Origin of the sequence: Vibrio cortegadensis (assembly GCF_024347395.1) — a bacterium.
GTDB lineage: Bacteria > Pseudomonadota > Gammaproteobacteria > Enterobacterales > Vibrionaceae > Vibrio > Vibrio cortegadensis.
This window is the reverse complement of sequence record NZ_AP025473.1, coordinates 1,153,430-1,211,100: the sequence shown is the minus strand read 5'-3', so window position 1 is coordinate 1,211,100 and position 57,671 is coordinate 1,153,430. Positions and strand designations below refer to the sequence as shown.

The window sequence follows — 57,671 nt, the reverse complement described above, 5'->3', positions numbered from 1 at the left end:
CAACTGTATCAAGCATTTAGTCGCTGGGTTGCCGAGCGAAAGGTAAACTTGATATTGACAGAGGTTCAAGTGCAAGAGTTGTCACTTGAGCAAAAAGTGACGTTGTCTTGGTATCAGAACCACCCAAATGTGAAGCTAATGAGCAAACTACTAAATGATCATGTCAATCATCAGGTATTAGCATCGGTGGCTAGTGAGTCATATTGTTACCAATGGGGACTTCGTGAAGACGACCATGAAACTTTAGTGGTTGGTATTGGGTCTTTGGGTGACTTGGTGGACTTTGACCCTACGCGTTTGCGTCAGAGTTCTGATGTGGAAAAAATAGTGATTGATAGTGAATTGGATGGGAAGGCTTCTGAGTTTGGGTTGAAGTTTTGGACTCTTGTGTTTAAACGCTCACCAGCATTAATGGCGTTGATGCAAGACCAAGTTATCGAATCTGCTACTTATTCTGATCGTTATCTGGCCGCAACTTTACCTGTTTCTCTATGCTTTAATACCTTGAAGTTTTTAGGGGAGCATTACAAAAGCTGTCAGATAGATATTCACACTGGAGAGTTAAGTCGAGGCTACAAGCCAGCGACGGTACAAGATAACTTTTTAGACGACTACTCGAGAGGTAAGATAGTTGGCTTAGCTCTTAAAACCTCGGTAGCGAACATTCGCTTTAAAACGGCTTCGAAGTACACTCTGCCACATTCAAGAACGCTCGTTTTATCGTTTGATAATGGCAAGCAAGTGACATTGTGGTTTGATCAAGGGTTTGGCTACTGGTTTGCTGATAAACGTCTATCTGAAAACCACCTACCTTACAATCTTGACGATGAAGAACACGCAAATATTATTGTTGAGGGACAAGCTCAGATCTCGTCCGGTACATTCCCAACAGATGTATTTGTGTCATTTAGTTGATTGAAGATACGAGCAGAAAATGTGTAGGCTGGCGTATTTATGCATGGCTTTTATGATAGTGTCGCATTCTATACTAAGGGTGCGTCAAGCTATTTAAATGGTCAAAAATAAGCACAACGTCAAGTGCCAATAAGTTGGTGGATGAACTTTAGAGGGGCTTAATGAACTTATCGAAGAGAATTTAGAGCTCCTATCACAGCAGACAATGGCGTTAAATCGAATATACGCGTATTTAGCAGAAGTCAGCAGGCCTTGAGAGGTTAGTGCGAACGCCAAAACCAAGGCAATTTATTGATGATTCAGTTGGGGTATGTTAACTAGTCGTATATATCCCAATCACTTCAAACTCTCTGAACTGTAGAAACAGGGAGTTTTTCATTGATCTTATTTATAAGCTTATGAAAACCACTTAGCGAGAACATTCGTTAATCTATGTTTTATACCGTACTCTATTTCACAAGCGGTGATTAATCCTGTACAATTCATAAAATTGAATATGGATATCAACTTGTCCAATGGAACTGATAAATGTATTGATGTGGTTTTAATTAATGTCTTTAGTTAGTTTGCAATTCACGACTTACCCTCTATGTATAACACACGCCTTGCTGCGAATTTTGAACAACCGCTTAGGCATCACTCGTCTAATTTACTGAGCAGAGTCTACACGTTTAACAACTTTTAACAGAGTTCCCGAATGACTATCGAAAATTTTTCCCCAACAGTAGTTTATAGCTTCATTAATGATCAGCTAGCCAATATTGTAGGTTCAATTGATATTGACCATACGGATACGGAAACTCAGAAAATTGCGGAGAGTACCCGCGAAGAACTGTCTAGGATCCAATCAGAAGTGAAGGTTCAGCTCTCTGAATTAGAAAAAAACTCAGAGTGGGATACTTTCACTATTGCTTTTTACGGTGAAACAGGCGCGGGTAAATCTACGTTAATTGAGACATTGCGAATACTCCTTGATGAGCCAACAAAAGGTGAGACTCAACAAATGTTTAAGCAAGTGAAAAAGCGATATGACAATTGTGAGGTCCAGTTAGCTAATCTCGAAAAGCAGATCAAGGATATTGAATGTGAAGTACTAACTTTAGATTCGCAATACTGCAGATTATCTGAAGAGTATCAAGCATCAGAGGATAATGTGAAAGCGGAAATTAAGGCAATAGAAGAACGTGTGCTTGGTGAGCGGGCTGAGTTAAACAAACAGATTGATAAAAGCGTAGAAGCACGGTCTCAAATAGAAACTCAACGAGAAGCTTTAAGCTCTCGTATTAATGAACTTAAAGCAGAAGCGAGTCTATTTAAAAAGTTGATTCTACTTTTTAAAAAGTTGCCAGAAGAGAAGGCTTTGTCAGCACTGGATGCTCCGTTATCTAGCTTGGTAAAGGATACGGAACGCTTAGAGAATGTCCTTCAAGAGAAAGAACGACAAAGTCGGAGTGAAATAGAAAAGCACCATTTTCAGATACATGCTCTTAATGAAGCATACAACTCTTCCGTATCTGAATTAGACGAAAAAAAAGTTAAGTCAGCACAGAATACTTCTGAAAGCCTGCAAGAAAAACATGATTTAGGGGTTCAAAAAAAGGCATTCTCAGAAGAGCTATTGCTGAATGCAGATGGTGAGATCATTGGTGATGGACGCGCAGATTTTACTCGTGAAACACAACGCTACGACTTCACTTTGAACGATAAGTCCTTTGCACTTTTAGATGTACCAGGCATAGAAGGGAAAGAGGGGCTTGTACTTAGTGAGATAGAACGTTCACTTCAAACGGCTCACGCGGTCCTATATGTAACAAATAAAGCAGCCCCCCCACAAACGGGTGATGATCAAACGATTGGAACCCTTGAAAAAATCAAACTACATTTGGGGTCCCAAACAGAAGTTTGGTCAATCTTTAATAAAAAGATCACTAACCCAAAGTTTACCTTAAAGACACGTTCTCTTGTGGGCGAAGACGAAGCGGAAAGCCTTGTTGGGTTAGATCAAAAGATGAGAGAACATCTTGGTAGTAATTACAAAGAGGTTTTAGCTCTAAGTGCATTACCTGCGTTTATTGTGAGCACGGACCATTTTGTGCCCAGTGGTCGCAATGCCAAATTGCGAGAGAAGTTTCTAAAAGACTTTTCAGAACATGAGTTGCTTGAAAAATCCCAACTGAATACCTTTTTAGATGTTTTGAATGAAAAAGTGCTAAACGACCCACAAAGTAAAATCAATCAAGCAAACTTGAATAAAGCCAATGCTGCATTAGGCGATGTGATTGAAGCACTTAACGAGCGAGAGCAAAGTTTTGATCAACTCTCTAAGAAGATTGAAATTACGCAAGAAAGCTCGCAAGGACAATTACATCGAAGTTTTAAATCGTTGCAATCACGTTTAGACTCAAACGGTGAGCAGCTAATCCGTGCTTTTGTCAGCCAGGCCCGAGATCATGTCTACGATGAGATTGAAAATGACATTAAAAATGAGCAGTTTAAACGTGTACTTGAACGCGCTATTGACCGTGAGTTAGATCAACTAACGACTAAGTTACCTAATATGATATCAGATCAGATTAAACGGTTTGAGCATGACACTCGTGATATTTTAAAGCGTTTTGAAGAACAAACTCATGAACTATCGGACATGTCACAGAACATGGGGCAGTCAGCATTTAACGTTTCATTTAATCCCAAAATTAACCTAAACAGCGGTGTGAATAAACTCGCGTTATTCACTTCACTGTTGGGTGTTGCAGTTGCTCCGTTTACTGGTGGAGCGAGTCTTTGGGTCGCTATTGGAGCAGGTGTCACAGCACTGATTGCGGTGGCCAAAGCATTAGCGAGTGCATTTAGTTCCAGTTACAAAAAATCCCAACAACGTCAATCGACGGATGAAAACCTAAGAGAGGTTCAGTCTGAGCTAAGAGCTAGTTTAGAAAGTAGCCTTAAACAAGGGGTGCCTGAGATGAAAAAGGTCATTACTCAACTTGATCATGCAATTGCAGCACCGCTACAAAGTATTCAACTTACACAGATGCTGATAAAAGAGTCTAGCACCAAAATGAGAGCTATATCTGATCAAATTCGTTCAATAGGAGCAATGAAGTGAATTCCACATTAAATAGTTTCAAGGAGCAACAGTCTCAACTGATTGCCCTTTTAGACAAACTTTCAGCCTTTTTGTCACAAGGATATGAGGTTGGTGTCGACATTGAACCATCATTAGCAACTAAATTAGCGAAGGCTAAAGCCCATGTAACGAATAACAAGTTAAAGGTTGCATTGATTGGCGGATTTTCTGAAGGAAAAACTTCTATTGCATCAGCTTGGATGGAGAAGCTAGATAAATCGAGCATGAACATCAGCCATCAAGAATCGTCTAATGAGGTGAAAGTATATGATATTGAAAACGACTTCGTTCTTGTCGACACACCTGGACTATTCGGTTTTAAAGAGCAAATTAATGCTGATACAAATTTAGTAGAGAAATACAAAGACATAACTAAAAAGCATGTGAGTGAGGCGCACTTAGTGCTTTATGTAATGAATTCTACAAATCCGATCAAGGAAAGCCATCAGGAAGACTTACAATGGCTATTCAGAACATTGGATTTATTACCTCGAACTGTGTTCGTCCTTAGTCGTTTTGATGAAGTGGCTGATGTTGAGGATGAAGAAGACTACAACGAAAATTTGGAGATTAAGCGAGAAAACGTACAGGGTCGATTGAGTGATATGCTTAGCTTGAGCAAACGCGAGCTGGGTGACTTATCGATAGTTGCTGTAGCTGCTAATCCATTTGAACAAGGCATGGAGTATTGGCTAAACAATCGTGAAGAGTTTAAAGCATTGTCACATATATCTAAGTTGCAGGATGCTACAGAGCGAAAAATCCAAAGTCAGGGTGGATTTGAGAGTCTTGCGATTGAGATGCAGACAAGTGTCATCCGTGATGTGATGAACAAACAATTGCCCATTGCAGTTGAGGCAGATAGAAAGGTATCTGAAGAAGTTACTAAGTTAGAAATGCTTGATAGTCGTTTGAGAGATCAACTTGCACAAACGAACCAGGAAATTGGTGAAACTCAAGTAAGATTGCGACAGTTTGTTACTCAATATTTCTCAGATCTTATCCTTCAAGTTAAGGGCTGTAGTTTGGATACGTTTGGCGAATTCTATGAAAGAGAAATTGGTTCTGAAGGCGTTATTTTGGCAAGCAACCTACAAAATGAGTTCAGTCGCCAAATGAGCTCGATTAGTTTAGATATTGAACGTATGCAAATTGGTTTTGACAACGAGGTGAACCATTTTAATACAACTCTGAAGTCGCTGGGATCACAAGGACTGAAGCACACGTTGAGTGGTAATCTGATAAATGGAAATACAGTATTGTCAGCTCGTGATGGAGTAGTCTCCGTAGCTAAGACATTTGGGTTCGATATTGCAAAGCATATGAAGTTCAAGCCCTGGGGAGCAGTCAATATGGCTAAAGGAGTCAATGGAGCATTAGTTGTTATTGGTGTTGCGATTGAAGTTTGGGATTCTTACGAGCAGTACAAACGTGAAGAGAAATTCAAAGAAACAATTAAGCAGATGGTTAGTAACTTTGAACTTCAGCGCAAAGATTTGCTGAATATCATCAATGCGGAAGAGTTTAAAGATAACTTCTTTAGTGAATATGTTTCGTTAAAGCTACGAGTAGATGAACTAGGTGAAAACCTAACTCGAAACAAACTGCAACAACAGAGCTTTCATTCATGGAAGGTTCAAGCTGAAAACTTAAATAAAGAATTACAGGGTCTCTCTTCATTAGAGGCTTGATTCAAACGATGAGCGGCTAAAAAGTTTAGTCGCTCAGGTTATCGATTTGAAGGCTCGAAATAGAGTAAAGCTGTATTGACAGTTTACTACAATTCATTTGCTTAAGTGACCAATAAATATGATCAACTTCCTTATCCTATTTGTATTCATTATGTTCCTTGTGGGTGTCATTTCCACTGCGTTCAAAGCTCGTAAAGTAATCAAGGGTAAATAGTTATGTTTAACAAATTCAAAGCGTCATTGCCTAGTTTTGACATTAACCCTCTGCTCAAAAGCCTCAAGGATTCATTAACCGAGCCAAGTGCACAGGACTTAGAACCACGAGATGAAGAATCTTGTGAACTTGTTCAAGTACGTGAAGGCAAGCTTCCTGTTGTGTTTATCATCAACGGATTTCTATCTGAAAACAGTAAATGCTCAAAAGATTGGTTAGAAGTGGTTGATGAGCTTTATCCAACCAATAAAGTTATTCGTGTTGATTGGAAAGCAGGCAATTTAACCGATATGGTTTTTGATAAAGGTGCGGTACCAAATATACCAGCATCAAGTAACGGAAAGCTTGGTTTTGCTGCAATGGTTGCTGCACGTAGTAGCATTCTAGGTATAGCAAGTAGCGTGGGCGCAGTTGTTGTCGATAAAGTCGCGGGACATTGGAAAACGTGCTTTCACGAAACTCGTCATGTCGGAAGAGGGTTTGCGAGCTATCTAGAGCAGCAGTCAGCGTATGAAAACTGCATTTTAATGGGTCACTCGTTGGGTGGGCGTATAGTCAGGCATACTTTAAATGAGTTAACGGCACGTAATCTAGTTTCGGTTGCTTATATTTTCGCTGGCGCTGTCTCAAGTGAAGATGAACAGTGGCAAGCTATTCTTGATAGGAATGACAACTTAAAGCTAATCAATTGCACGTCCCAAAAGGACTATGTCTTAAAAAGTTCCTACAAATTAGGGACCTTATGGGACCATGAGCCCGCAGGGTTAAGTCCTGTGATGGATCTTCACTGCCACACGCTCAATCTAGACGTAACAAAATACGCTCAAGGCCACACAGAGTTTAAACAAAAAGAACTCGGCCAATACTTAAAAAGCGAACTTAGCCTGTTGGAAAAGGATAAGTTAGCAATGCTACATATCAGTTATTGAGGTACGAAATGATTCCACAAGTACAATCTATAGTTGAACATTTAGAGTTTAATCATTTCATTCTGAACTCTGAATTAAGTGATGACGATAGTCTGGTACTCGATAACCCAATGACGGAGCGCCGAATTAGTGTGTCATCGACTAACTATACTGCTCGAGTCTCTATGTACTATTCGTTAGGTGTTAATGAATCAGATCTAAATGACACGAAAATTAACTTATTGAATTCAGAGTTATCTGTCTGTAAGTCAATCTTGTCTCATACGGACGACGGTGATCTCGTCACAATGAGTGCTCTGTATCTATTTTCTTATTCTAGAGAGTCGTTCAACACATTTTGGAGCTTGTTCGATGTTGATGCCGATGAGTTCGATAGAATGATATCTGAGAGCTTATATCAAGGTGAGCCAGCGGCAGAAGGTTTTGAAGTGCATTAATTACAGTTTATGAGCGAGTTCATAAGCTTAAAAATACCAATCTGAATTATCTAACTTTTATTATAGCGTCTGAACAAACAAGGGTTTAGCGCATATGACAATACAATAGGTAAAAATTCAAGGTGATGGGACACCGCTGTTCGCCCCGTTTTCTGGAGTTCAAATTGCAGGAGAGGGCGTGCAGAGTTGGGATAAGCTTGAGGAAGATCCGACGTTTCTATTCGGTTTTTGATTAGAAGCTGGTGAGTTTGTTTATATACGAATGTTGATGAACGATATATAGAGTTTCTATTTAAGTCTAATGGAGGATTTAAAAACTTACTTAGTCAATCGAAAGGCGCCGCGCAGCCTTCATTATCGATGACTCAAATAAGGCAGACATCTGTGCCAATCTCTCCTTTAGGAGAACAAAAAGAAATCGTCCGCCTAGTCGATCAATACTTCGCTTTCGCTGACACCATCGAAGCACAAGTGAAGAAAGCGCAGGCGAGGGTAGACAACCTAACCCAAAGCATTTTGGCAAAAGCCTTCCGAGGTGAGCTGGTGGCGCAAGACACAAACGATGAACCCGCCGACAAACTGCTAGAGCGCATTGCCGAGGCTCGCAAAGAGGCCGCTGATAAAGGCTGATTGATAAATCTATAAGCACGCTGAGAGGCGTGCTTTTTAGTTTGTAAGCTTATTAACATTAAAAAGCATCAGGTTTGAGTAAACTGAACATCTCATAAAAACAAAATCTGTTTACCGAAGTAATACAAGGAGTTGTGATGAGCAATAAAAAAAGAGCCAATAAAGCCCTATTAAAATCCATTATGGACAAAGACCGCCCACTGCAAGACCTGCACAGTGAACTATTCCCAGAAGAGTACGACCATCTCTACGATAGTAACGTAGAAGTGAGAGCCAGAAATCGCGGTGGAAACCCAATGAGCGAAGAATACCAGGAAAAAGTGAACTTACGTCGTTTTGACATGGGGGTTGAACCATACGGCGGTAATGTCGGCATCGACAATGTTGATGGGCTTATCAGCAGTTGGCAATATTGCCAGAACAAAATCGCTCAATAACAAAAAGCTCACTCATCAAAGAATGAGTACACAGTGATTTTATCTCGTTATACAATAATAAATTCAACAATGCGTAACGTCATTAAGAAACAATGTTTTTAAAAATAGTGTCTTTAAAAAACAACGTCAGTAGTAGGAGCATTCCTTGGCTTTGATTGAAACCAAATACATCGCAACTCTGTTCAGTGAACTCACACAATATGGCCTGCGTGGTAACAGCGCGTTATGGCACACCTTACCAACTCAGTTAAGCGCTACTGGCAATAGCTACACGGCCGCAGGTTTGCTCAAATGGGTAGATGACCATGTGGCAGAGCTCATTGAGCAAGGTGCATCTGATCAATCCTCTATAGATGAAGTCTATATAGAGTCACTTAATCAAGGCGGAATGTCGGGTGGGCTGCTTCATATACGTTACTGGCAAGAGGTCATGCGTCCAACGCTTGAGCAGCGCTGCCTGCAGTTAGAGCAGGGTTTGCAGTTTAAACATGAAAATCAATTAGAAAACTTGTTGTTTATTGGCGATCTCCATGCCCAACAAGACAAACTACATGCGCTACTCGATAGCCAAGGGTTACCAGAAGATGGCAATGATTCTGATACAACTCTTGTATTTATTGGCGACCTCATTGATAACAGCCCAGACTCAGCAACGGATCATATCGCTGCATTGAACTTGGTTAAAAGCCTAGTCGACAACAAACAAGCGCTTTGCCTATTAGGCAATCACGAATTTAATGCAGTGGGGTGGTATTTAAAAGATGCTAACGGTAAGTATCTTCGCGATCGCAGCAAAGCCGGAAATCAAAAACAACATGCTCACTTTCTAGCTCAGATAGGCGAAGATTCGGCATTACATAAAGAATGGGTTGAGTGGTTTATGGCCTTGCCTTTCTATCTCAATTGCGGCGACATTCGCGCCATTCACGCCTGTTGGCATGAAGAGAGCATTGCGCGTTTGAATGTGTACCTCAATGCCGATCGTTCCCTAAAATTAGAACATTGGCCGAATGCGTTCAACCCAGATCACGAACTGTATGGCTTGATCGAAACCTTGTTGAAAGGCCCTGAAGTGAGTCTTCCGAATGGTTGTAGCTTTTATGATAAAAACGGCATAGAGCGACACCATATTCGTGCGGCTTGGTGGAAAGATGAAGATTGCGTAGAGAGTTATCGCGATTTAGCTGTGGTACCAACAGGGCAAGGTGATGTTATCCCAAATGCTAAGTTAGAACGTTCTGCCAAGCTATTTAATCGCCAGTCGCTATTATTTCCTGTAGTTGTGGGCAATTACACTTTAGCACCGACACCGTTTCCAGAGTGTTTAAGTGAACAGGTGGTGTGTGTTGATTTTAATGCGGCGAAAGGCAATCACCCATTAGTAGGCTATCACGCTTATTTGCCTGGTTGGGATGAGTCACCGAATGAACTCATCGATGTGCATGGCTTTGCTTGTGCCGAAGAACTGAACAGCGGTAAGGTTGTTGCTCATGGAATTACGCAGCTACTAAATGCCATGCTTTCTACTCTATCGGCTCCAAAAGCTGACGAGGTTTTTTCTCAAACGGTCAGTGAAGTGCTTTTAACAGAGTGGGATCCTATTGGAGTCTATGAGGGTTTTGTCGACGAGGAGTTAGCGGATGAATACGTTAATTATGAAGCGGCAGTCGTGCAATTAGCACAAGCAGGAGATATGAGTAATCTTGCTGCTTATTTACTCCTTGTAGAGCGTCATATTATAGGAATGGAGCGAGATAAAGGTGAATACCTTTGTGCTCAAGTCGCCCATAAACTGGTCAATGCTTGGCTATGTCAGCGACCGACTGTCAAAGATGATTTTGATGGTTTGTTCTAGCGCAGTAATTAGGCTATTAAAGCAATCATTCGCAAATTAGAGGCACCAGATCTTTTCAATTGTGGTGCGATTTTTAGTGGATTTAAGCAGAAGTAATGGGTAAAACATGGATTTAACTCAAGCATTTAAGAATTATAAAGAGCATGTAAAAGCGGTACTAGAACAGTTTCCTGTTGATGTACATCAACTAAACAGAATTGCCGTGTTTAAAGCATTAGCAGAACTGCTCTATGAGCAAAGAACGCTAAGCCACACAAGTGGATATCAGGTTGTTTCTCGCGATGATTTACAGCAGCAGGTGACGCTCTATTATCCAGCGCACAATTTGAGCAAAAGGCAGGAAGTTAATAAGTATCTTTCGCAAAGTTTCTCTCATAGCAACACTTTAGAGCCAGACTTTATCGAGTTTACATTTACAAATGATGACACGTTATACCTTAGGACTGATGTTGTTGAAGGCGGCTCTCCGAAGCATGGTTACCGAATAAGAGATTTTGACCATCAAGCTGAGCTTATTGAATACCTTTGCCAGTTAGATCTGACGCTCTTTTTTATCCCAGCCGACAATCTGTCGTTGGCCTCTATATTTGAGCGGTATCTATACCCAATCAACTTGAAGATGCGGGCTTGAGCACTTGAAAATTATCATTTATTCGAGACGTCAAAGAGTCTGCGATCTCAGGTAGAGTCACAATGCAAAAATTCTCGATGGCTTCTCTGAATTCCCGTTTAGTTTTAAAATAAACGTTGTTCCTTGAATATTCGTTCATCACCTTCCAAAGCCGCTCGATTGGATTTAGATTCGGACTATAAGGTGGAAGATAATGAAGCTCAATATTCAAGACAAAAGCAGCATCTCTGACTAGTTCACTACGATGGTACCCCGCACCATCTAAGATGATATGGTGCTTGTGTTCTAATGGATAACGCTCTCTAATTTGGCAGAAAAAGCGAACAATGCTTTCACTGTTTATGGTCTCGTAATCATGAATAATAGTCCCGCCAATGTCGTTAAGATTTAAAGCACCAATGAGATTGAGGCGACTTCGACTTCCTGTTGTTTCAACAGACTTGTCATGCCCTGTTCGTATCCAACCATGCGATATTTTGGTTGCTTGAGTCGGATGGACTGCATCAATAAATAGGATCGACTCATCCTTACTACAGCTGGCTTTAAGCGCTTCATAAGCTTCAATAAAAGCTTTCTGTTTGGTTTCATCAAACTTATGAGGTACGCCTTTGGGCATCTTGTAGCTGAAACCATTTTGGTGAAGCCACTTGTTCATTCCTGCAACACTATATTGCACACGGTAAGCAGCAAAAACATAAGCAACAATCTCACGCGTATGATGATAGGTGCGCGAGGTTAGGTGTGAAATCAAGCTTTGGGTTTGCTGTTGAGATAGGTAGCTTTTTGAACCACCATTTTCAGGCTTGAGCTTGTTCGACAGTGAGTAATCTTTGAGATGCTGTCTAACCGTTGTTTCATGGATAAGCAGTGCATCGGCAATTTCTTCAGGACTCCACCCGTTACTGGCATGAATAACGGCTTTGATGCGATCGCGCACTCGCCCATCACGAGTCGTATCGTGTTGGTTAATCAGCGTGATTTTTTGTTCATTGGATAGTGTTATTTTCATGTCACCTAGCATGATCCTCATTTTGGCTAAAATCAAGCACCTTCAATGATCACGGGTATAGTTAACTTCTCAAGACGTTTTCGATGTGCCAAAACTTATAATTTCTGGTGTGATGACGGGCAAAATTCTTGCAAGATTAATTACAGCTACAACTCAGAACTAGGTAAGCGATACGATGAGAGCATGAAGTTTAAACGTCAGCAACAAACATTGAATGAGCATTTAGCTCTATCTCTACGGTTTACATTGGAGAAGCTTGGCTTTGAGGTCTTTTGTAAAAGACCACACTTACCGCACAGAGGTAACAGCAGTGAGAAAGCCAACTTTGACGCTGAATTTAAAGCAAGGCAGCAGGCTGCGATAGTCAATGCAGTTGATATTTCATCAAATGAGTTCGCAGTAAAGCAGAGAAATAACACACTATCGTCAATCGACATAGCACAAATGAAAAAGTTCGATATCAAAACGGTTTATAAGCTGGATAAGGTAAATGAAGGGCATGTGCGGTTTGATGATAACTTCGATCGAGAACTGTTCGCTCACTTTCCTTTTGTGCTCAATAAAGATGCTCTTGCTAAGATCGGTATACATTCAAGACAGAAAGAGCACATAGCAAAACTGCTCTATCACCATTTGTTTGATGGCTATGATTTTGAAGAGGATAAGTCTAAATGCTTCCTTTACAAATCCTCGGTTGTAGAAATGCTGGAGGGTATGCATGACGATACTTTTGATACCTACTTTCCGCCTCACATCAGATACTCAAAGAATGGAGGAGCAGGGCAAACGTACAATGCTACAAGCTATATAAAAGCCATATTACGTAGTTGCGGATTTGAGCTTGGTAGGTATGGCGGAAATAATCAGAAAGCCAGAGTTTCGATGTCAGCGTTGGCAAGACAGTACAAACACTGGTTAGCGGACTGCTCAACATCAAGTTTAAGCGAAATGACTATTGAACAGATTTATGAAATAAATGAGTCAGATATTGATCCACATTAGGTAGTATAAATGATGGTTGGGTATAGAATGCGGTTACTGCAATATGAGGTTTAACTGCAAGATGAACTCAAATCTTAAAGATATTTTCGATAAAAGCCGTCAAGAACTCCTTGATATGGGGCTTAGAGGGAACACGCTACTTAATGTTGGCAAGGGAGCCAAAACCTTAGACATCGTTGATGAAAAATCTGAGCAAGTGTTTGAGCACTTGGTCGAAGACTCGAAAATGATGTCATTCCTACCAATGCCAGACTCTCTCGATACAGACGACAGCAAATCAATATCTTTAGCTGATTTGACGACTCATCTTGAAGAAACCAATGGTGATAAAAGACATGCCGATAACGTCTTGCAAACACAGTTATTCCGCAAGTCTCTTGATACTCGCTTACTGAAACTTAGCACAGAGGCGACGACTTTTGTGCAAGAGCAGGGCGTTGACCTTCTCTACCTTGCTCTTGGCTTCGTGAAATGGTTTGAAGATGATAATTCTGACCTACCGAGATATGCTCCCTTAGTACTCATTCCTGTTGAAATATTCCGAGCTGACGCAGGTGATGCATACAAAATACGCTACACAGAGTCAGAGCTAGGAACAAACCTTACGCTTGCAGCTAAGTTGAAGATGGAATTTGGTATCGCTCTACCTGAATTTGAAGAGGGTGAGAATGACTATGATTTCCAAGGGTACTTAGATCAGGTTGCTACAGCCATTGCAGGAGAAAAGCGTTGGTCAGTTGAAAGTAATAAGATCGTCTTAAGCTTCTTCTCGTTTGGTAAGTTTCAGATGTATCAAGACTTATCTGATGATGTATGGCCTGAAGGCAAGAAACCATCGGAAAACAGCTTGATCCAGAAGTTGTTCACTGAAGGTTTTGAGCGTGATGCTACCTTGCTTGATTCAACACCAATGGACGTAAACCGTGTTGAAGAAGTTCAACTGGTTTTAGATTCTGATTCAAGCCAAACAGAGGCGGTTCTTGCTGCGAAGTCTGGAGCAAACCTTGTCATTCAGGGACCTCCAGGTACTGGTAAGTCTCAAACCATCACCAATATTATCTCTCAGGCTCTAGCAGATAACAAAAAGGTACTGTTTGTTGCTGAAAAAATGGCAGCACTTGACGTTGTTAAGCGCCGATTAGATAACTGTCATATTAGTGATTCAGTATTAGAACTTCACTCACATAAGGCGAATAAGAAGTCTGTTCTTTCTTCATTAGAACATACACTGATGCAGCATGCTCCTGTTACCCCTGAGAGGAGTGAAGATATTGATCGCTTGGTTTCTCTACGTAATAAATTGGATGATTACTGCCAGTCGGTCAATGAGAGCATTGCAAATACAGATGTCAGCTATCATGATGCTTTAGGTTATAGCTCACAGCTAGAGCGAATCATTATCGATGCTTCAATCGAGTTAGATGAACTGCCTCGTATCGACTTTGATTTAAACGTTTGGGATAAGAGTTACTACCTGTCAGCTCTTGTTAAGATCACGGAGGTCGTTGATTACTTAACTGAGCACGCTGCACCAAGCCTGAATCTGTTTTCATCTACTAATCTTAAAGATTATTCGCCATCAGATAACAAGTCGGCACAAAAGCTTGTTGCTGAAGTCGTGCAAACACAGCAAGAGATCATTGACAAAGTTAAAGCTCTTCATGCCTGCGCTGGTTACGTCTCACCGATCGCTACCTATACAGATTGCACTTCAGTGCTTGATGGCCTATCCCTTATTGCAGATAGACCCGAGCTTGAGAGTGTTGATGTAAACGCTCCTGCTTGGGAATCGAAAGGCGATGCGATACTCAATTTTGCGCTTCAAGGTGCAACGCTACAAGATCAAAAATCCGAACTTTCAGAGCACTTTGTTGATAGTGCATTAGATTATGATTGGATGCCAATTCGTGGCTCGTTACTTACAACAGGTCAAAAGTGGTGGAGATTTCTATCTGGTGATTACCGTAAAGCAAAAAGCACCTATGCAGGCATGTGTAAAAATGGGCTTGCTGGTGGCGCAAGTGAATGGATTGAGAAGATGGATGCGGTACTGGAGTATCGTTCGACTCAAAAAAGCTTTATGGAATCTGCACAACTGGCAATTGATACTATCGGTAGTCATTTTAAAAATGAGAGTACCGATTGGAAAGCGATACTAAAGCCGCTTCAATGGGTGCAGCAATGCCACTCAGGTATTAAGTCTGGAACGTTGGATCACAGTGCAGCGCAATACCTAGATCCATCAAAGGAAATTGCCTTTACTGCTGCAGAACTTGATAAGGTTAAGGTACTTATCGAAAAGCGCACGAACGTGATGAATGAAATCGCATCACTGCTGCAATTGGATCTCAGTTCTTTTGCCGAACGATGTGATGCTCTGCAATGTGAGGAAGTTGAAACGATTGAGAGTGATATTCAGAAGTTCTACCTATTAACACGTTTTAATCGTTTAGGCTCTAATCTTGATGCCATTGGACTTTCTGATTGGAGACAACAGGCATTCACTTGGACGAAAAAGTCCCCACTTATTCAAGATTGCTTTAAATTCACGTACTACAGTTCGCTTGTGGATCACCAATATGATTCACGAGATGAAATCCGCTACTTTGATCGTGTTGAGCATGAAAAACAAATTGAACAGTTCAGTGATATTGACGGTCAATTGTTCCACTTTTCGCAAGAATCTTTGGTAAAACAGCTTTACGATAATCTACCGAACCCATCAGCGAGAGGTGAAGTAGAAACGTTAAGGCGTGAGTTTAATAAAAAGCGCCGTCAAATGCCTATTAGACGTCTGCTCAATAAATCGGGTCGAGTGATACAACAAATCAAACCTGTCTTTATGATGAGTCCAATGTCGATTTCAACCTACCTAGAGCCAGGTGTTGTTGACTTCGATTTAGTTATCTTCGATGAAGCGTCACAGGTTAAAGTTGCCGATGCACTTGGAGCCATTCTGCGCGGTAAACAGGTCATCGTTGTTGGTGATACGAAACAGATGCCACCAACTAGCTTCTTTGGTAAGCAGTTAGTCCTTGACGATGATGAGGCTGAAGAGAGCTTAACGGCTGATATAGAAAGTATTTTGGGGATGTTCTTAGCGTCAGGTACGCCAGAAAAAATGCTTAAATGGCACTACCGTAGTCGCCATGAATCGTTAATCGCGGTGTCAAACCAAGAATTTTATGACAACAAACTGATGATTTTCCCGTCATCTGGAATTAACCCTAATGCAAAAGGCTTGAGCCTCAATTACTTGCCGAGTACCACTTATGACCGAGGTGGTTCAAGAAGCAACATAGGTGAAGCCGCAGCCGTTGCAGAGGCGGTAATTAAACACGCTAAAACAACACCAAACCAAACACTGGGCGTAGTTGCATTCAGTACAGCTCAACGTGATGCAATCTTGCTAGAAGTTGAACGATTGAGAAAGGCGAACCCAGATCTCGAACACTTCTTTGGAGAGCATGAAGAAGGAGAGGACTTCTTCGTTAAGAACCTTGAAAACGTACAAGGTGACGAACGTGACACTATCTACATAAGCATCGGTTATGGCAAGACGAATGAAGGTCGTCTACCTATGAGTTTTGGTCCGCTGAATGGTGAAGGTGGAGAGCGTAGACTGAACGTTCTTATTTCACGTGCTCGTATGTGCATGGAAGTTTTCAGTAACTTTAAGGGCGAGGAGATGCCAACCACTGATGCATCTCCATTTGGTGTACGAGCGCTGAAAAACTTCTTACATTACGCTGAAACAGGTGACTTGGTTAAGAGAGAAGAAACAGGTAAAGGGCCTGATTCGCCATTTGAAGAAGAAGTCATCACATCAATTCGTTCGTTAGGCTATCAAGTTCAACCACAAGTCGGTTGTGCAGGTTTCTATATTGATATTGCAGTGAGAGATCCACATAAACCTGGTCGCTATATGCTTGCAGTTGAGTGTGATGGGGCAACTTATCACAGCTCTAAGAGCGCGCGAGATAGAGATCGCATCCGTCAGAGTGTGCTTGAAGGGTTAGGTTGGCGTTTCCACCGTATCTGGAGTACTGATTGGTTCCGCAATCGCCACAAAGAAACAGGAAGACTTGATGACGCTATTAAATCTGCGATTGCATATTACGAAGCTTATGATTCAGAGTCATTAGTTGAAGAAGTTGTACAATCAAAGCCAAAAGTCAAAGCTGCGATTAAAAGGGTAGAGGTCGAACATCAATCGTCTGCTGCGAACTATCAGGTCTACCCAACAGAACAGTTATACCTTGGGCTAGGTGATACGATACCTGATGTAAGTACAGCAACATTAGCGGAAGATATATTTAAAGTGGTTGAGCTTGAATCTCCAATTCACGTTAAGCAGCTTAGTATTCGTTTGTTATCGGCAGTAGGCAGCTCTCGAAGTGGTGCTCGTATCAACCGAGCAATCCTTGATGCGATTGGTCTACTTAATAGACAAGGTAAAGTGGACCTTGATGGTGAGTTCATTATTACGAGTCAAAGTGCAATCACCATTCGTAACCGAGCTGAACTGCCATCGAATGAGCGCAAGTATGACTTGATTTATGACGGTGAAATAGCAAAAACCGCTGTGGATACGGTGAATGATACTTTCTCTATATCGAGTGATGATTTGGTTAAATCGATTACAGAAGTATTAGGCTTTTCTAGTACAAGCAAAGCGATGAAAGTTAGAACGGAGAACGTTCTTGCTGAGCAAGTTAAGTCTGGTCATCTGACTTTAAAAGGTGAGACTTACCAAGCCTCATAGCTTATTAGAGTGATTCCACTGAGTTTTGGCTCCCTTCTAGCGTTAACACCACCGAACTAGATTGGGGAGAGAGTGTTCAGGTTAATGACATCTTTAAGCTTTGGTTTTTAGAAGTTCAACATAACTCGGGTCGAACTCCCTTCGATAGAAATTCAACGCTATGGGGCGGTTTTTTAATGCATATCGGCGACCAAAAAATCTATTTTGGAGGCGATAGCGGTTATGCCAATCACTACAAATACGCTTATGAGAAGTTTGGACCTGTCGATATTGCCTTCATTCCTATTGGCGCGTATGCACCAAGAGAAATTTTCAAGCCGGTGCACCTTGATCCTTTTGAGGCAGTGCAAGCTCATCAAGATCTTAACTCAAAACAGTCGATTGGTATGCACTATGGGACGTTTCAAATGACGGCGGAGTCTCGTCTGGAACCTGTTGAGTTACTTGACGTTGCAAAGAAGGAAGCTCAAGTACCAGATTCTGAGTTTATTACGCTTGAAGTGGGTCAACCGACTAGTTTTTAGATTCTCAGCTCTTTTTAATTTCAAATCAATTTTTATCTCAGACAGCTTTAAGTGCTAAATGCAGTGTTTGAGTCCTCAAAGACATGGATGTTTTGATATTTCATAATGCTGACCTGCTGTGTCAGGTCGGTTACTTGGTGATGTAATGAAAAACAAACAACCCATACTCGGCAATACGGGTACTTTGATCTTTTTGGTGATGATCAGCGCGTTTCCTCCTTTAACAACCGACCTTTATTTACCCGCTCTTCCTAATATGGTGGCAGCGTTAGACACGACTCAGTCAATGGTTAATTTTACGCTGAGCAGCTACTTCGTTGTCTATGCATTCGGGTTGTTATTTTGGGGACCTCTCAGTGAGAAGTTTGGTCGTAAGCCAATTTTGTTGATCGGGGCTAGTATTTACGTTGTTGCCAGTTTCTTATGTGCCAACTCAGGTAGCATAGAACAATTGATTGGTTTCCGAATTGTTCAAGCGTTTGGTGGTAGTGCTGTTACGGTTGTCGCTGTGGCTATTATCAAAGATCTTTACGATGGTAGAGAACGAGAGAAGGTAATGGCAACCATTATGTCGCTGGTGGTTATTGCGCCTATGGTTGCGCCAGTCATAGGGGCGTTATTGCTTAAGGTTGCCACTTGGCAGATGATTTTTGTTGTGCTTGGTATCTTTGGTCTTCTATCGATTGTGCTTTCACTCTGCCTAACAGAAACGTTGGCATCTCGTTATAGCGGATCTGTAGTGAGATCTTGGGGACGCCTGGGTGTCGTACTCAAGAATCCACGGTTTCTGTTGTTATTGGCAGTGTTTTCTCTTACTCCAATGTCGATGATGGCGTTTGTCGCTGCTGGTCCTTACATCTATGTGGAGCACTTTAATTTTAGCGAGCAAGAGTTTAGTTATATCTTCGCGATAAATGCTCTATTTGCCTCATTTGGACCTCGGGCTTACATCAAAATCACTCAATACTGGTCTGCAAGTCGTATTATTTCTTTCTGCTTTATGCTTCTGATTTTGTGTGGCGTACTTACTTTTAGTCTTGGAGAAACTTCGGCTTTTTTGTTCGCCCCATTGATCGGATTAGCCACGCTAGCTACCATTACAACGCGAGTACCTGGTACTAATTTCATGCTTGAACAACAAGACAAGGACACAGGTTCTGCCGTTGCAATTATTCAATTTACGTCAATGATTTGTGGAGCAATGGGCATGATGTTGGTTTCTGTCGAGTCTGGTTCTTTAATTAAAAGCCTTGGTGTGATCCAATTGTCGATAGGTGTGACCAGCGGCTTATTGTGGCTGGCATGGTCTCGGATCCCCAGTAATAAGCAGAACAACTCATCAACATCTTCCATTTCAAACTAAGTACAAAAGGTCGCTATTTTATGAAATTTAGGTTTAAGCCTCTTATTTTAATTGTGTGTGGTTTATTGCTTGTTGGATGCATTAGCAGCGAGCAGGAATATGATCACCCACTCTATGACATGTCCACTAGCGCATTTCCAGTGCAACAGTTTGACTCGTTTCTAGAGTATCAACAAACCGTTCAAACTTGGCTTGAAGAGAATCGTGTGTTTTTGCAAGACGATCATACAGCGGAGCTTTCTTATAATACCCCTTTTGAAATCTCACCAAACCAAGCGAAAACACTGAAAAAAGGCATCATTTTTGTGCATGGTCTAGGCGACTCTCCTTGGTCTTTTGTCGATGTTGCCCAAGAGTTCGCCGATGAAGGTTACTTAGTGCGCAGTGTGTTGCTTCCGGGGCATGGTAGTCGTCCCGCCGATTTGGTGCCGATTAGTATATCTGATTGGGAAAATACAGTTAAAAATCAAGTCGAGATTATGCAAGAAGAGGGATTTGAGGTGTCTTTAGCCGGGTTCTCTACTGGTGCGAATTTAGTGACGGATTATGCAAATAGCAATTCAAGCATAGAGGCTCTGTATCTGTTTTCACCGGCCTTTAAATCTGACAGTGATATAGATTTCCTTGCGCCTGCTGGCGCTCTATTTGTTGATTGGGTGTTCCAAGGCGACCCGAAAAATCACAACAATCAAATGAAATACAATAGCGTACCTTTGAATGGCTTTGCACAGTATTACTGGACTAGCTACGAGGTTCAAAAATCCCTCGAAAGAAAGGCATTCGACAGACCTGCTTTTTTAGCGGTCACTCAAGATGACAGTGTCGTTAATGTTGCTGAAGTCCTTAAACTGTTTGAAACACAGTTTACCAACGCAAACAGCCGATTTATTTGGTTTGGGGATAAGCCAGATACGCTAGATAAACGCGTTGTTCATTTCGACAGTCGCGTGCCGTCAAAACGTATCAGTAATTTCTCTCACATGAGCTTGTTGTACCGTGAAGACAATTTCTATTATGGCGCTAATGGTGAATTCCAAATGTGCCGTAACAGTACCGAACCTCTTGATTATGAAGCTTGTTTAAATAGTGATGAACCGTGGTATTCCGCTTGGGGATACAAGGAAGAAGGGAAGGTTCATGCGAGGCTGACCTACAATCCATATTTTGACGAAATGTTGGATTATGCCAAATCTATCACAGCTCTATAAAGTCGATATTAGAAGGACACTAAAATGTATCAAACACCGAACCCTGCATTGTCGCTGGGGCTGATATCGTTGCTATCGCTGTTGTTTGCTGGCCCAGTAAGCGCAGATTGGAAGGAAACGGGTTCACACTTAAAGTTGGTTGACCTGTTAGACAGGCAAGACGGCTATTGTATTGATGCTGCTAACAAAGCGTTATCTCAATGGCAAATGGTTAAACCAACGATTCGTTAGTCGATGCAAGATTATTGACCATATTCGGAAAATTGCTTTTTCCGTTTATAGCGAGCAGTCGTTCAAAATGGTGACAGATAAACTTCGTCGTTCTGATGCCTTTGCCAAATGGCAAACTAAATTAAGAGTCATTCTTAGGGAGTTGTGGCCCAATTTTAGTTATAACGCTCGTCGTTTTGTCTGTTTTTTAGAGTGTGGTGATATCTCAAGAAAACAGAAATATGACTTTTCATCAGTGGTTTGCCTCTCAGGGGGTTATCCTTAGCTTATAGAAATCACTGTATCCAGACTTACGTATTTGTATACCAGATACTCCTTTTTGACAGGTAACTTGTTCTTGGCCCCAAAATAGCGGCAAGATGCTCGCGTTATGCCTTAATGTGGCGAGTACTTCTATTAAGCGTTCCTTAGGTCTGCCTTGAGCAATCGCGTCGTGTACCGCGTCGACGTGGTGATCAAACTCATCTGTGTCAAAGATGAAACGAATACCTGTCCCTGTAAGCAACCACTCGTATGCACCGTATTGTAATGGTGGCTCAATAAGGTCTTCAACAAGTAGCAAATCCGCTTGTTCTTTTACGAGTTGGGGTTTACTAGCATCAGATAATTCTACTAGCTCTACTCTTAGGCCAGTTTGACCAATCAAAGCGATAAGCCACTCACTCATTCTCTCTAGGTATTTGATAGTCCATTTTGGATGTGTCAAGACAATAGTGCCTGTAAGCTTTGGTATATCGCTCACTGATTCTGATGCTCCAATTAGATCCATTACATCCAAGTCACTATGCGCTGCGAATTCAAATCGACGACTCTCCAGAAACTTAAACAAGCTTTGCCACGTTTGATCGCTAATTGAACAGCTGGGGCGGCGGTTATGTGCCAAATAAGAAAAAGCTTGGATCGTGTAGCTTTCATTATCATCGGTGTCTTGGTTATAACAGAGATGCTTATCGAGCTCCTCTCCTTGGTGGGAGAGGGTGATTTGGTCCAACAGTGCTTTTTTAGCGAAGTAATGATGGTGTTTTTTCATCACTATCTTATCTTCTTCCCAGTATTCTAGCTTAAATGGGCCTGTCCCGATTGCCACACTTCTCTGATTACTAAAAGCTTTGTGACGTCTTGATACGATAGATGCGTTAGCAGTAGCGAGGCAGAATATGAATAATGGATTCTCCTGAATAAGCTCGATACAGATAGCTTGTCTTGTGTCATCAAAGCTGACTTTTACGACTTGTTGAAACAATCTTTTTACAGGGCCGTCTGTTGCTACCAACTGCTCTAGCGCAATGATGACGTCTTGAGCTTCTAGCATAAGGCCATCATGGCTTCGGATATCCGGGCGAAGCCAAATATAGATAAATTTCCCGTCAGTTTGGTAGTCACAGGCTAAGTGGGGGCTTAATTGACCATTAGAATCAATAGTGAACAGGGTATCATAAATACTTCGTATGACTTGGAGCTCTGAAAAGCGATACGTCACAGATGGGTTAAGTTCATTAACCCAAGGATATTGGCTTATGATAAGAGAATTTGCGTCTTGATTTTCTTGTGCGGCTTCCGTCATTGCTTGGCTAAGTGCACTCGCTGCAACCGCTTTATACGTCTCTAGGTATTTGGGAATAGCATCGAAGTTACCGCTACTAATTTCATGGTGGATAGTTCGATACAGGGCTTGATGCATAGAGATCATTACTTTGAGAGTACTGGCTTTACCGCGACCTCGGCCTGGTATCCATTTTATCCAACCACAGTTATCTAGCATCTTGAGGATGTTGGAAGTATTACGTCTAGAGGTGGCAAAGACGGCTTCCAAATCATCTAAGCTAACTTGATGCAACTGAGAGTGATTGTAATGATTTAGTAGCTGACTCAATCTACGAAGACATGTTTCGGTCATTTTGCTATGCCACGGTTTGTTTAAAAGATAAAGAGGGGATACTTAGATTTAAAACCTAATATAAGGAATAGCCTTAAAGTTGGCTTAGAATAGCCATGCTATATTCACTTAAAAAGTATCATTTCTGTTTTAGATAAATATATTACTACTATTTTCTTAAAACGGCTTATGTTTTTACTTAATTTATTAAGATAATTATGTTCTCTTAGTTATAAATATATTAGTTATTAGTTTCTGATTTTTTATCTAAAAACTTATTGGTGAGTAAAGTTTATTCAGATTTGATTTTTATCGCTGAATACGAAGGAGAGAAATGCCCCTAGTAACTAGTGAAAATTAACTAGGGGCTGGGGTGTTAGTCTACTTTTGGAAAAGTAGTAAATATAGTCCATTCATCTTTGACCATACCTTTATGCCCAATAACGGTAGCTGTTACTCGACGGTTTAAAGCGTGGCTTACATCATCCGTGCCTAATTTGACTAAATGAGTATCACCAAAGCCTACAATAGTTAGCCTTTTCTCTGAAATGTTCTGTTTAATTAATAGATTACGTACGTTGCTTGCTCGGCGACGTGATAAATCAAGGTTATAGGTAGTGCTTCCAACCTTACTTGCATAACCTTGTATCTCGATAGAAGCCGTAGGGTACTTCTTAAGAAATGTGGCCAATTCAGTAATCTTTTGTTGGAATGCTGAGTTAATGCTATCTGAATCATTAGCAAACAAGATCTTAAGTTGATACTGTTCTTCTTTGTTTAGGTAGGTTTCGCAGCCATCATTATCTACTTCGGCACCAAGCGGGGTATTTGAACACAGATCGCGAGCATTGATAACGCCATCATTGTCCAAGTCTTGCAGGTCAGCGACCTGAACGGCTTCTGGAGTAGGAATGTAATCGAACTGATCCGTTGCAAATGCGCTATTTAGGCTCATTGTAGTTAAAGCTAGAAATTTTAAGGTATTGGTTTTCATCGTGTTTAGTACTCTACTGGCTGAGTCCATTCTTGAGGGATATCGACGCGCAATGCATCAAGTAATTTTCCTGTAGAAGTTAGAGTTCGGTATTTAGCGTATTGTTGAGCGAACTGAGTTTCGAGATAACTTTTTCGTGATTCAAATAACTCATTTTCAGTATTGAGCAAATCAAGCAAGGTACGTTTACCGATGCGGTATTGTTTTTGGTAAGCAATAACAGTGTCCGACATAAAGTCAACATGCTGACTTAGGAAGGTTTTTTGCTTACCAGTCAGTTCTAGAGCACTCCACGATAGGCCTAGTTCTTGTTCAACACTTCGGTAGGCACGCTCACGTAGATCTTTCGCTTTGTTGAGTTGGTAGGCCATACTGTCAGCGTTTGCAGAATCTCTGCCACCATTGTAGAGGTTGTAACGGAGACGAAGCATCGCCGTAGTTTCAGAGCTGCTACCTTCAATACCTCCTGCATCATCACGCCAACTTTGTGCTGCTTCAACAGAAACCACTGGGAAGTAGTTAGCGTCTGTTTGCTGGTATTGGAATCTTGCAGAATCAACATCAGCTAATGCTATTTTGATAACTGGATGGTTTTCAAAAGCTTGATTTTTAGCCTCATCTAAGCTGCTTGAGATAAAGTTTTGGTCCGCGCGTGGAAAGATCAGATCCTGAGGTTTTTCGCCCACTAATCGAATAAATGCGGTTTGTGCATCTTTGTAGTTGTTTTGTGCCGCTAGTAAATTGCTGTGAGCCTTTGCTAGACGCCCTTCAACTTGAGTCAGGTCTGCAATTGAGCCAATTCCCGATTGTGTACGTTTTTTGATATCAGTATAAATACGTTCGTGCGTATTTAGGTTGTTTTCAGAAAGTGTAATGAATTCCTGCGCCTCAATTACGTCCAGATACGCTTTAGCAACTTGTAGAGCAGCATTTTGAGCATCAGCCAGCAATTGATAACGCACCGATTCTGCGTCTGCTGATGTACGATCTATATCGTATAGAGTTTTTGAACCATCCCAAATTAGTTGGTTAAATGTAATTGAGGCGTCTTTACGGGTCATGTCTGTTCTATCTGCAGAGTTCGCAGAGTCTATACCTTCATAACCGATACTAGCGTCTAAATCGATAGTTGGTTTATACGCGCCACTTGATTGATCAATGATGTAGCGTTTGCTCATATATTCATTGAACGCACTCTTAATCTCTGGGTTGGTTGCAAATGTAACTGCTACAGCCTGCTCTAATGTCTGTGCGCTTGAGTGAAGGGGTATTAACAAACCAAAACACACAAGACTAATACTACTAAGCTTCAAAAGAAATCTCCCCAAATAATTCGCAACGCTAATTATTTTTAATTTATGTCTCAATATTGAAACTGTAAGAACTGAATATATTAAAGAAATGTTTGTATAAGATCTGGCTTTGTAAATTTAAACCATCATCTCTCAAAAAATGTAATTGTCGGAACAAAGTCCTAAAAATAAGCCGCATAACATATGTCTTTATGGAGCAAAATAAAACAACTTTAAAACATGAAATTTATTGGTGAAAAAGTGCATGTTTTACGTTGGGCAATTAATGATAAATTATCACTTATATGTATCACTGCCTGAAGTAATGCCCATTCCCTGAATTAATCGAGGGAAGGGATTATTTCATCTGCTCAATGGGGTAATAATTTTGGTTGGAAAGTCAAGCTCAGCTACAGATAAGTATGTTGTAATCGGTAAAGATGGTCACATTAAAGTAGTTGAATCTAAGGATAACTTGCTTCCGGGTGAGATTGTCGTAGAGACGTTAAAAAGTGGCTCTCTAGCTTTAAACACTTCCGTAGAAAGTGGTGATACGAACTCAGATATACCTCTTGTAGTGGAGGACATTGTTAAAGCCGTCGCGCAAGGCGATGACCCAACAGAGTTAGGAGAGGAATATGCCACAGCTGCAGGTGAGCAATTAGGTTCTAGTTTAACGTCTTCCGGAACGATTGAACGTTCTGGAGCTGAACTTCTGGCAAGTACGTTTTTTGAAACAGCAGGTTTAGACAGTGAGCAGAGTGATACCAAAGATTTACCTGAGGTACACCGTTCTTCTGAAATAGATAGTAGTAACTCCACGGCGTTAATTGATGGTGACGATGCAGGCGCAGTAAGAGAAGACGTCACGCTGACCACGAGTGGCAACTTAACCGTGGCGGATCCTGATGCAGGCGAAGCGGTCTTCCAACCTCAAACCAACGTTCAAGACGGCCACTGGGGTACCTTCTCTATCGATGCCGAGGGCAACTGGACGTATGAGCTGAACAACCGCCACCCAGACGTGCAAGCGTTAGACGCCGATAGCGATCCGGTGATCCGTACTTTAACAGTGACGTCGACGGACGGCACCCCTCATGACGTGGTGGTGACCATCGCGGGCTCAGACGACCAAGCGATCATCACACCAGAGCAACCGGGTGACGATGCGGGCGCGGTGCAAGAAGACGTCACGCTGACCACGAGCGGCAACTTAACCGTGGCGGATCCTGATGCTGGTGACGCGGTCTTCCAGCCTCAAACCGACGTTCAAGACGGCCACTGGGGCACGTTCTCTATCGATGCGGATGGCAACTGGACGTATGAGCTGAACAACCGCCACCCAGACGTGCAAGCGTTAGACGCCGATAGCGATCCGGTGATCCGTACTCTGACAGTGACGTCGGCGGACGGCACCCCTCATGACGTGGTGGTGACCATCGCGGGCTCAGACGACCAAGCGGTCATCACACCAGAGCAACCGGGTGACGACGCAGGCGCAGTGCAAGAAGACGTCACGCTGACCACGGGTGGCAACTTAACCATGGCGGATCCTGATGCCGGTGACGCGGTCTTCCAACCACAAACCGACGTTCAAGATGGTAACTGGGGCACGTTCTCTATCGATGCCGAGGGCAACTGGACGTATGAGCTGAACAACCGCCACCCAGACGTGCAAGCGTTAGACGCCGATAGCGATCCGGTGATCCGTACCCTGACAGTGACGTCGGCGGACGGCACCCCTCATGATGTGGTGGTGGCCATCGCGGGCTCAGACGACCAAGCGATCATCACACCAGAGCAACCGGGTGACGATGCGGGTGCAGTAAGAGAAGACGTCACGCTGACCACGGGTGGCAACTTAACCGTGTCTGATCCTGATGCCGGCGAAGCGGTCTTCCAGCCACAAACCGACGTTCAAGACGGCCACTGGGGCACCTTCTCTATCGATGCCGAGGGCAACTGGACGTATGAGCTGAACAACCGCCACCCAGACGTGCAAGCGTTAGACGCCGATAGCGATCCGGTGATCCGTACTCTGACAGTGACGTCGGCGGACGGCACCCCTCATGACGTGGTGGTGACCATCGCGGGCTCAGACGACCAAGCGGTCATCACACCAGAGCAACCGGGTGACGACGCAGGCGCAGTGCAAGAAGACGTCACGCTGACCACGGGTGGCAACTTAACCATGGCGGATCCTGATGCCGGTGACGCGGTCTTCCAACCACAAACCGACGTTCAAGATGGTAACTGGGGCACGTTCTCTATCGATGCCGAGGGCAACTGGACGTATGAGCTGAACAACCGCCACCCAGACGTGCAAGCGTTAGACGCCGATAGCGATCCGGTGATCCGTACCCTGACAGTGACGTCGGCGGACGGCACCCCTCATGATGTGGTGGTGGCCATCGCGGGCTCAGACGACCAAGCGATCATCACACCAGAGCAACCGGGTGACGATGCGGGTGCAGTAAGAGAAGACGTCACGCTGACCACGGGTGGCAACTTAACCGTGTCTGATCCTGATGCCGGCGAAGCGGTCTTCCAGCCACAAACCGACGTTCAAGACGGCCACTGGGGCACCTTCTCTATCGATGCCGAGGGCAACTGGACGTATGAGCTGAACAACCGCCACCCAGACGTGCAAGCGTTAGACGCCGATAGCGATCCGGTGATCCGTACCCTGACAGTGACGTCGGCGGACGGCACCCCTCATGACGTGGTGGTGACCATCGCGGGCTCAGACGACCAAGCGATCATCACACCAGAGCAACCGGGTGATGATAAAGGCGCGGTGCAAGAAGACGTCACGCTGACCACGATCGGCAACTTAACCGTGTCTGATCCTGATGCCGGCGAAGCGGTCTTCCACCCACAAACCAACGTTCAAGATGGTAACTGGGGCACGTTCTCTATCGATGCCGATGGCAACTGGACGTATGAGCTGAACAATCGCCACCCAGACGTGCAAGCGTTAGATGCTGATAGCGATCCGGTGATCCGTACTCTGACAGTCACGTCGGCGGACGGCACCCCTCATGACGTGGTGGTGACCATCGCGGGCTCAGACGACCAAGCGGTCATCACACCAGAGCAACCGGGTGATGACGCGGGCGCGGTGCAAGAAGACGTCACGCTGACCACAGGTGGCAACTTAAACGTGGCGGATCCTGATACGGGTGACGCGGTCTTCCAGCCACAAACCGACGTTCAAGATGGTAACTGGGGCACCTTCTCGATTGATGCCGATGGCCACTGGACGTATGAGCTGAACAACCGCCACCCTGACGTGCAAGCGTTAGACGCCGATAGCGATCCGGTGATCCGTACCCTGACAGTGACGTCGGCGGACGGCACCCCTCATGACGTGGTGGTGACCATCGCGGGCTCAGACGACCAAGCGATCATCACACCAGAGCAACCGGGTGACGACGCGGGCGCGGTGCAAGAAGACGTCACGCTGACCACGAGTGGCAACTTAACCGTGTCTGATCCTGATGCCGGAGAAGCGGTCTTCCAACCACAAACCGACGTTCAAGACGGCCACTGGGGCACCTTCTCGATTGATGAGACTGGTAAATGGACGTATGAGCTGAACAACCGCCACCCAGACGTGCAAGCTCTCGATGCCGATAGCGATCCTGTGATCCGTACCCTGACAGTGACGTCGGCGGACGGCACCCCTCATGACGTAGTCGTGACCATCGCGGGCTCAGACGACCAAGCGATCATCACGCCAGAGCAGCCGGGTGATGATGCGGGCGCGGTGCAAGAAGACGTCACGCTGACCACGGGTGGCAACTTAACCGTGGCGGATCCTGATGCAGGCGAAGCGGTCTTCCAACCACAAACCGACGTTCAAGACGGCCACTGGGGCACGTTCTCGATCGATGCGGATGGCAACTGGACGTATGAGCTGAACAACCGCCACCCAGACGTGCAAGCTCTCGACGCCGATAGCGATCCTGTGATCCGTACCCTGACAGTGACGTCGGCGGACGGCACCCCTCATGACGTAGTCGTGACCATCGCGGGCTCAGACGACCAAGCGATCATCACGCCAGAGCAACCGGGTGACGATGCGGGCGCGGTGCAAGAAGACGTCACGCTGACCACTGGTGGCAACTTAACCGTGGCGGATCCTGATGCCGGAGAAGCGGTCTTCCAACCTCAAACCGACGTTCAAGATGGTAACTGGGGCACCTTCTCTATCGATGAGACTGGTAAATGGACGTATGAGTTGAACAACCGCCACCCAGACGTGCAAGCTCTCGATGCTGATAGCGATCCGGTGACTCGCACCCTGACAGTGACGTCGGCGGACGGCACTCCTCATAACGTGGTCGTGACCATCGTGGGCTCAGACGACCAAGCGGTCATCACACCAGAGCAACCGGGTGATGGCGCGGGCGCAGTGCAAGAAGACGTCACGCTGACCACGGGTGGCAACTTAACCGTGGCGGATCCTGATGCAGGCGAAGCGGTCTTCCAACCACAAACCAACGTTCAAGACGGCCACTGGGGCACGTTCTCCATTGATGCCGATGGCCACTGGACGTATGAGCTGAACAACCGCCACCCAGACGTGCAAGCGTTAGACGCCGATAGCGATCCGGTGATCCGTACTCTGACAGTGACGTCGGCGGACGGCACCCCTCATGACGTGGTGGTGACTATTACTGGTAACAACGATGCTCCGGAATTTATTAGTGGAACGAATGATAGCCACGGCCTAGATGAAGACGGTAAAGCTGATACCGATAGCTACCAGTTTAGTATCAATGAGAATACTGTTGCTGGGGTAATTGGGCAGGTCGAGGCATTTGATGTTGATAAAGGGAGTAGCGTAACTTATCAGTTAACTAACCACACCGACCTGTTTGAAATCAACAGCCTCACAGGTGAGATCAGCGTTAAAAGCGGCGTAGTCTTTGATCATGAAACGTTGGATAGCTACCAATTATTGGTAGAAGTTGAAGATCAGTCTGGTGCGAAGGATACGGCCAACGTCAATGTCGTGATAAATGACATTAACGAAGCTCCAATAGCTGAAGATGACAAGGGTATTGAGAAAGAGACGAAGGTTTTAGATCACACGAACTGGGACGAGAGCACCGATATTAGTGTGGATTACTACATAGTTGATACCAACACAGGTAACAGAATCGGTGATGCTAACAAGGCGGATTACACCGGTGACGGTGGTGCGCATAAGTTCGGGGTTAGCTCTTCTTTAGATGGCGGTACGGATCAGGTAAAAGATGGCCAAATTGGATTCGATGATGCCACTTCACACAGTGAGGCTATGCGTTTCACTTTCGCTGATAGTCAAGTCGCAGATCATGCTGAAGTTCAAGTTAATAATCTTTGGAGCTCTTGGGAGCCAGGAGTTGAGCGCGGTGTTTGGAAAGCTTACTACAAAGGTGAGGTTGTCGCTTCGGGTGTATTTGAAGGCACTAGCAATGGCAAGCAAGTTGTGAGTATTGACGCTGACGGTCGATATTTCGATAGCATTGAAATGTCAGCTGTGGGTTACAAAGATGGTGTGGTTGATCCTAAAGGGTCGGAGTACTTTGTAACGCAAGTTTCCGCCGATTTGACGAGCTTTGATGACGACTATCAAACAACAGGAGCAGGTATTCTAGAGTTGGATGTGTTGGCGAATGATAGCGATCCAGACGGTGACGAACTAACCATTATCGATTACCCACAAACAGAATATTTAAATTTAGTAGATGGCAAATTGGTTTTTGATGCAGCTAAGTATCTTGAGTCGTTGCCAGAAGATCAGCGTACGATCAAAACAGGGGAGATAAAGGAATACTCATTTAAATACGTCATTGAAGATGCGGATGGTCTAACTGATGAAGCAGAAGTGACAGTTCATGTGGTAGGTGAACCTATCTCATTGGATGATTCGCATATCATGCTTGATGAGTCTGCCGTTGGTTCGGATGCTGGCGTACATGCAGAAGGTGATTTAGTTGCAGACCTTGGTTTAGCATCCGATGCAGAGTTCCGATTTGATTCTGAACAGAATCTGCAGAACGTTACCAGTGAAGGCAAGCCTGTCGTGTTTGAAGTGAGTGACGATCGCGGGACTTTGACAGGATATGTTAGCTCAGGTGATGATAAGGTCAAAGTGATTGAAGCTAGTATTGATGGTAAAACTGGGCATTATACCGTCGAACAATATGAACCAGTAGATCACCCGGAACAAGGTGCTGATACGTTAGATATCCCTGTCAACATTCAAGTGGATGCAGGTGGTCGAGTTGAAAATGCGACCATGCACCTTGGCGTCGTTGATTCTTTACCTTCAGTTAATTCAGGGCACCATGAAATCATGGACGTTGACCCACAAAACAACAGTGTCGTCATTGCGTTAGATGCGTCAGGTTCAATGTGGTCAGATATGGTTAAAAACGAACAAGGTGTTGAAGTTACCCGCTGGGACCTTGCACGTAGTGCAATTAAAACCATGTTTGAAAAATATGATGATCTTGGTGATGTTCGATTTAAGATTGCGACACACTCAGGATACCCTGAGGGTAAAACGTCTGAATGGTTGGAGTCTGTGGAGGATATTGATACTTATCTGGATTCAATTGGCCGCGGCGGTTGGACGCCATACAGCCAAGCGATCGATCAGGTAAACGAAGCATTAACCGAACTTAGCCATGAAACGGGCGATACTAGCAGTCATCAGCTTTACTTTATTTCAGATGGTGCACCAAGCGATTTCAATTCATGGACAAATACTTCAGACCCTGCATATAGTGGGTTACGCGATAGCTTAATGAAGTGGTCTACAGCCGACGATTTTGAAAGTGAGCAGCGTTACGAGTACTTAGTTAATGGTTGGGATAAACCGACAGAAGCTGAGCAAAATATCATTCTTGAAAATGCGATGGAGCACAGTATCGGTTCGAGTGGTGCATCTTTAGAGAACATTTGGTCAATTGGTATTGGTGCTGGTGCGGATATGAAATATCTAGAACCAGTGGCAACCGATAAAGGCTCAGCACTAGTGGTGACAGATGATTCTCAAATAGAGGGGCTCCTGAATAAAACAGTATCAGGTCAGCTTCAAAGTAACCTTTTAGATGATATTAGTGGCGACAGCCAATGGGTCGATCAAATAGAGGTGGATGGTGAAACCTACCAATATAATAAAGTGGAAGGTACTGTTAGTAAGAGTGATGGAACGGTTATTTCTTCGCACTCGTTGGCAGAGATTGACACCGAGCACGGCACGTTAACCATTAACTTTGAGAATGGTCGCTATGATTATAAAGCGACGAATGTTGCTGGTCATCAACAAGAAAGATTTGATGTAACCGTTATCGACGCGGATGGCGATACTGCCACTGGTGAAGTGACTATCGATATTCGAGATCGCGCTCCTGAGTTTATTAGCAATACTGATGCAGATCAGACTCATGGAACCGATGTCAGCGGTATGCCAACAGCGGATAATGCAACTTTTAACGTTGCAGAGCTGGAATCCGGATTGTTGGTGGGTAAAGTTGAAGCTTTCGATCCTGATGGCGTAGATACTATTGAATACGAGCTAAGTGGCGGTGATGCCAATTTATTCAGCGTAGATTCAAATAGCGGTGAGATTTGGCTTAAAGACGGGGTTAAGTTAGACCACTCTGTTCAGAATAGTTATCAGTTGGAAGTCACGGCGACGGACGGTACGGATAAAGACACAACTCAGGTCACTCTAAACGTAACTGAAAACCATGCGCCAACGTCATCGCCAGTACACAGCTTTGCTGAAATGGAAGACTTGCCGATTAACAAAGTGACGGTTGTGTTTGATGAGTCTAACAGTATGACTCTCACCTTTGATGGGCAAAACACCGTTGGTAGTGAAGCAACCGCAGAAAAGAGTGAATCAAGAGCTTATAAAGCAGCAGATGCTCTGCACTCTATGGTTGTAAATATGATAGAGGATGGTGGTCAATCTAATACTTTCATTCGTTTGGTTCGTTTTGATGGCGATACGTCTACACAGAGCTGGTTGACTTTAGATCAAGTAGAGGAAATGAGTCGTCCGCCTTTGCAGAATGGACGCGATTCTAATGATCCTGAATATCTGAGTGAAGTTGCCTCTTACGTGAGTCGATGGTGTGATATTGATCACGGGACGAACACTGACTATAGCAAGGCACTAGAAGCTGTCATGGGCTCTAATGAAATAGGGACTCACTTCCCTTGGCAAGATGGCTTAGATGAAAACGGCAATTTTGATTGGGATCTGTACTTGAAAGAACAGCCAATCGAAAGCAAAGAGACCATATTCTTTATCTCTGACGGCGCACCAAATCCTAAAGAAGGTGAAGTAGCAGCTCCGGATTTGAATGAACGATGGGAAGACTACAAGCAAACACATGATGCCAAAGTATATGGTATTGGTATTGCAACGTCAGATAGTGAAAATGCAGCACAAGCGCTAGAAGAGCTGAGCGACAAAGTTGTATTTATCGACTCTGGCGAAGAGTTAGGTCAGTTCCTGAACCATTTTTCACCTGAACCAATTGCTGGTGAGTTGCTTTCAGGAAGCCAAGATGCGGATGGCGACATCATGACAGTATCTTTGGTTGATGGGGATTTTACTCTTTTAAGTGCTGATACGCATGGTGTCGCTGTCGACCAAGAACTGGTTTCTTCGACTTATCAAGTTGATGGGAGTTTGCATGTCGAAACGGCATTTGGTTTGTTGCAAGTTGAGTCAAATGGGAGCTACAGTTTTACACAAAGTGATAGCTTTACCTTAGAAGGTAATCAACAAGTTGATCTTAACTTTCTCTTTAAAGTGTCAGATGGAAGAAGCGGGTTCAGTGACAACGTTTTTACCTTAACGCTAAGCGAGTCTGGCGCTGATATTGCTTCAACTGAACGTCACGCTATCATAGGGAATGAGTTATCTAACCTACTTGATGGTAGTGAAACTATTGACATCATGTTGGGACAAGAAGGGGCAGACACCTTAAGTGGCGCTGCAGGCGACGACATCTTAGTTGGTGGCCTAGGCAACGATATACTTATAGGCGGTTTGGGGAATGATATCCTAACAGGAGGTGAGGGGAGCGATACGTTTACTTTCACCAACGAGTCTTTAAGTTCTGAGCTATCTATGGATGTGATCAAAGACTTCAATCTAGCTGAAGATAAGTTAGATTTGAGTGATATCATTTCGCCAGCAGATGATATGGTTGGTATGGATGCCTTACTGGAACATGTTAGCGCTAGTTTTGATGGTGAACAGGATATCCTTAATCTAACCATTACTAACGAGACAGGTCAGTTTACATCGGTAGCGTTGGAAGGCTTCGATATGTCTGGCCTAGAATTGGGCGCATCAGCGAGCTCTCATGAAATTGTTGACCAGTTGTTCCAGCATCATGTGTTTACAACTGTCTAATAATTTAGCCTTGGCAAGATAATCATTAATGTTAAGCGGCATCTGGACTATTCAGATGCCGTTTATTTTGGTTAATCTATAGGTTACAGTGACATTAGGAACTTCGTGTCCCGCGAATGCGGCAATATCCCTTTAGTGACGAATTTTTAAATATCAAAATACGAATATTATCGTGTTGCTTCGTATCGTAAGGATAAAAATGAGGTAAAACTTGACCTGGAGATGGTAGGTTCTCTGACGAAGAAATGTTATCGATCAATCGTTTGTAAATGATGTCAGGTCTTACCGGTACTATAGACTCTCAATAGGCCATTAAAAACAATTTCAAAGTGTCCGTTTTCTTATTTTTGCCGTATTTAGGGTACTCTTGTTTTGCCAAATCTAAACTAGATGGTGAAGATCCCAAAAAACACGTTAAATCAGTTTGTTATCTTGCAATACCAAGCATGGTGTACCAATCTTATTTCATAAGCATGGATAAGGATTATGTATGCCCGCAAGTTCAATGAAAAACAAAGGGGTGGTAGGAAAAGTCTTACTGCCTTCTTTACTCATCAATATTCTCTCTCTCGCCGTTCCATTAACGGTTTTACAAATTTACGATCGTATTTTACCTAACCAAAGTTACGGTACCGCCACTCTGCTATTGGCTGGTGCGACATTGGCCGTCGCGATGGAAGCATTGATTCGATTCGTGCGTACTTGGCTTTTGTCTGCAGCCGCCAGTAATACCGAGAAAGCGACCTACCAAACCTTAGTTGAAAGAGTGACTAATGCTTCATCGGGTCATATTCGCCATCTAGGTGTTGGGGGCGTGGAAGAGGGGTTGAGCTCCGTATCAAAAGTCAAAGACTGGTATTCTGGTGGGGTAATAGCTGGCTTTATCGATCTTCCTTTTGCACTGATCTTTCTTGGTTTGGTGGCTTACATTGGCGGTGAGCTAGTGGCGATACCTTTGGCGGTTTGGCTGGTTACTCTCGGAATTGTTTGGTTATCTTCTATTCGCGTTAAAAGTCTAAGTGAAGAAGCTTCCCAAGATGAGCAGGAGCGAAAAGCGTTCTTGATTTTGCTGAGCCAAACCATTCAGGGAATCAAACGTCAGGCTGTTGAGTCTCGAATCTTCAATCAGTTTAAATCCCTAAATAACGTTCGCTCTCAGTCGAAAGCAAGAGAAGAGGAACAGAATGCTTTCGCACAAGAGTGTATTCAGCTTGCAGCGTTAGCGACGTCAGTCTTACTCGTGATTACGGGTAGCTTGTGGGTATTGGATGGCCAGTTAACCACTGGTGGGTTGGCGGCATGTTCTATCTTATCGGGCAGAGCTGTCGCGCCGCTGAGCGCTCTGATTGGGGTTCGAATCAAGCTCAATTCAATACACAGTGCCAATCAGGCAATAGAAAAGCTGAGTGACTTGTCACTATCTGAGTCTTTAGATTCTGAGCAATCTGAGCCCCATTTATCTGACTTTGAGACTTTGGAAATCAAACAAGCGACCGTTGAAAGATATGGCGAACTCGCTCATGCGGATCTGATACTAAATAAAGGGGAGTTGGTTTTGTTAGAGGGTGAAGACCGCCACACCAACAGTCATTTATTGTCGTCGATTGCAGGTATTGATGATCTGAAATCGGGTGAGTGCTTCATTAATGGAACTGCTGTTTCAATCGCATCCGTAACCAACATTTCTGCCTACTGTGGCGTGAAAGGGCAGTTGGTGTCGGGGACTATTCTCGATAACTTATGTGGCTTTGATCCCGAGAGAACACAAAGCGCCAATGACTATGCTAAACGCTTGGGATTAACCAAAGAAATTACTCGGTTGCCCGATGGACTAGAGACACAAATTGGCCACACGAGCGCGTCTTTATTGAGTATGGGTAACGTGAAAATGCTCAATATCGCGACCCAGCTGGCCAGCGACAAGCCCGTAATCATGTTAGAGAGACCGGACTCTTCACTCGATTTAGATGCCCTTGGGAATCTAGCTAAGGTGTTGGAAGAAGAAGTGGCGGCAGGACGCACGTTATTGATGGTGAGTTACCATTCGAAACTTCGCGAATTAGCTAATCGAATTATTACAGTGGAAAGCCGAACCATTACGGTCGAAAGTGAGATCAATCAGGAGGCCGTCGTATGAATCGTTTAGATGCTAGTGACCGTTCAGATACGATCAACCGTCCAGACACGAGTGATCGACAAGAGGTACTGAACCATTTAGAAACCGAGAGCCTTTCTGTTCTTAAGCAATTGGAAGTTAACGCAAATATCCAGTTGTTCGCACATCAATGGGTCGATGAGAATGGCATTGAATCAATCGACGACATGTTCGCCATGTTCGATAGGCTCGCATTACCCTATCGCTTGGTTGCTAATCTCGATGCGGTAGGTGAACATCAATTAGTCTTACTGGTTCTTAGTGAGCATGAGTTGATCTCCGGTCATTTAGAATCGAAGCAATTTGTTGCTTTTAGCACGAATGAAGCCATTACCGATGTTCCACAGTTTTGTATTGTTATAGATGGTCCACCACTAGAGAAGGCTTCTCCTGATTGGGTTGGCGAAAGATTACATGCATTTCGCCCCATCATTCCTAAATTGCTGCTGGTCAGTTTTATCACCAACTTGTTTGCGCTTGCCGTTCCATTCATCACGATGTCGATCTATGACCATGTGATTGGTGGTGACGCGGGGCATGAGTTGCAAGGTATCGCCATTGGCGCGGCTTTGTTGTTTGTGATGATGGGTTGGTTAAGGACATTGCGCAGCCGAGTGTTTGCTTCGGTGGCAAATCGAGTTAGTCGCGAGATCTCTCAATCTCTTGTTCAACGTTTGCTTAGAAATAGTTATGCTCAAAACCAGCAAACGGCGTCTTCTAGTCAACAAAACCAAGTGATGTTGTCTGAGCGTATTTCAGGTGTGTTGTCTGGGCCTTTGGGAAATGCGCTGTTTGATCTGCCATTCATTCTTATCTTTGTACTTGCGATTGGTGTGTTAGGCGGATGGTTGGTGCTGGTTCCTATTGTCTCTTTGATTCTTTATTACTTGCTAGCAAAGCGTTCGATACACTCAAGCAGCAAGCGCTCAATACAATCGACGGTGGCGGGAACTAATCGTCAAAATATGACCAATGAGCTGTCATCTAAGCTCGCCTTTATTCGCAGTGCTGGATTATCAGAGCACTGGATTCAACGCTTCCAAAAGGCCAACCTTCTTGCGTCTACAGTGACGTTCAATCAATCGGTTCTCCAGAGTCGATACACCTCGATTTATTACTTCATTGGTGTGGGTTCGACGTTAGCGGTTATGGGGTTAGGAATAGGGCTTATTTTTGAACAAGTAATGACGCCTGGTGGTTTGATTGCTTCAATGATGTTGATATCTAAAGTGACAGGCCCTGCTCAGGTGTTGGCGAACAGTGCGATGCGTTTTAATAGCTTTAATCAGTCCAAGTTGCAGGTGAACCGTATTCTGTCTCAACCGTCTGAGCGTGAATTTAGCTACCAACACCACCCGCTGCCAACGTTAGCACCTAACTTGAAGTTGGAGCAGGTGACTCTACGTTATCCGAAGCAAAGTCGCCCTGCATTGAGTGGTGTGAGTTTTGATATTGAAGCTGGCGAAATTGTTGCAATTACGGGGCCTTCGGGAAGCGGAAAATCAACGTTGATCGAAGTGCTGTCTGGTCTACAGCCAATACAAAACGGGATGGTTGAGCTTGAAGGGGTTAACCTCGTTCAATACGATCCACAGCTCTATCGTCATTGGTGCTTTATTCGGGCGGCTTATCCTGATTTGCTCACGTTGAGTATTCGTGAATGGCTCAACGACGGACATCAAGTTGAAGATCAGAAAATGATGTCTTCGATTGAACTTGTGGGGGGCAAGCGTTGGTTCGCCACGTTGCCTGATGGGTTGGATACTTCAATCAGCAGTATTCAACCGGATAGCCTTTTTGACATGTTGTCGGGCAGTGTTGCGCAGATCCTCATTGACGCGAAAGCGCTGGTTTATGACTACCCAATGTTCTTAATGGATAACCCCGTGCCTGATGCTCATCCAAATGCTAAGCGTGTATTTGGCGAGTTTTTGGCTTCGAAAAAAGGAAATGCAACGGTGATCTATACCTCTCACGATCCGGATTTAATCAAGCTTGCCGATAAAGTGGTGGTACTCAATGAAGGTGCTGTGGTTTATGCCGGTCCATTAGAGCCGGAGCAGTCTTTGAAGCAGGAACAGCCTTCAGAGCCTCAAGCTTCTCTAGAACCGTCTGCTGAACAAAATGCAGCCCAACAAGAACAATCAAAGTCTAAGCAAGGAGTCGCTAATGGCTAAACAACCTATCGAGAAGGGCAAGCGCTACGGCGAACTTGTTGAATCACAACATACGGCTCGTACATTGGCATTGGCGACATGGTCAGTTGCTTTATGTGTCATTGCTTTTGCCACTTGGTCTGTAGTCACCCAAGTTGATGAAATTGCCAAAGCCAAAGGAGCTGTAATTCCTGAAGGAGAAAAACAAGTTCTGCAAAGTGATATCGGCGGGAAGTTAAAACGAATCCTAGTGAAGGAAGGCCAACTGGTTGAAAAGGGTCAGCCGTTGGTAGAGTTTGATGCCACTTTTCAGCAAACCGCATTGGAAGAGTTACGATCTCAACAAGTGACGCTACTCGCCAGTATCGAACGTATGAATGCTTTGCTCGATGATCGTGAACCGAATTTCGGAGAGTTTGAAATTGATTTCCCAGAGATAGTAAGCCAGCAAAAAGCACAACTTAATGCTCAAAAGGGTCTCTATTATCAGAAACGTATTGTTCTTGAAAAAGACAGCGAACAGATTGCAGAACAGCTTCGTAGTTTGGAGAAGTCGTTGCCGAGTTATGAGAAAGAACTTTCGGCGACAAAACAAGAATTGAATATCCTAGAGAAGGGTTACAAGTCTGGCAATATTTCACGATTAAGAGTGTTGGAAATGCGCCAAAAGTTGGCAAGCATTGAGCAGAAGATCGAAGAGGCGCGTGGTAAAAAAGCGGTGTTGATTAAACAAGCGGATGGGGTCGAACAAAAAATTGGGCAACTACTCGCGGAAGCAAAAGTGAAAGTCAGTGACGACCGTTCTAAAGCGGTGTCCGATTTGTCCGCACTTAACGCGAGAGTTCGTTCAAGCCAAGCTAAAGTAACCAACACGACGTTAGTTTCACCATTACAAGGGTTAGTCCAAAGTCTTCCAAGTACCAAGAATGGTGGGGTAATTCAACCGGGCGGTACCGTGGTTGAAATTGTTCCTGTGGGTGGGAAGGCTGACTTTAAGGCTCGATTATCGCCAAGAGATATTGGTTTTGTGAGCGTAGGCCAGCCGACTCGAATCAAGATTGATGCGTTTGACTACAGTCGCTTTGGCGCATTGAAAGGTATGGTTGAGAGTATCTCTCCAACCACAAGTCAAAGTGAACGCGGTGAAATCTATTATGAAGTCGTCGTCTCGGTGGATGTTCCTTATTTCCGTGATAATCCGGAGAGTTTTTCTATCTTGCCAGGTATGACGGGCGAGGTGGATATTACAACCGGTGAGAAGTCCGTTTTTCAATACCTGTGGAAGCCAATTTACACGAACGTGAGTGTCGCGTTTGGTGAAAGGTAATCGCTATAGAGATTCGCAGAATAGTAAACACATAAGAAAATAGAAAGCAAAAGGGAGCACATCATGTGCTCCCTTTTTGGTTTTCATTTTCTTTGTTTTGTATGTTCTTTAGAAGAGATTACAGGAGCAGACAACACTCCCGATCTTACTTACTTGATGTTGATGTTATGGATTAGGGTCTATGTCTGGCAGCCCGTCTATGTCGTTGTGATGGTGATGCTCATCATCTTGGTTGTGGTTGACGCTCGCATCATGGTGTTCAAGCGCATCCGACATATCCACGTGCGCTTGGTCATGTGTTGCTGGATCTGGTTGGTCGACTTGTGCAAGTACGATATCCATGTCCGCAGGTTGATCGTGATCTACTGTAGATGTCGTATCTGGTTTTATGCCCAATGCATCTAAATAAGCGGCCGCACCATGGTGGCTGGTTTTCTGGTCTGGTGCTTGGTGAGCGTGCTGAGTCAAATCTAGATAGCTGTCATCACTTTGCGTAACGGTAAAGTCTGCTTGCGAAGACATGTCAGGCTCGTCATGTAACACCGGAGGAGGCGGTGGTGGAGCAGGGTGTGAGGTATGGGTAATAGGGGTTATTGTCATATCAACCACCTCGGTACCTATATTCAGTTTACCGCTATTTCCCGGGCCGTGGCTGAGTATTTGAACGTTCACATGGGCAACCACTTCATCTTGATTTGTTCCTTGTAATGCAACTTCGAACTTGTCTTCATGTTGGCCAATACCAGAAGCGCTGCCATGTGGCCCTGTGTGTACATTTGCCTGTTCTTGATAGTGTAAATCACCAGTCTTAGGGTCAATTGTTAATGTTCCATATTGGCCGTGATGGCTTGTTACATAACTCCCATCTGGAAGATGAATCCGCCAACCATGTTGTGCAGTTGGCACTGGCGTTAAAGATGGGAGTAGTGGCGGTGTACCCAGTGAACCGGACACTTGGTGACTTCCCGGTGGCGCTTTGACTATGATCGGATCAGGTATGGCACTGGCAGCAAAGCCTTGGCTACCCGCGGTATTACCGTGTTCGTCAGTCATGGTCACTTGCACTTGAGCTCCCGGTCGAACTTCAATTTGAACTCCGTTAGCGAGAGTATTTGCATCGAGCACATGGTCTTGTCCATTAACGACAAGATGCTCGCCAATTTTAGCATCACCCGGAGGCGTAATGGTTGCTGTGATCGTGTTTGCATCACCACGAGCAATTTCAGCTTTACTGTATAAGTTGTCTGCGCCTGCGCTTTCAAATGTAACCGTAGGGAGACTTACCTGAGTGTCAACTTGGTAAACCACATCGGTGGTAGCGTGCGCGTTATTACCTGCGCTATCTGTAACGGCTATTGAGGCTTCAATTTTCTGGTCAGCATCTGCAATTAACTCACGACCAGGAACAGCAATTGAATAGTGCCCAAGTGAATCGACAGCGCCAGTATGTTTTGTGCCATTTACATTTAAAATGACAAGATCTCCAGTATTAAAATCACCAGAAACGGAACCGGTGATATCAACGGATGAATGGGATTCTTGATCGTTAATCACGTTATCAACAGTGACAGGGTCGGTATGAATACCGATGTGTATTTGTGTATCAACGGTGAACACTTGCGAACCAGTGGTAGCACTTCCTGTATTTCCTACCGCATCGGTCGTTTGTATTGTGGCTTCAATAGAGTGTATGGGTGCCGCCTGCCCACTTGCATAGCTAGTATGGATATTGGCACGTTCCAATACGTTACCTGCAACAGGAATTGAGAAATGCCCAGCCGCATCAACGGTGCCCCTGAGAGACGGAATATTCGCTCCGTTTATCTTCAAGCTTACAGTATCACCTGTGTGATAATCACCCGTCACCGTGCCTGTTATCGGAATACTTTGCCCCGACTCAAGGGCATTAAGTACGTTATCTTGCGTAACTGAATCAACAGCGATATGTGGAATTGGATTTTGTGTGTCGACTAACAAATGAGTCGAAATACGAGGGGTTGAATTGCCAGCTGCATCCACGGCTCCCACTTGTATTGGGTAATTGTGGTCAGCCGCCAAAATACTTTGGTGAGCAGATGCACTTAGGGTCAATGACCATGAACCATCTGATTTTACGGTTGCGTCATAAAAATGATTATTGCCGACGATAACATACACAACATCACCAGGATCGACATTCGAAGTTGTTCCCGTAATCACTAGTGGTTGGTTATTCTCAGCCGCATTTAATGCATTATCTTGCGATATCGGATTCACGGTCACTGTGCCGGGGGTTGTATCTAAGGTAAAACTAAAGTGAGTCGCTGGAGATAAGTTACCAGCGATATCAGTTTGTCTTACCTGTAGGTTGTTTACACCTTCTACTGGGTTAAATACAGCAGTCCAACTGTGTCCACCGTCATTTGAGTATTCTACTTTCGCGCCCGCTTCCGTTTGAATTGAAAGCTGAGAGTCTTGAGTGATAAAGTCAGGTGTACTGATTGAATGTCTCCCAGTGTCGTGGGTCAATGACACTGTTGGTGCTGCAATTGAATTATCAAGGGTGAAATTCAATGACGTGTTGGCTGACACATTCCCCGCTGTATCTGTCTGCCTCACACTAACGGTGTTTGAACCTGGTTGTGGCGTAAAGCTTGAAGTCCATGTTTGCCCATTGTCCGTTGAATACTCAACGGTTGCGCCTGCATCTTGCCCACCAATTGTTAGTGCACCATCGTTGGTAATTAAGTCAGAAGCGCTACTGCCGGTGTCATGAGTTAACTCGATAGTCAGTGGAGCAATAGTGGTATCAACATGTACTGAAAGTAGTGGCGACGTTGCAGGCAACGATGAAGAAGGAGCCAGTGCTGTAGCGGATAGATTGTGATCGCCATCCGTTAAGTTGGTGACCACAGCACTGTATTGACCTGAACCATCAGATACTGCATGTCCAATCGGGGTTGAACCATCGTAAACAGTCACTTGTGAATAAGGAATATCGGTATGGCCGGTTATTGTTGGCGTATTGTTGTTTGTAAGGTTGTCAGTATCCGATTTTCCGCTATCACTTGAAGCCGCCAAGTCTACAGTAACGGTATTACTTGGTGGCGTGTTACTGCTAGTTGGAAGACTTGGTTGCGTCGTAGTAACTACGGGGTTTTGCGGAACTGTTGTGGTGATAGTTGGTTGTTGCCCTGTAATCAGATTGACTTGTCCATTAGTATCAAAGGTTAGGAATCTTGATGATTCGCCGCCATGATTATCTGCAACTTTAACTTCAAACACATCAGCGCCATGGTAGGTGTGCGTGGCTGAATTATAGCTCATGCCTGAAACAGAAGAGTTTGGAGTGTAAACATAAGCTCCAGAGGTAGGATCAACCGAAAGGTCACCAAACTGTCCGGTAGGGCTAACCACTGAGAAAGAATGCGTGTCTTTTACATCGACATCTGTTTCAGTCAAGGTACCTGTAACTGGCGTAGTCTGCGTGACTGAAAGTATTGGATCATCGTTGGTGCCGTGGATACTCACTGTAACGATTTGTTTATCGCCACCTTGTGTGATCACTTCGTATTGCACTGTCTCTACCTGACCCTTAGCAAGGTGCTGGACGTTGGCATTAGGAACGGAATAACTCCAATCTCCAGCTTTTCCTATGGTGAAAGATCCTCCAAATGGGTCATGGAGAGCATGCACATTATGGCTTTCATGAAAATGATTTTCCCCAGCATCGGGATCGGTGACATCAAGAACTCCAACGGTATAAATCGTATGTTGAGCATCACCTTGTACGTGGCTATCTTCGATGATAGTTCCTGACTTATCTCCTGTGATTACACCTGCGTCATTAACCGCTGCCAATGTTGTGCTCGCACTTGTGTGTGTAATGCCACCATGTGCATCTTTAACGTCATAAGTGAATTTTACCTGTCCGTGGTAGTTAGCTTCTGGGGTAAAGGTGAAAGTGCCATTGGTATTGGCTAAAATGGATCCGTGGTCGGTTTGCAAATTGGCTATTGAAAGCTGGCCTGCATCGTTGTCATCAATATCCGTAGTATTTGCAAGCAGTTGAGGTGAAGTAAGAATGATCTTTGTATCTTCTACTCCAGCAGGTAAAGATATTGCGGAGGAGATAACGGGATTATCATTGGTACCATGCACTGTGACAGTAATATCTCGATGGGCACTACCATCAATGGATTCTACGGTGAATGTTTTCTGGTAGCTTTCACCAGCACCTAAGTGTTGTAACTTGCTGTTATCTATATTGTAAGCCCAACTTCCACGAGCATTTATATGAAAATGACCACCTTCCGGGGTATTGATGTTTTGTGCTATAAAACCAGCTTGATCATGATCGGGGTCGATAACATGTAAATGACCACTGCTACTTATTAGGTTATGGGTACTTCCGGGAGTAAAGTGGTCTTCAGTTACGTGGTTGTCAACGCTTGAATAACGACCGACTTCGATTCTTGCTTGGCTGTCTTCACCAATGACTTTCACCATGATAGTCACTGTTTGCCCATCAGTGGTTTTAACAGTATAAGGGAATTCCATTGACTCCCCTTGGTGTAAGCTACTGACCAAGTCATCAGCATGGCGATTAAGAGCTGTCTCTAAATGGAATGAGTATGACCCATCAGGCCATATATCAAGTTCACCAGGGGGAAACCCTTGCCCTATATAAACACCGCCAAATTGAAATTGAGTGTTGTCGCCAGTATCAGGGTCGATTAGCTGCAGCTTACCTTGATAGCGAGTAAACTCACTCTGTAATGCCTCTGTTTCACTCATTTGTATGACATTCGAGACTAGTACCGCTTTGTCATCTGTCCCTTCAATTGTAAGAACAGCGGTTTGCTGAGTTTGGCCACCATGACCATCACTCACAAGGTAAGACGCCACTATGTTCAATGGTTGACCTGCACTAAGGTAGTTAAATGCAGGGTCGGTTGCATCGACCACTAAAGTATGACCATCTTTAGCGATTGATAGTCCAGATGGAAGTGACTGAGAGCTTTTACCGCCATCAACTGAAAAAGACAATTGCTCTATATTTAAAGCGTCTCCTTCCTTATCTGTCGCGCCTGCTAGCAGATCTAGGCGGTGCGGTGGTGTCGCCCCCTCAATAACACTGTCTGTTAAAGGTTGTACATCGGGATTATCGTTTACAGCAGCTAGCTGAAGAGAAGCTGAAGTGGTCACCGAACCTTGGTGTGCATCTCTGATATCATAGGTTAACGACACTTGACCATTGTAATTAGCTTCTTGATGAAGCGTGTAGGTACCATCATGATTATCGGTTATGCTTCCATGGTCAACAGCAATTGCTCCAAGCGTTAATTTCCCCGCATCATTTTTGTCGACGTCTGTCGCAAGAGCAAGAAGGTCTGATGCTTGTATTGTTTGATCAGTATCTTCAGTTCCAGAAGCGAGTGTAACCACTGATGAGACTGTAGGATTATCATTTACGCCATGGATAGTAATTTGAATTTGTTGAGCAGTACCGTCTTTTGAGTGAATCGTTACCGTGTCCACAGCTGTTTCTGTTGCTCCAAGAGACTGCACTTCGGTTTTAAAATTATCAACCACATAGGACCAATCACCTGTTTTAGAATTAATCGTTACAAGACCACCCATAGCTGTTTCGTAGCCATTATTGTGTACGCCATCATTGGGTAAGAATTGTGCCTCTCCCGCATCGGGATCGGTAATAGTTAGGGTTCCATGAGCCTGGAGAAGCGCCATTCCCATCATTTTGTCTTCGGTAACGCCACCAGTGATATCACCGCCAATAACGGCATTGTCTGGCATTGCATTCACATCAATCATCATCCCTAAAAGCTCTGGGTGTCCTGTTGCAGGGTTTATTGCCAAAGCGCCATGACTATCGGCAATTTGATAGGTAAATGTTGCATGACCATTAAAATCTTTTTCTGGTGTATAGATGACACTTTGACCATCGGCCGATAAAACAGCTTTTCCATGATCAACTTGTAATTGCTCAATATGGAGGGTATCTCCATGGTCAATATCTTTTCCTGCTCCTACAAATCGATCGATAGAAATGGTAATGGCCTTGTCTTCATCGGTACTTATCGGATTAGAACCTGCACTTGCATTGCCATAGCTAGTAAACTGCAAGATTGGGCTATCGTTTGTGCCGTGAAGCGTAATAGTGATACGTTGTTTGGTACCGTCAACCGTTTGTACTTCATACACAATATCTTTTGTTTCGCCCTCAGCCATATTCTGGACCGAGCTTAAGTTGTTGTTCACGTCATAGGACCAAGCTCCATTTGGCGAGATAGATAAGCCATTCTGAGTTGTATTGTAAGGGTCATCTATTTTGGTAACACTGGTAAACTGAGCCTCACCACCATCGGGATCAACAACATGCAAATGACCTTTTACAGTTAGTGCGCTCTGGTACGATTGCAAATTGTCTTCAGTAATATCACCGGCATGTTGTCCGGTAATGACAGCGGCATCGTCAACTGGTGCAAGATCAAGAGAGGCTGAAGTTGATGTCACACCGCCATGTGCATCTTTAACGTCATAACTGAATTGAATTTTACCGTTGTAATCCGAATTTGGAGTGAAGGTAAATGTCCCATCATTGTTATCGCGAATTGAACCATGGTCAGCGTGTAGATTTGTAATGGAGAGTTGACCTGCGTCATTAGCGTCCACATCTACGGTATTTGCTAACAGTTCAGTGGAAGTAATGGTCTGAGCTAAGTCTTCTTTCCCTGAGTTTAGCTGTACTTCTGAAGCGCAATAAGGGCGGTCGTTGCTACCATGGATGGTAATAACAATGTCATGAGAGGTTCCATCTTTGGTAAATACGGTAACCGTATCTGTGAGAGTTTGATTTTCCCCCAGTTGGTCAATCGTTGTGCCACGGGTGCTGGTTAGCCCTCCTGTACTGCGAATTTGACCGGTATCAGCATGATATGACCAACTACCATCTTTGTTCAGAAGAAGGTCGCCGTATTGACCTGAATAAGTAAACCCAATGCCGTGAGTGTCAAATTCCGCTTCGCCTGTATCGACATCGGTAATATTGAGCTTGCCAGTGGTATGTATGGTACTTCGGCCAAGGAATGCCATGCCAGGTTGAGTATAATCTGGGGACATGTCTTGCCCTGCATTGCCTTCAGTGACATCTCCTGAGTCGACACCGCTTACCGTTGCAGAGTTGTTTACCCCGGTGATTATGATTGAAAGGTTTTGTGTGCTGCTCGCGTTATGCTCATCGGTGACTGTTACAGGGACAGTGAGTGTTTTTGTGATGCCCGAAGCTAAAGACTGGTAACTAGAATGGTTAGGATTGAAGCTATAGGTTCCATCTGGGTTAACAACTAGACCATCGACTTGCGGTGCGCTGTAAGTCAATGTTGCGCCTGTATCTATGTCATGCCCAATCATTTGTCCATTTAAGAGGCTGCCCCCTTCAATAACGGAGTGAGATTGAGCATTGATGACGGGAGTATCGTTAGTACCATGAACCGTCAACTCAATGGTGTGAGTGGTGCCATCGGCAGAGCGAATAACGGCTGAATCGTGTTTCACTTCACCTTGAGCTAAGTTCTGTATATTACGGTTATCGAGGGTATACGTGTAACTACCATCTTGCATAAGCCATACATGCCCCCCCAACTTAGTGTCATAGCCCATACCTTGGTAAGTTTGTGGACCAATATTGGGATCAAATTGCGCTTCACCCACATCAGGATCTTGGATATTTAATTTACCGTCGTAATGTAGTTTATAGTGGGTATCGATGTAGCCGCGATCTTCTGTAACACCACGCAGATCTGCATTCGTTTGTGCATCGGTAATAACCGCTTTGTCTGTTGTCGCTGTTAATGTCGTACTAGCAGCTGTATGAGTAACACCTCCATGGGCATCAGCTACGTCATAAGTAAAATGTACTTGCCCGTTGTAATCTTTATCTGGCGTGAAAGTAAAGGTCCCATCATTGTTATCGCGAATTGATCCGTAATCGGAATGCAGATTTGTAATGGAGAGTTTACCGGTGTCATTAGCGTCCACATCTACGGTATTTGCTAACAGTTCAGTGGAAGTAATGGTCTGAGCTAAGTCTTCTTTCCCTGAGTTTAACTGTACTTCTGAAGAGCAATAAGGGCGGTCGTTGCTACCATGGATGGTAATAACAATGTCATGAGAGGTTCCATCTTTGGTAAATACGGTAACCGTATCTGTGAGAGTTTGATTTTCCCCTAGTTGGTCAATTGTTGTGCCTCGAGTACTCGTTAACCCGCCTGTACTACGAATTTGACCTGTATCAGCATGATATGACCAACTACCATCTTTGTTTAGAAGGAGGTCGCCGTATTGACCCGAATAAGTAAACCCAATGCCGTGCGTGTCAAATTCCGCTTCGCCTGTATCGACATCGGTAATATTGAGCTTGCCAGTGGTATGTATGGTACTTCGGCCAAGGAATGCCATGCCAGGTTGAGCATAATCTGGGGACATGTGTTGCCCTGCATTGCCTTCAGTAACATCTCCTGTGTCGGTCCCCGTTATCACTGCGGCATCGTTAGTGCCAACAATGGTGACCGAAACTTGCTTTGATGCAGTTCCGTCGATGGACGTTATGGTGTGGGTTTCCACCAGTTTCTCTCCAGCAGCGAGTGCTTGTACCTTCGAATTATTTGGATCGACCTGATAGTCCCAACTCGTTCCATGAACTGTAAACACTCCGCCAATGGCTGTGTGCGCTGTTTCTGATTTCAGCAGTTCTTCACTATGAGTCGTACTGCCTTGGTTATCGACGTCAGTAACATCAACATTTCCATAAGCTCGTAATGCGCCGCTGGTATCAATGTCGCTGATTTTGTCTTCGAAAACAGTGGTGTGAGAGCGACTAGGTTGCAATGTGATACTTGCACTGTCGTTGTCTCCAATGATCTCTATAGAAATGGTTTGGCTTGTGCCATCAATAGCTTTCACGGTAAAGACTTCTGTTACGTGTTCACCTTGTGCTAATTCATCAATCGTTTTCCCTTCACTTGGTGCCAATTGATAGTGCCAGTGACCGTTTGCATCTAGGGATATTGAGCCGTAATGGCCCATTTGACTATGAATAGGTTGGAAGAGGTTCGATTGTCCACTATCTACATCTTGTGAAGTTAAGGCTCCGGATAATGAGTGGGCGTTCTGTCGAGTGGTGACATCATGTTTATCGGCGTCAAATAAAGCATTTTCATGGATGGATTTTACCGTGTCACCGGAGATGACGGCAGCATCATTAGTACCATTCACCGTAATGATCACTTGATGTGGCGTTCCATCAGCAGAATGAACGGTAATGGTATCAGTAGCTGTTGCTCCTTTACCTAAAGCTTGAACGGTAGGGTTTGTATTGTCTAGGTCGTAAGTCCAAGAGCCCGAGTCAGTTAAATGTAGGGTGCCCAATGAACCTACAATATCTGTGTTGGAGAAATGGGCTTCGCCAGTATCGACATCAGTTACGGTTAGCGTTCCAGAGGTTTGCAATTTTGACTCTTCGGTCACTGCGCCTGAGTTTGTGCCACCAATAATAGCGACATCATTAGTACCATTCACCGTAATGGTCACTTGATGAGGCGTACCATCGGCAGAATGAACGGTAATGGTATCAGTAGCTGTTACTCCTTTACCTAATGCTTGAACGGTAGGGTTTGTATTATCAAGGGTGAAGGTCCACAAGCCAGCTTCAGTGATAGAGAAGTGCCCATACTGTGTGGGCGTATCCATTTGTGCGGTGAAGTGATCTTGCTGTGCATCCTGATCGGCGACATACAGTTGATCAGACACCGTTGATTGACCATCTTCAGTGACAACACCGGTGGTGAATCCCGTAATGTGTGCTTGATCATCATGCCCTTTAACTGTGACCACAATCTCTTGCTGTGTACCGTCGGAGGTGTGCACCATGAAATGCTCGGTAACGGTGTCTGCACTGGTCAGCTTTTGCGAGGTAAGCAGGTAATCCCATGATCCATCGGGTGATAAATTAAAGGTGCCGTATTGCCCCTGAGCATTTTGTTGTGCAACAAAGTTGGTGTGGTCTTGTGCATCCACATCATGGGCAACGAGTTTACCATTGGCCTGTACATATTGGTCTTCAGTGACGGTGCCGGTAGACGTTCCGGTTATCGTCGACTGGTCATCTGCTCCATTAATGGTCACGGTCACTTGTTTTTGTGTGCCGTCTGCTGATGTAACGTTGATGACTTCGGTTGTTTGTTGTCCCGCTGAAAGTGCTTGTACTTTTGGATTGGTATTATCTAAGGTGAAAGTCCACAAGCCAGCTTCAGTGATAGAGAAGTGCCCATACTGAGTGGGTGTATCCGTTTGCGAGGTGAAGTGATCTTGCAGTGCATCCTTATCGGCGACATACAGTTGATCAGACACCGTTGATTGACCATCTTCAGTGACAACACCGGTGGTGAATCCCGTAATGTGTGCTTGATCATCATGCCCTTTAACTGTGACCACAATCTCTTGCTGTGTACCGTCGGAGGTGTGCACCATGAAATGCTCGGTCACAGTGTCTGCACTGGTCAGTTTTTGCGAGGTAAGCAGATAATCCCATGAACCATCGGGTAATAAATTAAAGGTACCGTATTGCCCCTGAGCATTTTGCTGTGCAACAAAATGGGTGTGGTCCTGTGCATCCACATCATGGGCCACGAGCCTACCATTGGCCTGTAAATTTTGGTCTTCAGTGACGGTGCCGGTAGAGGTTCCGGTTATCGTTGATTGGTCATCGGTGCCGTTAATGGTCACGGTCACTTGTTTTTGCGTGCCGTCGACGGATGTCACGGTAATGACTTCAGTTGTTTGTTGTCCCGCTGAAAGTGCTTGTACTTTTGGATTGGTATTATCTAGGGTGAAGGTCCACACGCCCGCTTCTGTGATAGAGAAGTGACCGTACTGAGTGGGCGTGTCAGTTTGTGAGGTGAAGTGATCTTGCAGTGCATCCTGATCGGCGACATACAGTTGATCAGACACCGTTGATTGACCATCTTCAGTGACAGCGCCTGTAGTGAATCCCGTAATGTGTGCTTGATCATCATGCCCTTTAACCGTGACCACTACCTCTTGCTGTGTACCGTCGGAGGTGTGCACCATGAAATGCTCGGTCACGGTGTCTGCACTGGTCAGCTTTTGCGAGGTAAGCAGGTAATCCCATGATCCATCGGGTGATAAATTAAAGGTGCCGTATTGCCCCTGAGCACTTTGTTGTGCAACAAAGTGGGTGTGGTCCTGTGCATCCACATCATGGGCAACGAGTTTACCATTGGCCTGTACATATTGGTCTTCAGTGACGGTGCCGGTAGACGTTCCGGTTATCGTCGACTGGTCATCGGTGCCATTAATGGTCACGGTCACTTGTTTTTGTGTGCCGTCTGCTGATGTAACGGTGATGACTTCGGTTGTTTGTTGTCCCGCTGAAAGTGCTTGTACTTTTGGATTGGTATTATCTAAGGTGAAAGTCCACAAGCCAGCTTCTGTGATAGAGAAGTGCCCATACTGAGTGGGCGTGTCAGTTTGTGAGGTGAAGTGATCTTGCTGTGTATCCTGATCGGCGACATACAGTTGATCAGACACCGTTGATTGACCATCTTCAGTGACAACACCGGTGGTGAATCCCGTAATGTGTGCTTGATCATCATGCCCTTTAACTGTGACCACAATCTCTTGCTGTGTACCGTCAGAGGTGTGCACCATGAAATGCTCGGTAACGGTGTCTGCACTGGCCAGCTTTTGCGAGGTAAGCAGGTAATCCCATGATCCATCGGGTGATAAATTAAAGGTGCCGTATTGCCCCTGAGCACTTTGTTGTGCAACAAAGTGGGTGTGGTCTTGTGCATCCACATCATGGGCAACGAGTTTACCATTGGCCTGTAAATATTGGTCTTCAGTGACGGTGCCGGTAGACGTTCCGGTTATCGTCGACTGGTCATCTGCTCCATTAATGGTCACGGTCACTTGTTTTTGTGTGCCGTCTGCTGATGTAACGTTGATGACTTCGGTTGTTTGTTGTCCCGCTGAAAGTGCTTGTACTTTTGGATTGGTATTATCTAGGTCGTAAGTCCAAGAGCCCGATTCAGTTAGATGTAGGGTGCCTAAGTTACCCGCAATATCCGTATTTGAGAAATGCGCTTCGCCTGTGTCGACATCCGTAACGGTCAGAGTTCCCGAGACTTTTAATTGAGATTCTTCAGTCACCGTGCCTGAGTTTGTGCCACCAATAATAGCGGCATCATTAGTGCCATTTACTGTGATAGTCACTTGATGCGGCGTGCCATCAGCAGAATGAACGGTGATGGTATCAGTAGCTGTCGAGCCTTTACCTAATGCTTGAACGGTCGGGTTAGTGTTATCAAGATCGTACGTCCAAGAACCAGTATCGGTCAGATGAAGCGTACCAAACGAGCCTGCAATATCGGTACTTCCTGTGGATGAAGTAGCGAAGTGCGCTTCACCGGTATCCACATCCGTAACAGTCAGTATGCCCGAGGTCTGAAGTTGGGACTCTTCGGTTACCACGCCTGCACTGGTTCCGCTTATCACGGCTTTATCATTGGTGCCGTTAACGGTAATTGCAATTTGATGAGGAGTGCCGTCGGCGGAGTGGATGGTTATGATGTCTGTTGTCGCAGAGCCTTGACCAAGAGCCTGAACTTGTGGATTTTTATTATCTAGATCGTAGGTCCAATCGCCATTGTCTTTAAGGTGTAAAGTACCCAGTGTCCCCTTGAGGTCGGAATTAGAAAAATGCGCCTCTTTTGAGTCGATATCGGTGATGTTGAGTTGGCCTGAAACCGTTAGGTCTTTATCTTCAGTAACTTGGCTTGAGCCATTACTTGTCCCGATAGCGAAAAACGAACTTGGTGAATTTGCTGTACTACTCGTGATTACTGCATGGTCGTTGGTGCCATTGATCGTAACCATAACTTGATGCGCTGTACCATCAGCTGAGTGAACAGTGACGATGTCTGTCGCAGTTGAACCTTGGCCAAGTCTTTGAACTACTGGGTTATTGTTGTCTAAACTGTATGTCCACGCACCGTCTTTGGTGATGCTTAGCGTACCGAAATTGCTAGTTACTTGTGATGCCTGAAAATGATCTTCTCCAAGATCTGAATCTGTTACCGAAAGCTGCCCTTGAACTTGTGTCGTTAAATCTTCAGTTAACGTGCCAGCATCCACACCTGTGATAACGGCGTTGTCGTCGTTCCCACCAATCGTCATATCGATGGTTTGCGGTGTGCCGTCTTTGGTGTGAATAGTGAAGCTTTCGTGCAATGAAGTGGCTGCGGTTAAAGCTTGAACATTAGAGAGCGAGTTATCAACTTGATACTGCCAATGCCCATCTGCGTCGATGGTTAATGAACCATATTTACCTGAGATAACTTCCGGCTTCACCGAACTTTCATTTTGGTCAGGGTCTATGACATCGATTTTGCCGTTCGCATGCAACAAGCCTTGTGAATCAATATTGTGATCTTCTGTTACGACACCTGTTAAGTCTCCAGAAATACTTGGCGTGTCTTGCTTACCTGTTACCGGTATCTGGACAATGATGCTCGAGCCATTAGATAGATGTAACGCAAAATGGTCAGTACCTGGTTGGTGCTGATTTAACAGGATGTATTGAGGAGAATTTGGATTCAATACGAATGTGTATTGACCATTTGCATCAACATGAAGCTCTCCGTACGTACCTTTTATGACTTCTGGTATGAAGGTTACGGGTAAAGCGGGTGCCGTAGGCGCATTTGAATGAGTCGGCTGGCCGATACTTCCTGAGGAGATAGTCGGCATCGATACCGAAGGAATGTAATGGACTTGCGGGTGAGAAAGCGTCGACAAATGATGAGAAGGAACCAAGTGAGAACTCGAACCATGGGGGGCATGATTTGCATAGTTCGAGTTTACGTCACTTTTACTAGTTTGAGCCTCTTGATGAGTAACCGCTGATGAGTCCGTTTGTGTATGGTCATCGGTGACGTCTTTTTTTGTAACGCTATTTGCGGTTACTTGATCTGCAGCACCGCTGGAATTGTCTATACTCTCGGCAGCAGCGTGTTTAGCCAATGATGGCAAGATCATCATGAGTGATTGAAAAAGTGGGATATTAACCTTTAGGTGCGAATGTAGTCTAAGCTTCTTTTTTTGTGTCGTTTTCTTTTGTTCTAACTCGTTATTTTTCTTATTTTTGGTTTCTGTATTTTTTTTGTTTGTTTCGACGTTTTTTTTGTTAGCCATTTTTCTCATCCGTGAGTCTTGGTTGCACTCTTTTAAGTAAAATACATAGAACGATGTTTTGCTAGCTAATTTTATAATTTATAAAGAAAAATTCAGGAAATCTGTTAGTGAACCCACATTATGCACATAGTTGTTTACTAAGGCTTGGAAAGTAAACGGTGAACGAACTGACATACCGATTTAATCAAATGCCACTATTCTCATTGTAACTCTAAAAAATAGGCCTTAACGTAGATGAATAATGCACACAGAACATTCTCTATTCATGTCCATATTGCCACGGTCATTATTTTGCTCGTTGTTATGGTTTCTGGCGTTCAAATTTGGCTAGGAAATAGATGACTAACAGACGTATTTTTTGAAACTAATAAGAATGTTTTTCAAAGGATCGCAGATCAAACGCGCAGCTAAATGACCGTACACTATGGTGCGACTTTCATCGCGATTGGCACCTTCCAAAAGGGAAAAATGGTTCAACCGAAAACGATAGAAAAAGAAATAGTTAGTAGAGCTTTTTCCAACGCCATGAAAATAAGATAATGCTTTTGCTATTCATCGTGAGCACTTCGGTACCAGCCATGGTCATTTTTAACCAAACTCTTTACGTAGGTATGTTTAATTTGCGTGCAATTTTATTACATAACTTCTATGTCACATGTGACATAGAAGTTTATTGTTGTGAGTATTAGCGTAAGTGCTTCCATAGAATGCTACGAGAGCTTTGTCTCTAGCTATAAAGCTTCAAGCTAGCATGTAACGTTTCAACTATTTTGTCACGCAATGATATTGGGGAGACCACCGCCACGATATTGGCATTTTTCATCAACCACCATTCAAAGGTCAAACTATCCCGCACTTCAGCCTCAATCGTGGTGTATTGTTTATCTTGAGTGAGTATTTTCTGGTTTGGTGACAAACGCGTTTCTTCAATCAGATGTAATCCGCTGAGATTTTCAATCTTCAATATTACTTTCTGCATCTCACCTCCAGAAAAATGACGTGCATTCTGCTCTACATACTCTTTGACGTTGAATTTGTTTAAGGTTTGGATGCTAGTAAAACCAATCTTTAATGTATGTACTCGGTGAAGAGCGTATGTACGGATGCTATCGGTGTCATTCGGCACCATGCCTACTAGGTAAAAACTATTGCCGTGAAGGAAAAGACCAAGAGGGGTTAACACATAGCACTTTGGCTGAGTTGCACCACGCTTCTGGTAGGTAAATTCAATGTCTTTTTTCTCGAGTAATGCTTGTTCAATCTGTTTAAAAAATGCGTTGCCTACCTCAGGTGCTTCCAATGGCAATTCTCTTTGAAAATAACAAAAGCGTTCACTCCATAATTTTGTCTGTTTAGTGTCTTCTTGTTTGAGTGAAGAAAAAATATTGTCCACACCAGAGCGCAATGTCGGTGGCAACATAGACTTAATTTCTTTCTCAATGACTTGCAATGAAACCACAGAAGACATGCCATCTGGCTTGATAGGGTGACGGTGTCCTTGAGCAATGCGATAGCGATACGGTCGTCGTTCATCATCAATCTCAATGCTGTTGTTATCTTCAATCACATTATTAATGCAGCGTTGAACAGTGCGTAGTTGGCTTTTCTCATCCGCATTGGTGCTCAGTAGTTCAGCCGAGAGTAATTTGTCTCGTAACTCTAATGTAGAGATTGAATCTGGATGGCAGGGGATGGACTCCAACACTTTCTGATATCGCTGTATTTGCTTGCTCATTGAATTCTACCGATAAATAAAACTTTAAAGCGACATTAAATGTCGCCAGTGAGGGTAGTATAGCGTTCATAGACATGAATTAGGAGCGTTAAAATGCAACTTCAGGCAGACTTTGAGAATAACAACCACGATAATTTTGCTTTTCTGAAAGAGGGCTTGGGGGAGCTATATAAACAGGCCACTCTAGCTGAGCGCTACTATTTCACCGACCCCCAATCGAGCATGGCGAAGGTACGTCTATTTGTTGAGCTCACTTGTCATGAATTAGGTAAGCATTTTAAACTTCGCCCTCCCGTTCATGGTGAATTATCTAATAAGATTAAGATGCTGCAAACATCAGGCTGTATTGAAGAATGGGTTATTGACGAGATGAATGCCTTGCGTCATGACGGTAATCGCTCCGTTCATATGACAGAAGTCAATGGTGCCTATGTCGCTGAAATGAAAGTGTCTCGCGCTCGTATGCAAAAGCACATGAACAGCCTTTATGAAATCGCTCAATATGCGGGTAAAACCATTCTTGGTATCGAAAACCTGTGCACTAACTTATGGCAGGAGCCTACCTCATGTGAACTGTCGTTATTTGTGACTGATGCCCTGAAAGGTTCTAAAGACGCGACTTATTACCTTGCGAACAAGTTTTACAATGAGTTGCTTGAAATGAGTGAACAAACGGGTAAATCTCGTTGGTGGGAGAAGGAGCAATACCTAGATAAGCAGGCAGACCTGAGTTATTGGCTTGAGAAAACTCACCGTCAAGGTCACCCTCAAAGTTGGTTGTTATATGCTAAATGCTACTCAAACAAGCTACTGCAAGAGAGCGTTGCTCGTGATGCGAAACTGTGCTTTAAGCAGGCATTAACAATAGATGAGGAAGGTGATGCTGCCTTTGAATTTGGTTCTCATCTTCTCCGTTGTGGAGAACACAAACTTGGTAAAAATTATATTCGCCAAGCGGCAGAGAAGGGCAACCATGATGCGCTTTCATTCCAACTTAATATCGCTTATAAAGCAGGCTCGGATACAGAGCATTGGTTACAGTGTGCTATTGAGCATCGCTTGCCTGAAGCGTTCACAGTCGATGCTTATAACAAACTTGAAAAGCATGAAACTGAGCAAACCGATGAGTCACTAAAAACACTCCGCTCAGCTTTGGTGTCGGGGCAGGCTCGCCGAGCGCCTGGTATTGCTTTCTTTAAATCTTATGTTGATGCCACAGTGTATGAAACCGATCAAGTTAAACAAACTGTGGCTACGATGGTCGATAGCTATAAATGTTTACCTGAATATTTAGCGGTAGAGTTTCGCTTATTTAAGCAGATTGCAGATGATGCAGAGCACTATGACTTAATGATTGATATTTATCACGAGGCTTTAAAACAATCGAGCAATGAATTGGAAGAAGCGGATATTAAATATTCTATCGTCACGCAAGCCCTTGCGAAGGCGGCAACG

The 57,671-nt window shown here is 44.1% G+C and carries 24 protein-coding genes and 2 pseudogenes (2 of these 26 running past the window's edge); 20 read left to right on the top strand and 6 right to left on the bottom strand.

Annotation, left to right across the window (positions count from 1 at the left end; genetic code table 11):
- The 9 genes and pseudogenes from OCV39_RS19470 to OCV39_RS19430 form a co-directional block, all read left to right on the top strand.
- A protein-coding gene (locus OCV39_RS19470) for a DEAD/DEAH box helicase (RefSeq protein WP_261889763.1) crosses the window boundary here: on the top strand, positions 1-915 show its 3' portion. 5,283 nt of this gene lie to the left of the window's left edge; 915 of the gene's 6,198 nt are visible here — the last part of the coding sequence; its start codon lies beyond the left edge, outside the window; its stop codon occupies positions 913-915.
- A 697-nt stretch (positions 916-1,612) separates the two neighbouring features.
- A complete protein-coding gene (locus tag OCV39_RS19465) occupies positions 1,613-4,024 on the top strand; it encodes an AAA family ATPase (protein WP_261889762.1) in 2,412 nt (803 codons plus the stop codon).
- Entirely contained in the window at positions 4,021-5,736 is a 1,716-nt protein-coding gene (locus tag OCV39_RS19460; RefSeq protein WP_261889761.1) for a LeoA/HP0731 family dynamin-like GTPase, read from the top strand. The genes OCV39_RS19465 and OCV39_RS19460 overlap by 4 nt, the downstream gene beginning before the upstream one ends.
- A gap of 216 nt (positions 5,737-5,952) precedes the next feature.
- Positions 5,953-6,879, top strand: coding sequence for a DUF726 domain-containing protein (locus tag OCV39_RS19455; RefSeq protein ID WP_261889760.1), 927 nt, complete (start codon positions 5,953-5,955; stop codon positions 6,877-6,879).
- Between the two features lie 8 nt (positions 6,880-6,887).
- Entirely contained in the window at positions 6,888-7,316 is a 429-nt protein-coding gene (locus OCV39_RS19450) for a hypothetical protein (RefSeq protein WP_261889759.1), read from the top strand.
- Between the two features lie 282 nt (positions 7,317-7,598).
- Positions 7,599-7,946 (top strand): annotated as a pseudogene (locus OCV39_RS19445) (restriction endonuclease subunit S); the annotation flags it as partial.
- Positions 7,947-8,083: 137 nt separating this feature from the next.
- A complete protein-coding gene (locus OCV39_RS19440) occupies positions 8,084-8,383 on the top strand; it encodes a hypothetical protein (RefSeq protein WP_261889758.1) in 300 nt (99 codons plus the stop codon).
- Positions 8,384-8,528: 145 nt separating this feature from the next.
- Positions 8,529-10,238, top strand: coding sequence for a metallophosphoesterase (locus OCV39_RS19435; RefSeq protein WP_261889757.1), 1,710 nt, complete (start codon positions 8,529-8,531; stop codon positions 10,236-10,238).
- 106 nt (positions 10,239-10,344) lie between these two features.
- Positions 10,345-10,869, top strand: coding sequence for a hypothetical protein (locus OCV39_RS19430; RefSeq protein WP_261889756.1), 525 nt, complete (start codon positions 10,345-10,347; stop codon positions 10,867-10,869).
- Here OCV39_RS19430 and OCV39_RS19425 read toward each other — a convergent pair.
- Positions 10,847-11,878, bottom strand: a complete 1,032-nt coding sequence (locus tag OCV39_RS19425; RefSeq protein WP_261889755.1) for an IS630 family transposase — start codon at positions 11,876-11,878, stop codon at positions 10,847-10,849. The two genes, OCV39_RS19430 and OCV39_RS19425, sit on opposite strands and share 23 nt — an antisense overlap.
- A gap of 183 nt (positions 11,879-12,061) precedes the next feature.
- On the opposite strand from OCV39_RS19425, the gene OCV39_RS19420 reads away from it, so the two are divergent.
- The 6 genes and pseudogenes from OCV39_RS19420 to OCV39_RS19395 all read left to right on the top strand — a co-directional run bounded on the left by OCV39_RS19420 (position 12,062) and on the right by OCV39_RS19395 (position 20,971).
- Positions 12,062-12,880, top strand: a complete 819-nt coding sequence (locus tag OCV39_RS19420; protein ID WP_261889754.1) for a hypothetical protein — start codon at positions 12,062-12,064, stop codon at positions 12,878-12,880.
- A gap of 61 nt (positions 12,881-12,941) precedes the next feature.
- Positions 12,942-17,645, top strand: coding sequence for a DUF3320 domain-containing protein (locus OCV39_RS19415; RefSeq protein WP_261889753.1), 4,704 nt, complete (start codon positions 12,942-12,944; stop codon positions 17,643-17,645).
- Positions 17,646-17,695: 50 nt separating this feature from the next.
- A pseudogene (locus tag OCV39_RS19410) lies at positions 17,696-18,169 on the top strand (MBL fold metallo-hydrolase); the annotation flags it as partial.
- A 145-nt stretch (positions 18,170-18,314) separates the two neighbouring features.
- Complete coding sequence (locus tag OCV39_RS19405; RefSeq protein ID WP_261889752.1) at positions 18,315-19,532, top strand: multidrug effflux MFS transporter; 1,218 nt, start codon at positions 18,315-18,317, stop codon at positions 19,530-19,532.
- A gap of 20 nt (positions 19,533-19,552) precedes the next feature.
- A complete protein-coding gene (locus OCV39_RS19400; protein WP_261889751.1) occupies positions 19,553-20,740 on the top strand; it encodes an alpha/beta hydrolase in 1,188 nt (395 codons plus the stop codon).
- A 24-nt stretch (positions 20,741-20,764) separates the two neighbouring features.
- Positions 20,765-20,971, top strand: a complete 207-nt coding sequence (locus OCV39_RS19395) for a hypothetical protein (protein WP_261889750.1) — start codon at positions 20,765-20,767, stop codon at positions 20,969-20,971.
- Positions 20,972-21,218: 247 nt separating this feature from the next.
- On the opposite strand, the gene OCV39_RS19390 is transcribed toward OCV39_RS19395, so the two are convergent.
- The 3 genes from OCV39_RS19390 to OCV39_RS19380 form a co-directional block, all read right to left on the bottom strand.
- The gene (locus OCV39_RS19390; protein ID WP_171757462.1) at positions 21,219-22,868 is read right to left on the bottom strand and encodes an ABC transporter substrate-binding protein; all 1,650 of its coding nucleotides are present in this window, start codon (positions 22,866-22,868) and stop codon (positions 21,219-21,221) included.
- 355 nt (positions 22,869-23,223) lie between these two features.
- Positions 23,224-23,841: an OmpA family protein gene (locus OCV39_RS19385; protein WP_171757461.1), complete on the bottom strand. Its 618-nt coding sequence runs from the start codon at positions 23,839-23,841 to the stop codon at positions 23,224-23,226.
- A 5-nt stretch (positions 23,842-23,846) separates the two neighbouring features.
- Entirely contained in the window at positions 23,847-25,154 is a 1,308-nt protein-coding gene (locus tag OCV39_RS19380; protein WP_113795471.1) for a TolC family outer membrane protein, read from the bottom strand.
- Between the two features lie 367 nt (positions 25,155-25,521).
- Here OCV39_RS19380 and OCV39_RS19375 point away from each other — a divergent pair, with 367 nt between their 5' ends.
- The 4 genes from OCV39_RS19375 to OCV39_RS19360 all read left to right on the top strand — a co-directional run bounded on the left by OCV39_RS19375 (position 25,522) and on the right by OCV39_RS19360 (position 40,207).
- Positions 25,522-34,569 carry a VCBS domain-containing protein gene (locus OCV39_RS19375; protein WP_261889749.1) on the top strand — a complete coding sequence of 3,016 codons (9,048 nt, stop codon included), beginning with the start codon at positions 25,522-25,524 and terminating at the stop codon, positions 34,567-34,569.
- Positions 34,570-35,059: 490 nt separating this feature from the next.
- Entirely contained in the window at positions 35,060-36,706 is a 1,647-nt protein-coding gene (locus OCV39_RS19370) for an ABC transporter transmembrane domain-containing protein (RefSeq protein WP_261889748.1), read from the top strand.
- Entirely contained in the window at positions 36,703-38,901 is a 2,199-nt protein-coding gene (locus OCV39_RS19365; RefSeq protein ID WP_261889747.1) for a peptidase domain-containing ABC transporter, read from the top strand. Before OCV39_RS19370 ends, OCV39_RS19365 begins: the two co-directional genes overlap by 4 nt.
- Complete coding sequence (locus tag OCV39_RS19360) at positions 38,894-40,207, top strand: HlyD family type I secretion periplasmic adaptor subunit (RefSeq protein WP_261889746.1); 1,314 nt, start codon at positions 38,894-38,896, stop codon at positions 40,205-40,207. Before OCV39_RS19365 ends, OCV39_RS19360 begins: the two co-directional genes overlap by 8 nt.
- Positions 40,208-40,372: 165 nt before the next feature.
- Here the strand turns inward: OCV39_RS19360 and OCV39_RS19355 are convergent, their stop codons facing one another.
- Positions 40,373-54,481 carry a VCBS domain-containing protein gene (locus tag OCV39_RS19355; RefSeq protein WP_261889745.1) on the bottom strand — a complete coding sequence of 4,703 codons (14,109 nt, stop codon included), beginning with the start codon at positions 54,479-54,481 and terminating at the stop codon, positions 40,373-40,375.
- Between the two features lie 727 nt (positions 54,482-55,208).
- Positions 55,209-56,216, bottom strand: a complete 1,008-nt coding sequence (locus OCV39_RS19350; protein WP_171756269.1) for a helix-turn-helix transcriptional regulator — start codon at positions 56,214-56,216, stop codon at positions 55,209-55,211.
- A 93-nt stretch (positions 56,217-56,309) separates the two neighbouring features.
- Here OCV39_RS19350 and OCV39_RS19345 point away from each other — a divergent pair, with 93 nt between their 5' ends.
- Positions 56,310-57,671: the 5' portion of a DUF4145 domain-containing protein gene (locus OCV39_RS19345; RefSeq protein ID WP_261889744.1), read on the top strand. It continues 231 nt past the right edge of the window; the window shows 1,362 of its 1,593 coding nt (coding positions 1-1,362); the start codon lies at positions 56,310-56,312; the stop codon falls past the right edge of the window.

Bases quoted from the DNA above. Each gene is read 5' to 3' on its own strand.
- OCV39_RS19405 (WP_261889752.1), top strand. From the start codon at position 18,315: ATGAAAAACAAACAACCCATACTCGGCAATACGGGTACTTTGATCTTT.
- OCV39_RS19450 (WP_261889759.1), top strand. From the start codon at position 6,888: ATGATTCCACAAGTACAATCTATAGTTGAACATTTAGAGTTTAATCAT.
- OCV39_RS19465 (WP_261889762.1), top strand. From the start codon at position 1,613: ATGACTATCGAAAATTTTTCCCCAACAGTAGTTTATAGCTTCATTAAT.
- OCV39_RS19360 (WP_261889746.1), top strand. From the start codon at position 38,894: ATGGCTAAACAACCTATCGAGAAGGGCAAGCGCTACGGCGAACTTGTT.
- OCV39_RS19455 (WP_261889760.1), top strand. From the start codon at position 5,953: ATGTTTAACAAATTCAAAGCGTCATTGCCTAGTTTTGACATTAACCCT.
- OCV39_RS19385 (WP_171757461.1), bottom strand. From the start codon at position 23,841: ATGAAAACCAATACCTTAAAATTTCTAGCTTTAACTACAATGAGCCTA.
- OCV39_RS19350 (WP_171756269.1), bottom strand. From the start codon at position 56,216: ATGAGCAAGCAAATACAGCGATATCAGAAAGTGTTGGAGTCCATCCCC.
- OCV39_RS19355 (WP_261889745.1), bottom strand. From the start codon at position 54,481: ATGGCTAACAAAAAAAACGTCGAAACAAACAAAAAAAATACAGAAACC.
- OCV39_RS19390 (WP_171757462.1), bottom strand. From the start codon at position 22,868: ATGACCGAAACATGTCTTCGTAGATTGAGTCAGCTACTAAATCATTAC.
- OCV39_RS19395 (WP_261889750.1), top strand. From the start codon at position 20,765: ATGTATCAAACACCGAACCCTGCATTGTCGCTGGGGCTGATATCGTTG.
- OCV39_RS19430 (WP_261889756.1), top strand. From the start codon at position 10,345: ATGGATTTAACTCAAGCATTTAAGAATTATAAAGAGCATGTAAAAGCG.
- OCV39_RS19415 (WP_261889753.1), top strand. From the start codon at position 12,942: ATGAACTCAAATCTTAAAGATATTTTCGATAAAAGCCGTCAAGAACTC.
- OCV39_RS19370 (WP_261889748.1), top strand. From the start codon at position 35,060: ATGCCCGCAAGTTCAATGAAAAACAAAGGGGTGGTAGGAAAAGTCTTA.
- OCV39_RS19425 (WP_261889755.1), bottom strand. From the start codon at position 11,878: ATGAAAATAACACTATCCAATGAACAAAAAATCACGCTGATTAACCAA.
- OCV39_RS19420 (WP_261889754.1), top strand. From the start codon at position 12,062: ATGAAGTTTAAACGTCAGCAACAAACATTGAATGAGCATTTAGCTCTA.
- OCV39_RS19440 (WP_261889758.1), top strand. From the start codon at position 8,084: ATGAGCAATAAAAAAAGAGCCAATAAAGCCCTATTAAAATCCATTATG.
- OCV39_RS19365 (WP_261889747.1), top strand. From the start codon at position 36,703: ATGAATCGTTTAGATGCTAGTGACCGTTCAGATACGATCAACCGTCCA.
- OCV39_RS19400 (WP_261889751.1), top strand. From the start codon at position 19,553: ATGAAATTTAGGTTTAAGCCTCTTATTTTAATTGTGTGTGGTTTATTG.